The 56,146-nt window shown below is 63.8% G+C and carries 56 protein-coding genes (1 of these 56 cut by a window edge); 44 read left to right on the top strand and 12 right to left on the bottom strand.

What is annotated here, in order from left to right; genetic code table 11:
• A protein-coding gene (locus NKI59_RS28075) for a flavin-containing monooxygenase (RefSeq protein WP_352707997.1) crosses the window boundary here: on the top strand, positions 1–22 show its end. Its footprint begins 1,238 nt before the window's first position; 22 of the gene's 1,260 nt are visible here — the last part of the coding sequence; its start codon lies off the left edge, out of view; the stop codon is at positions 20–22.
• Here NKI59_RS28075 and NKI59_RS28070 read toward each other — a convergent pair.
• Positions 19–1,029, bottom strand: a complete 1,011-nt coding sequence (locus tag NKI59_RS28070; RefSeq protein WP_352707996.1) for an MBL fold metallo-hydrolase — start codon at positions 1,027–1,029, stop codon at positions 19–21. The two genes, NKI59_RS28075 and NKI59_RS28070, sit on opposite strands and share 4 nt — an antisense overlap.
• A gap of 303 nt (positions 1,030–1,332) precedes the next feature.
• Here NKI59_RS28070 and NKI59_RS28065 point away from each other — a divergent pair, with 303 nt between their 5' ends.
• Positions 1,333–1,872: a protease inhibitor Inh/omp19 family protein gene (locus NKI59_RS28065; protein ID WP_023679800.1), complete on the top strand. Its 540-nt coding sequence runs from the start codon at positions 1,333–1,335 to the stop codon at positions 1,870–1,872.
• An 84-nt stretch (positions 1,873–1,956) separates the two neighbouring features.
• Positions 1,957–3,129 (top strand): cell division protein ZapE, encoded by a 1,173-nt coding sequence (gene zapE, locus NKI59_RS28060; protein ID WP_352707994.1) that lies wholly within the window; start codon positions 1,957–1,959, stop codon positions 3,127–3,129.
• Positions 3,130–3,193: 64 nt separating this feature from the next.
• Here zapE and NKI59_RS28055 read toward each other — a convergent pair whose 3' ends face one another.
• Positions 3,194–3,622: a GNAT family N-acetyltransferase gene (locus tag NKI59_RS28055; protein ID WP_352707993.1), complete on the bottom strand. Its 429-nt coding sequence runs from the start codon at positions 3,620–3,622 to the stop codon at positions 3,194–3,196.
• A gap of 232 nt (positions 3,623–3,854) precedes the next feature.
• On the opposite strand from NKI59_RS28055, the gene mdh reads away from it, so the two are divergent.
• The 11 genes from mdh to lpdA all read left to right on the top strand — a co-directional run bounded on the left by mdh (position 3,855) and on the right by lpdA (position 15,879).
• Positions 3,855–4,823: a malate dehydrogenase gene (gene mdh, locus NKI59_RS28050; protein WP_292660644.1), complete on the top strand. Its 969-nt coding sequence runs from the start codon at positions 3,855–3,857 to the stop codon at positions 4,821–4,823.
• Positions 4,824–4,864: 41 nt separating this feature from the next.
• A complete protein-coding gene (sucC, locus tag NKI59_RS28045; RefSeq protein ID WP_352707992.1) occupies positions 4,865–6,058 on the top strand; it encodes an ADP-forming succinate--CoA ligase subunit beta in 1,194 nt (397 codons plus the stop codon).
• A 94-nt stretch (positions 6,059–6,152) separates the two neighbouring features.
• Positions 6,153–6,629: a hypothetical protein gene (locus NKI59_RS28040; RefSeq protein ID WP_352707990.1), complete on the top strand. Its 477-nt coding sequence runs from the start codon at positions 6,153–6,155 to the stop codon at positions 6,627–6,629.
• Positions 6,630–6,684: 55 nt separating this feature from the next.
• Positions 6,685–7,056: a cupin domain-containing protein gene (locus NKI59_RS28035; RefSeq protein ID WP_023679793.1), complete on the top strand. Its 372-nt coding sequence runs from the start codon at positions 6,685–6,687 to the stop codon at positions 7,054–7,056.
• A 49-nt stretch (positions 7,057–7,105) separates the two neighbouring features.
• Positions 7,106–8,008, top strand: a complete 903-nt coding sequence (sucD, locus tag NKI59_RS28030) for a succinate--CoA ligase subunit alpha (protein WP_352623528.1) — start codon at positions 7,106–7,108, stop codon at positions 8,006–8,008.
• 41 nt (positions 8,009–8,049) lie between these two features.
• Complete coding sequence (locus NKI59_RS28025; RefSeq protein ID WP_352707989.1) at positions 8,050–8,796, top strand: hypothetical protein; 747 nt, start codon at positions 8,050–8,052, stop codon at positions 8,794–8,796.
• A 36-nt stretch (positions 8,797–8,832) separates the two neighbouring features.
• Positions 8,833–11,820 carry a 2-oxoglutarate dehydrogenase E1 component gene (locus NKI59_RS28020; RefSeq protein WP_352707988.1) on the top strand — a complete coding sequence of 996 codons (2,988 nt, stop codon included), beginning with the start codon at positions 8,833–8,835 and terminating at the stop codon, positions 11,818–11,820.
• Positions 11,821–11,849: 29 nt separating this feature from the next.
• On the top strand, positions 11,850–13,151 hold the full coding sequence (gene odhB, locus NKI59_RS28015; RefSeq protein ID WP_352707987.1) for a 2-oxoglutarate dehydrogenase complex dihydrolipoyllysine-residue succinyltransferase: 1,302 nt from the start codon (positions 11,850–11,852) through the stop codon (positions 13,149–13,151).
• Between the two features lie 23 nt (positions 13,152–13,174).
• Positions 13,175–13,702, top strand: coding sequence for a hypothetical protein (locus NKI59_RS28010; protein WP_352707986.1), 528 nt, complete (start codon positions 13,175–13,177; stop codon positions 13,700–13,702).
• Entirely contained in the window at positions 13,699–14,454 is a 756-nt protein-coding gene (locus tag NKI59_RS28005; protein WP_352707985.1) for an SDR family oxidoreductase, read from the top strand. The genes NKI59_RS28010 and NKI59_RS28005 overlap by 4 nt, the downstream gene beginning before the upstream one ends.
• 18 nt (positions 14,455–14,472) lie before the next feature.
• Positions 14,473–15,879 carry a dihydrolipoyl dehydrogenase gene (lpdA, locus tag NKI59_RS28000; protein ID WP_352680591.1) on the top strand — a complete coding sequence of 469 codons (1,407 nt, stop codon included), beginning with the start codon at positions 14,473–14,475 and terminating at the stop codon, positions 15,877–15,879.
• An 898-nt stretch (positions 15,880–16,777) separates the two neighbouring features.
• On the opposite strand, the gene NKI59_RS27995 is transcribed toward lpdA, so the two are convergent.
• Positions 16,778–17,845, bottom strand: coding sequence for a TraB/GumN family protein (locus tag NKI59_RS27995; protein ID WP_352680590.1), 1,068 nt, complete (start codon positions 17,843–17,845; stop codon positions 16,778–16,780).
• 85 nt (positions 17,846–17,930) lie between these two features.
• Positions 17,931–18,869: a tyrosine recombinase XerC gene (locus tag NKI59_RS27990; RefSeq protein WP_352456326.1), complete on the bottom strand. Its 939-nt coding sequence runs from the start codon at positions 18,867–18,869 to the stop codon at positions 17,931–17,933.
• Between the two features lie 115 nt (positions 18,870–18,984).
• Here NKI59_RS27990 and rimM point away from each other — a divergent pair, with 115 nt between their 5' ends.
• Positions 18,985–19,584: a ribosome maturation factor RimM gene (rimM, locus tag NKI59_RS27985; RefSeq protein ID WP_352578105.1), complete on the top strand. Its 600-nt coding sequence runs from the start codon at positions 18,985–18,987 to the stop codon at positions 19,582–19,584.
• Positions 19,581–20,279 carry a tRNA (guanosine(37)-N1)-methyltransferase TrmD gene (gene trmD / locus NKI59_RS27980; RefSeq protein WP_352578106.1) on the top strand — a complete coding sequence of 233 codons (699 nt, stop codon included), beginning with the start codon at positions 19,581–19,583 and terminating at the stop codon, positions 20,277–20,279. The genes rimM and trmD overlap by 4 nt, the downstream gene beginning before the upstream one ends.
• Here trmD and NKI59_RS27975 read toward each other — a convergent pair.
• Complete coding sequence (locus NKI59_RS27975; RefSeq protein ID WP_023679781.1) at positions 20,261–21,013, bottom strand: sulfite exporter TauE/SafE family protein; 753 nt, start codon at positions 21,011–21,013, stop codon at positions 20,261–20,263. The genes trmD and NKI59_RS27975 overlap by 19 nt on opposite strands.
• Before the next feature lie 382 nt (positions 21,014–21,395).
• Between NKI59_RS27975 and rplS the strand changes: the two genes are divergently transcribed.
• From rplS to leuC, 5 genes are all read left to right on the top strand, one after another.
• Positions 21,396–21,935 carry a 50S ribosomal protein L19 gene (gene rplS / locus NKI59_RS27970; RefSeq protein WP_254817835.1) on the top strand — a complete coding sequence of 180 codons (540 nt, stop codon included), beginning with the start codon at positions 21,396–21,398 and terminating at the stop codon, positions 21,933–21,935.
• A gap of 262 nt (positions 21,936–22,197) precedes the next feature.
• The gene (locus tag NKI59_RS27965; RefSeq protein ID WP_031212709.1) at positions 22,198–22,995 is read left to right on the top strand and encodes a transporter substrate-binding domain-containing protein; all 798 of its coding nucleotides are present in this window, start codon (positions 22,198–22,200) and stop codon (positions 22,993–22,995) included.
• Positions 22,996–23,261: 266 nt separating this feature from the next.
• A complete protein-coding gene (locus tag NKI59_RS27960; RefSeq protein WP_352707984.1) occupies positions 23,262–24,077 on the top strand; it encodes an amino acid ABC transporter permease in 816 nt (271 codons plus the stop codon).
• A 52-nt stretch (positions 24,078–24,129) separates the two neighbouring features.
• Positions 24,130–24,765 carry a class I SAM-dependent DNA methyltransferase gene (locus NKI59_RS27955; protein ID WP_352707983.1) on the top strand — a complete coding sequence of 212 codons (636 nt, stop codon included), beginning with the start codon at positions 24,130–24,132 and terminating at the stop codon, positions 24,763–24,765.
• Positions 24,766–25,171: 406 nt separating this feature from the next.
• Complete coding sequence (leuC, locus tag NKI59_RS27950; RefSeq protein ID WP_352707982.1) at positions 25,172–26,581, top strand: 3-isopropylmalate dehydratase large subunit; 1,410 nt, start codon at positions 25,172–25,174, stop codon at positions 26,579–26,581.
• A gap of 58 nt (positions 26,582–26,639) precedes the next feature.
• Here the strand turns inward: leuC and NKI59_RS27945 are convergent, their stop codons facing one another.
• The gene (locus NKI59_RS27945; RefSeq protein ID WP_023679773.1) at positions 26,640–26,951 is read right to left on the bottom strand and encodes a hypothetical protein; all 312 of its coding nucleotides are present in this window, start codon (positions 26,949–26,951) and stop codon (positions 26,640–26,642) included.
• A gap of 161 nt (positions 26,952–27,112) precedes the next feature.
• Here NKI59_RS27945 and NKI59_RS27940 point away from each other — a divergent pair, with 161 nt between their 5' ends.
• Both NKI59_RS27940 and NKI59_RS27935 read left to right on the top strand, forming a co-directional pair.
• Positions 27,113–28,309, top strand: coding sequence for a GGDEF domain-containing protein (locus tag NKI59_RS27940; protein WP_352578110.1), 1,197 nt, complete (start codon positions 27,113–27,115; stop codon positions 28,307–28,309).
• A 75-nt stretch (positions 28,310–28,384) separates the two neighbouring features.
• Positions 28,385–29,605: a GGDEF domain-containing protein gene (locus tag NKI59_RS27935; RefSeq protein ID WP_352680585.1), complete on the top strand. Its 1,221-nt coding sequence runs from the start codon at positions 28,385–28,387 to the stop codon at positions 29,603–29,605.
• Here the strand turns inward: NKI59_RS27935 and NKI59_RS27930 are convergent.
• Positions 29,589–29,948 carry a hypothetical protein gene (locus NKI59_RS27930; RefSeq protein WP_352680584.1) on the bottom strand — a complete coding sequence of 120 codons (360 nt, stop codon included), beginning with the start codon at positions 29,946–29,948 and terminating at the stop codon, positions 29,589–29,591. The two genes, NKI59_RS27935 and NKI59_RS27930, sit on opposite strands and share 17 nt — an antisense overlap.
• A 256-nt stretch (positions 29,949–30,204) precedes the next feature.
• On the opposite strand from NKI59_RS27930, the gene NKI59_RS27925 reads away from it, so the two are divergent.
• The 7 genes from NKI59_RS27925 to NKI59_RS27895 all read left to right on the top strand — a co-directional run bounded on the left by NKI59_RS27925 (position 30,205) and on the right by NKI59_RS27895 (position 35,584).
• Positions 30,205–30,585, top strand: a complete 381-nt coding sequence (locus NKI59_RS27925; protein ID WP_352707981.1) for a hypothetical protein — start codon at positions 30,205–30,207, stop codon at positions 30,583–30,585.
• A gap of 242 nt (positions 30,586–30,827) precedes the next feature.
• On the top strand, positions 30,828–31,247 hold the full coding sequence (sdhC, locus tag NKI59_RS27920; protein WP_292663224.1) for a succinate dehydrogenase, cytochrome b556 subunit: 420 nt from the start codon (positions 30,828–30,830) through the stop codon (positions 31,245–31,247).
• Between the two features lies 1 nt (position 31,248).
• Positions 31,249–31,644 carry a succinate dehydrogenase, hydrophobic membrane anchor protein gene (sdhD, locus tag NKI59_RS27915; RefSeq protein ID WP_292663226.1) on the top strand — a complete coding sequence of 132 codons (396 nt, stop codon included), beginning with the start codon at positions 31,249–31,251 and terminating at the stop codon, positions 31,642–31,644.
• Between the two features lie 3 nt (positions 31,645–31,647).
• Complete coding sequence (sdhA, locus tag NKI59_RS27910) at positions 31,648–33,486, top strand: succinate dehydrogenase flavoprotein subunit (protein ID WP_352685321.1); 1,839 nt, start codon at positions 31,648–31,650, stop codon at positions 33,484–33,486.
• Between the two features lies 1 nt (position 33,487).
• Complete coding sequence (locus NKI59_RS27905; protein WP_352470790.1) at positions 33,488–33,928, top strand: DUF3052 family protein; 441 nt, start codon at positions 33,488–33,490, stop codon at positions 33,926–33,928.
• Positions 33,928–34,707 carry a succinate dehydrogenase iron-sulfur subunit gene (locus NKI59_RS27900; protein ID WP_292663232.1) on the top strand — a complete coding sequence of 260 codons (780 nt, stop codon included), beginning with the start codon at positions 33,928–33,930 and terminating at the stop codon, positions 34,705–34,707. Before NKI59_RS27905 ends, NKI59_RS27900 begins: the two co-directional genes overlap by 1 nt.
• Positions 34,708–34,945: 238 nt before the next feature.
• Positions 34,946–35,584 carry a YceH family protein gene (locus NKI59_RS27895; RefSeq protein ID WP_352680580.1) on the top strand — a complete coding sequence of 213 codons (639 nt, stop codon included), beginning with the start codon at positions 34,946–34,948 and terminating at the stop codon, positions 35,582–35,584.
• A 297-nt stretch (positions 35,585–35,881) separates the two neighbouring features.
• Here NKI59_RS27895 and NKI59_RS27890 read toward each other — a convergent pair whose 3' ends face one another.
• Positions 35,882–36,307, bottom strand: coding sequence for an OsmC family protein (locus NKI59_RS27890; RefSeq protein ID WP_031212702.1), 426 nt, complete (start codon positions 36,305–36,307; stop codon positions 35,882–35,884).
• Positions 36,308–36,531: 224 nt separating this feature from the next.
• On the opposite strand from NKI59_RS27890, the gene NKI59_RS27885 reads away from it, so the two are divergent.
• The 3 genes from NKI59_RS27885 (at position 36,532) to NKI59_RS27875 (ending at position 37,801) form a co-directional block, all read left to right on the top strand.
• On the top strand, positions 36,532–36,771 hold the full coding sequence (locus NKI59_RS27885) for a hypothetical protein (RefSeq protein ID WP_352450153.1): 240 nt from the start codon (positions 36,532–36,534) through the stop codon (positions 36,769–36,771).
• A gap of 2 nt (positions 36,772–36,773) precedes the next feature.
• Complete coding sequence (locus NKI59_RS27880; protein ID WP_352450152.1) at positions 36,774–37,130, top strand: YciI family protein; 357 nt, start codon at positions 36,774–36,776, stop codon at positions 37,128–37,130.
• Between the two features lie 143 nt (positions 37,131–37,273).
• A complete protein-coding gene (locus NKI59_RS27875; protein ID WP_352707980.1) occupies positions 37,274–37,801 on the top strand; it encodes a hypothetical protein in 528 nt (175 codons plus the stop codon).
• Between the two features lie 136 nt (positions 37,802–37,937).
• Here NKI59_RS27875 and NKI59_RS27870 read toward each other — a convergent pair whose 3' ends face one another.
• Complete coding sequence (locus tag NKI59_RS27870) at positions 37,938–39,182, bottom strand: ubiquinone biosynthesis hydroxylase (RefSeq protein WP_352708011.1); 1,245 nt, start codon at positions 39,180–39,182, stop codon at positions 37,938–37,940.
• 100 nt (positions 39,183–39,282) lie between these two features.
• Between NKI59_RS27870 and tesB the strand changes: the two genes are divergently transcribed.
• The 6 genes from tesB (at position 39,283) to NKI59_RS27840 (ending at position 46,846) form a co-directional block, all read left to right on the top strand.
• Entirely contained in the window at positions 39,283–40,158 is an 876-nt protein-coding gene (gene tesB, locus NKI59_RS27865; RefSeq protein ID WP_031212697.1) for an acyl-CoA thioesterase II, read from the top strand.
• 219 nt (positions 40,159–40,377) lie between these two features.
• The gene (locus NKI59_RS27860) at positions 40,378–40,716 is read left to right on the top strand and encodes a P-II family nitrogen regulator (protein ID WP_023679755.1); all 339 of its coding nucleotides are present in this window, start codon (positions 40,378–40,380) and stop codon (positions 40,714–40,716) included.
• A gap of 49 nt (positions 40,717–40,765) precedes the next feature.
• On the top strand, positions 40,766–42,088 hold the full coding sequence (locus NKI59_RS27855) for an ammonium transporter (protein WP_352708009.1): 1,323 nt from the start codon (positions 40,766–40,768) through the stop codon (positions 42,086–42,088).
• A 341-nt stretch (positions 42,089–42,429) separates the two neighbouring features.
• Positions 42,430–45,087 (top strand): FtsK/SpoIIIE family DNA translocase, encoded by a 2,658-nt coding sequence (locus NKI59_RS27850; RefSeq protein ID WP_352707979.1) that lies wholly within the window; start codon positions 42,430–42,432, stop codon positions 45,085–45,087.
• A 133-nt stretch (positions 45,088–45,220) separates the two neighbouring features.
• Positions 45,221–45,904, top strand: coding sequence for an outer membrane lipoprotein carrier protein LolA (locus NKI59_RS27845; RefSeq protein WP_352707978.1), 684 nt, complete (start codon positions 45,221–45,223; stop codon positions 45,902–45,904).
• Between the two features lie 135 nt (positions 45,905–46,039).
• Positions 46,040–46,846 (top strand): exodeoxyribonuclease III, encoded by an 807-nt coding sequence (locus NKI59_RS27840; RefSeq protein ID WP_352707977.1) that lies wholly within the window; start codon positions 46,040–46,042, stop codon positions 46,844–46,846.
• Positions 46,847–46,859: 13 nt separating this feature from the next.
• Here NKI59_RS27840 and NKI59_RS27835 read toward each other — a convergent pair whose 3' ends face one another.
• From NKI59_RS27835 to NKI59_RS27825, 3 genes are read right to left on the bottom strand one after another with little or no spacing between them, the layout of a single operon-like run.
• Positions 46,860–47,711, bottom strand: coding sequence for a TIGR01459 family HAD-type hydrolase (locus NKI59_RS27835; protein WP_352707976.1), 852 nt, complete (start codon positions 47,709–47,711; stop codon positions 46,860–46,862).
• A complete protein-coding gene (locus NKI59_RS27830; RefSeq protein WP_352707975.1) occupies positions 47,708–48,994 on the bottom strand; it encodes an FGGY-family carbohydrate kinase in 1,287 nt (428 codons plus the stop codon). The genes NKI59_RS27835 and NKI59_RS27830 overlap by 4 nt, the downstream gene beginning before the upstream one ends.
• Before the next feature lies 1 nt (position 48,995).
• Positions 48,996–50,039: a class II aldolase/adducin family protein gene (locus tag NKI59_RS27825; protein ID WP_352707974.1), complete on the bottom strand. Its 1,044-nt coding sequence runs from the start codon at positions 50,037–50,039 to the stop codon at positions 48,996–48,998.
• 228 nt (positions 50,040–50,267) lie between these two features.
• Here NKI59_RS27825 and NKI59_RS27820 point away from each other — a divergent pair, with 228 nt between their 5' ends.
• The 5 genes from NKI59_RS27820 to NKI59_RS27800 all read left to right on the top strand — a co-directional run bounded on the left by NKI59_RS27820 (position 50,268) and on the right by NKI59_RS27800 (position 55,990).
• Positions 50,268–51,050 carry a DeoR/GlpR family DNA-binding transcription regulator gene (locus NKI59_RS27820; RefSeq protein WP_023680486.1) on the top strand — a complete coding sequence of 261 codons (783 nt, stop codon included), beginning with the start codon at positions 50,268–50,270 and terminating at the stop codon, positions 51,048–51,050.
• Positions 51,047–52,426, top strand: coding sequence for an FGGY-family carbohydrate kinase (locus tag NKI59_RS27815; protein ID WP_352707973.1), 1,380 nt, complete (start codon positions 51,047–51,049; stop codon positions 52,424–52,426). Before NKI59_RS27820 ends, NKI59_RS27815 begins: the two co-directional genes overlap by 4 nt.
• Positions 52,423–53,967, top strand: a complete 1,545-nt coding sequence (locus NKI59_RS27810; protein WP_352707972.1) for a sugar ABC transporter ATP-binding protein — start codon at positions 52,423–52,425, stop codon at positions 53,965–53,967. Before NKI59_RS27815 ends, NKI59_RS27810 begins: the two co-directional genes overlap by 4 nt.
• A 20-nt stretch (positions 53,968–53,987) precedes the next feature.
• Positions 53,988–54,965 carry an ABC transporter permease subunit gene (locus tag NKI59_RS27805; protein WP_502894527.1) on the top strand — a complete coding sequence of 326 codons (978 nt, stop codon included), beginning with the start codon at positions 53,988–53,990 and terminating at the stop codon, positions 54,963–54,965.
• 86 nt (positions 54,966–55,051) lie between these two features.
• Positions 55,052–55,990, top strand: a complete 939-nt coding sequence (locus tag NKI59_RS27800) for an ABC transporter substrate-binding protein (RefSeq protein ID WP_352707970.1) — start codon at positions 55,052–55,054, stop codon at positions 55,988–55,990.
• Positions 55,991–56,146 lie beyond the last annotated feature (156 nt).

Genomic DNA, 56,146 nt, shown 5'->3' with positions numbered 1-56,146 from the left:
GTCAGGCCGGTCGCCGCGCTAGACCGCCGGCACGTCCCAGACTTCGCCCGGCCGCAAGGCGCGAAAACGTTGCCGCGGCAGGCCGGCAGCATCGAGCGCTTCGCCGAGCTTTCTGGGCGGCTCGTCGATCGGCTCGTTGGTGAGCCGGAACGTGCCCCAGTGACAGCCGGCGGCATAGGCGGCGTTGCACAAAAGCATGCCTTGCACCGCCTCCTCCGGATCCTGGTGATGTGGCGCCATGAACCAGCGCGGCTCGTAGGCGCCGATCGGCAGGATGGCGAGGCGGAACCCGCCGTGCTTTTGCGCCATCAGCCGGTAATTGATGCCACCGTGGAAGCCGGTATCGCCGGCGAAATAGATCTTTGCGTCGGGTGTCTCGACGACGAAACCCGCCCACAGCGCCATGCGCCGGTCGCGAGTACCGCGGGCCGACCAGTGGTGCACCGGCTCGACATAGACGGCGACGCCATCGCCGATATCGACCCGGTCGCCCCAGTCATGCGCGGAAAGCCGCATACGGGGCACGGCAGCGCCGATGATCGTGTCGTTGCCGAGCGGCGTCAGCAGCAGCGGGTCGTGTCTTGTCTTCAGGCGCTTCAGCGTGGCGAGGTCAAGATGGTCGTAATGGTTGTGGCTGACCAGCACGAGGTCGATCGGCGGCAAATGCGAAAAGGCGATGCCCGGCGGATTGACGCGTTTCGGACCGGCGAAGGAGAGCGGCGAGACGCGTCGCGACCAGACCGGGTCGGTCAGGATGTTCAGGCCGGCTGTCTGGACGAGCAGCGAGGAATGACCGACCATGGTGAGGCGCAGCGCAGAACCATCGATGCGCTCGACCGGTCTTGCCGGTGGAAACGGGCTCGGATCCGCCGCCGGCCATTTCGAGCGCTCGCGGCTCAATTGCCATTTCAACAGATCGGCAAAGCGACCCGGCGGCCGTCCGTTGGGATTGAAGAACAAGGTGCCGTCGAAATGATCGCTGGGCGGCCCGCTGTAATAGCGGTTGGCGGCTCTCTTTCTCGCGGCCAAGAAATCGGCTCCCTGCAGTTTGCTGATCCCAAGAGATAATGCTGGAGCCGGCCCGCACAAGCATTTGAGGTGAACGCCAAGGATTTGGCGCCAGCGCGCCGTATCGAATCAACCGGAGGTGTCGGCCAAACGGCCAAGGCGTAACGCAATTCAGGCAATGTGCATTTTGCGACAAATTTGCAACATTACCGGCGCAAACCGTATTTTAACCATATCGGGTTGAAATTTCGCCACCTTCGCCATCTTGGTGAGGGGGACATTGCGCGGACGGCACCCCCAGCCCGATCCGACGGAGGTTGAAGAATGAAATTTTCGAAAACCGGCCTGCTGGCCGTATCGCTGGCCGTGCTCGTTGCGAGCGGCTGTTCAACCTCACGGTTCTCATCGATGGACGAGCAGCAGCCGGCGCCGCTGGAAGCTGCGCCCGCCGGCAAGGTGACTGCAAACCAGCTGCCGCCACCGGCGACACCCGGCCCGGCCGACCCGTCGAAATTTCCGACCGCGCCGCAGAACACGCAGGTCGCCTCGCTGCCGCCCGACGGGACGGCGCCGGCCGGTGCGGCCGATCTGACCGCCTCCAGCGTCGCCGGTGTTTGGAAGGCAAGCGTGTCCGGCCAGAGCTGTCAGGTGGCGACGCCGCAGACCAAATTCGGTTCGGGCTACCGCGCCGGACCGCTGCATTGCCCGGCGCCGCTCGATGGCATCAAATCGTGGAACGTCGCCGGCAAACAGCTGACGCTCTTTGACGAGAATGGCGGCACGCTGGCACGGCTCTATTCTTCGGGCGGCGAGAAATTCGACGGCCAGACTTCCAACGGCCTGCCGATCTCGCTTACAAGGTAAGAGAACGGCCCCCCATTGTTACGCAATTCCGGACAGAAAACCGCTACACACTTTTCTTGGAATTGCTCTGGAACGACGTGACCAATGCATCTGCGTGACGGCCTCCAGACCCATGCGACCGTCAAGCAGCGCTATGACCATCTGGTCGAGACGGGCGCCATCGGGCGCGATCCGGCGCAGGAGCGGATCGCCGCTGCGCTCGACCGGCTGATCGAAGAGATATCGGCAAAGCGGCTGGCGCAGAAATCAAGCGCGCTGGGGTGGTTGTTCGCCCGCAAGCGCGAGGTGCACGAGGCGGTCAAGGGCCTTTATATCCATGGCGGCGTCGGCCGCGGCAAGACCATGCTGATGGACATGTTCTTCGAGCTGCTGCCGGTGCGGCGCAAGCGCCGGGTGCATTTCAACGACTTCATGGCCGACGTGCAGGACCGCATCCAGAAGCACCGGCAGGCTCGCAAGAACGGCACGGCCAAGGAGGACGACCCGATCCCGCCGGTGGCGCGCGCGCTGGCCGAGGAAGCCTGGGTGCTATGCTTCGACGAGTTCTCCGTCACCGACATCGCCGATGCGATGATCCTGTCAAGGTTGTTTTCGGCGTTGTTTGCCAATGGCGTGGTGCTGGTTGCCACTTCCAATGTCGCGCCGCAGGATCTCTACCGCGACGGCCTGAACCGTCAGTTGTTTTTGCCGTTTGTCGCCATCCTGGAGCGCCACGCGCAGGTGCTGGCGCTTGACGCCGACAAGGATTACCGCCTCGACAAGCTCAGCCGCATGCCGGTCTACGTCACCCCGGCCGATGCCGCCGCCGACCATGCGCTCGACGACGCGTGGGCGGTGATGACGCATGGCAGGCCGACGGCCGAGACGATGCTGACGGTGAAGGGCCGGCACGTCGTAGTGCCGCGTGCTGCCGGCGAGGCGGCGCGTTTTTCCTTCGCCGATCTCTGCGAGAGGCCGCTCGGCGCCCGCGACTATCTGGCCATGGCCAGCCGTTTCTCGACCATCTTCATCGACCATGTGCCGGTGCTCGGCGAAGGCAAGCGCAACGAAGCCAAGCGCTTCATCCTGCTGGTCGATACGCTCTACGATCATCATGTACGGCTTGTGATGAGCGCCGCGGCACCGCCGGCGCAGCTCTATACGGCCAAGCGCGGCAACGAAGTCTTCGAGTTCGAGCGCACCGCATCGCGGCTGATCGAGATGCAGAGCCACGACTGGCTGGAGGACTGGGCGGAGAGGCAGAGGGCGCAGGGATGATCGACGGAGGCACGGCAGGCACAGGCGTGAGGGATAGTACCGAAGGTGGCGCTGCCGCCGGCGCCTATAATTGATAAACATACATGACCAACCCCTCAGCCGGCCCATGCGGCTCTTTTCGCGACTCGTAAAATGCGCGAGCAGCAACATTGTCCGGCTCGGTGCCGACCCACGCCTCCTCACAGCCATGCTCGCGACCGAGTGCGAACATGGCGCCGAGCATCCTCGTCGCAATGCCCTGGCGTTGAAAGGCCGGCGCCACGCCGACCTCGTCTATGTAGAGTTCGCTCACTTTGTCCGGGTGGCGGTGGATGACGGCTGCGCATTGGCCAACGACGATGCCGTCGGCGAGGGCCACGACCATGAAATGACAGGGCTCCGCGAGATAGGCGGAGAGCCGATCCGGCCTGACCGGCTCGTCGAAGACTTCATCGGCAACCCGCATCACAAGGGCGTCATCGTCAGGAAACAGCCTTCTGATTTCCAGTGCCATTGTGTAGAATTCCTCTAGTCGGCTTCAGAATTTTGACGTTTACGTAATTCCCATTGTTTCTAACCGATTGAAATTACTCACTCCAAAATAATCGTTTGAATTTTTGTGCGGCCGGGGCTATTGCGTGCGGCGAATTTCGCGGTTCCGCAGCATTCCGGCCTCTTCCTCCGACGCCGTCATCAAATCGTCAAGGATTTGGGCGCCGTCATAGTCAAAGGGAAAACATCCTGACATGGCACGCAACAAGATAGCGCTCATCGGCTCGGGCATGATCGGCGGCACCCTCGCCCACATGGTCGGCCTCAAGGATCTCGGCGACGTCGTGCTGTTCGATATCGCCGAAGGCATCCCGCAAGGCAAGGGGCTGGACATCGCGCAGTCGTCGCCGGTCGATGGGTTCGATTCGAGGCTGACCGGCGTCAACGACTATGCCGGCATCGAGGGCGCCGATGTCTGCATCGTCACCGCCGGCGTGCCGCGCAAGCCCGGCATGAGCCGCGACGATCTTCTAGGCATCAATCTGAAGGTAATGGAGCAGGTCGGCGCCGGCCTCAAGAAATACGCGCCGAAAGCCTTCGTCATCTGCATCACCAATCCGCTCGACGCCATGGTCTGGGCGCTGCAGAAGTTTTCCGGCCTGCCCAAGAGCCATGTCGTCGGCATGGCCGGCGTGCTCGACAGTTCGCGCTTCCGTTATTTCCTTGCCGAGGAATTCAAGGTCTCGGTCGAGGACGTCACTGCCTTCGTGCTCGGCGGCCACGGCGATTCCATGGTGCCGATGATCCGCTATTCGACGGTTGCCGGCATCCCGCTGCCCGACCTCATCAAGATGGGCTGGACCTCGAAAGAGCGGCTCGACCAGATCGTGCAGCGCACCCGCGACGGCGGCGCCGAGATCGTCGGCCTGCTCAAGACCGGCTCTGCCTTTTATGCGCCGGCCGCCTCGGCCATCGCCATGGCCGAAGCCTATCTCAAGGACAAGAAGCGGGTGCTGCCCTGTGCGGCGTACCTCTCCGGCCAATATGGCGTCAAGAACACCTATGTCGGCGTTCCCGTGGTGATCGGCGCCGGCGGCGTCGAGCGTATCATCGAGATCGAGCTCGCGAAGAGTGAGCAGAAGATGTTCGACAGTTCGGTCGCGGCGGTGCAGGGCCTGTGCGATGCCTGCGTCAAGATCGCTCCGCATCTCGCGGCCAAGTAAGCCGGCAACCAAGCCCGCCAAGCAAGCTGGAGACATAGCGCATGAACATCCATGAATATCAGGGCAAGGCGCTGCTGAAGGGCTTTGGCGCACCGGTGGCCGAGGGCGTGCCGGTGTTCAAGGCGAGCGAGGCGGAAGCTGCCGCCAAGGCGCTGCCCGGCCCGCTCTATGTGGTCAAGAGCCAGATCCATGCCGGCGGCCGCGGCAAGGGCAAGTTCAGGGAGCTCGGCGCCGATGCCAAGGGCGGTGTCAGGCTGGCGAAGTCGGTAGCCGAGGTCGTCGCCAATGCCAAGGAGATGCTCGGCCATACGCTGGTCACCAAGCAGACCGGCCCGGCCGGCAAGCAGGTCAACCGGCTCTATATCGAGGACGGCGCCGACATCGAGCGCGAGCTCTATCTGTCGATCCTGGTCGACCGCTCGGTCGGGCGCGTCGCCTTCGTCGTCTCGACCGAGGGCGGCATGGACATCGAGGCGGTCGCCCACGACACGCCGGAAAAGATCATTACCGTCGCCATCGACCCGGAAAAGGGCGTGACGGCCGACGATGTGAAGAAGCTCAACGCCGCACTGAGGCTCGACGGCGACGCCGCCAAGGATGGTGCCACGCTGTTCCCCATCCTCTACAAGGCCTTTGTCGAGAAGGACATGAGCCTGCTCGAGGTCAACCCGCTGATCGTCATGAGGAGCGGCCGGCTGCGCGTTCTCGACGCCAAAGTGTCGTTCGACAACAATGCGCTGTTTCGCCACCCCGACGTGCTCGAATTGCGCGACACCACCGAAGAGGACGAGAAGGAGATCGAGGCGTCGAAATACGACCTCGCCTATGTCGCGCTCGACGGCAATATCGGCTGCATGGTCAACGGCGCCGGCCTCGCCATGGCAACGATGGACATCATCAAGCTTTATGGCGCCGAGCCCGCCAACTTCCTCGATGTCGGCGGCGGCGCGTCGAAAGAAAAGGTGACGGCGGCGTTCAAGATCATCACCAAGGATCCGGCGGTCAAAGGCATTCTGATCAACATCTTCGGCGGCATCATGAAATGCGACATCATCGCCGAGGGCGTCATCGCCGCGGTCAAGGAAGTCGGGCTGCAGGTGCCGTTGGTGGTACGGCTCGAAGGCACCAACGCCGAGCTCGGTAAGAAGATCATCAACGACAGCGGGCTAAATGTTGTGTCGGCCGATGATCTTGATGACGCAGCCAAGAAGATTGTCGCGGCCGTGAAGGGGTAAAGGGCAGTCGATGATTTCGACCCGACTTCTGTGCGCAATTGGGTTCGGCTGTCTGGCCGTTCCATCGCAATCAGAAGAGATTTCGGATGCAGTCGTGCTCTATGAGAATATTTGCATAGCGTCTGACGGTGATTTGATGAGAAGCGAGCAATTGGCTCTAGAGAATGGGTTTTCAATCCGTTCGAACGATTTCGGCATAAAAACCTATGTTCGCGACCGATCCGGAAACCTCTCTAGGCCTTTTGTGACCCTGAGGTCTGCGAGAACAGATGGAAGTGGTCCTGCGATAGGTGTTTGCGAGGTTTTTGGAACTACGACTCGGATATCAGAGTTCGATAGCTATGTCCGATCGCAAGGTTTGGTCGAAGTACCAAAAGAACAAATTATTGACGATCTGCCGGACCAAACCTTGATGCGGCTTTTCGTAAGCAAAGAATGTGAGACTTCGGTTCAAAACGACGGAAAGTGCCGTTTTGTCGGAACGATAAGCGACCAGCCGCTGGATGGTAAGCTGACAGGAGTTTTTCGTTTCGGGTCTAATTCTCCGCATCATGGGGTCAGTCCGGAATGACCCGCGACCAAATTTCGAGCGAGGATGACGGCCCTCAGCGTGAAGGAATGAGCCTGTGCCTCCGCACAAGATAAACCTCGTCGAGGCGGCGGATCAGAAGATCAAGAAGGTCTTCGACCCGCATATCGCCGGCGACGTGAACGACAGCCAGGTCAAGATCGCCAAGTTCGGCGACGTCTTCGATTGGCACGCGCATGACAATGAGGACGAGGCCTTCCTGGTGCTGCGCGGCCGCATCGCCATCGATTTCCGCGACGGCACGGTGGAGCTTTCCAGCGGCGAATTCATAGTCGTGCCGCGCGCCGTCGAGCACCGGCCGCGCTCGCTAAGCGAGGAGCCGGTGGTGCTGATGTTCGAGCCGGCAACGACGCTCAACACCGGCAATGCCAAAAGCGACCTTACCGTCGCCGAGCTGAAGCGGTTGTGACCATGAGCGCGCGGCCTTCCCCGATCAACGGTTTTTGAAAAGGACCACCATGTCCATTCTCGTCGACAAGAACACCAAGGTGCTGGTGCAGGGCCTGACCGGCAAGACCGGCACGTTCCACACCGAACAGGCGCTCGCCTATCACGGCACAAAGATGGTCGGCGGCATCCATCCCAAGAAGGGCGGCGAAACCTGGACCGGCGCCAAGGGCGAGGCACTGCCGATCTTCGCCACCGTAGCCGAAGGCAAGGCCAGGACCGGCGCCAACGCTTCGGTCGTCTACGTGCCGCCGGCGGGTGCTGCCGAAGCGATCCTGGAAGCGATCGAGGCCGAGATCCCGCTGATCGTCTGCATCACCGAGGGCATACCGGTGATGGACATGATCAAGGTCAAGGCGAGGCTCGACCGTTCGACGTCGCGGCTGATCGGGCCGAACTGCCCCGGCGTGCTGACCCCCGACGAATGCAAGATAGGCATCATGCCCGGCAACATCTTCCGCAAGGGCTCGGTCGGCGTTGTTTCCCGCTCGGGAACGCTTACCTATGAGGCGGTGTTCCAGACCACCAATGTCGGCCTCGGCCAGACCACCGCCGTCGGCATCGGCGGCGATCCGGTCAAAGGCACCGAGTTCATCGACGTGCTGGAGATGTTCCTCGCCGACGACGAGACCAAGTCGATCATCATGATCGGCGAGATCGGCGGCTCGGCCGAGGAAGACGCCGCGCAGTTCCTCAAGGACGAGGCAAAGCGCGGCCGCCGCAAGCCGATGGCCGGCTTCATCGCCGGGCGCACCGCACCGGCGGGCCGCACCATGGGCCATGCGGGCGCGGTCATCTCCGGCGGCAAGGGCGGCGCGGAAGACAAGATCGCGGCGATGGAATCGGCCGGCATCAAGGTTTCGCCGTCGCCGGCCCGGCTCGGCACGACGCTGGTCGAGGCGATCAAGGGTTAAGAACGTGAGCAGCCGAGCTTTCGAATGCCGATGAGCAGAACATGGAAGACGAGAAGCGCATCATCCTATGCATACCCGGCCCTTGGGAAGACAGGTCGGCTTTCGTACGCGCCGTTGCAGAGGCGTCGATGCCTTCAGCTGACTACGTGGCTGCGGGGATGATCGTGATGCACGGCCCGAGCAAAGCTGCGTTCGAATTTGATTTCTGCGATCGCGACGAGAATATGACGAGAGCCTTCGCCGGCGCCGGCCTCGCCAACAAGCTCGGCAAGGATGTCATCGACAAAATCGGCTCGCACAAGAGCGTCGTCTATCTGCTTTCCAAGGCCCTGCAAACGAAGGAAACATCGATTTCCATCGCAAAGGCGGCAGCCCATCTGATCAAGGCCGGTGGTCTGGGCGTGAAGGTCGAAACGGCCGGAAAGGCATTCTCAGCGGATCAATGGCTTGAAGAGACAAACGGCGGTTTTGTTGAGATCTACGGGCTGATGGTTCTGGATTCCGTCTCGGACGGCATGACTACCTACAGCTGCGGTATGCGTAATCTGGGGCTTTGGGATTCTATCGTTTCAGGTGACGAATTTCAGTCTGCCGTCAAGCTGCTTCGCGGCTTCAACATGTATCAACTTTACGAAAGCCCCGAGCTTTTGGCCGGTCAGACGTTTGGACTGGAAGCAGGCGCACCGCGATATCGTTTGAGTGTGGAAACGCAGCAGCCCGACGCGGACCACAATCTGTATGCAAACCCTTTTGGCATGTGGCGGCTTAGCCGCGTGGTTGCGCATTAGGGATAGGGAGAACGGAGCAGCACTCCGCTAGGCAAAATGGCACGACAAGATCAGACCAACGACCAATTCTCGCTTACCTCTTTCCTCTATGGCGGCAATGCCGACTATATCGATGCGCTCTATGCCGCCTATGAGGACGATCCCGCTTCCGTCGATCCCGAATGGCAGGACTTCTTCGCGGCGCTGAAGGACGACGCCGGCGATGTGCGCAGGAACGCCAAGGGCGCTTCGTGGGCCAAGCCCTCCTGGCCGATGCAGGCCAATGGCGAACTGGTCTCGGCGCTCGACGGCAATTGGGGCCTGGTCGAAAAGCACATCGAAAAGAAGGTCAAGGACAGGGCCGTCGGCAACGGCGCAGCGCTTTCCGACGCCGACGTGCATCAGGCGACGCGCGATTCCGTCCGCGCCATCATGATGATCCGCGCCTTCCGCATGCGCGGCCACCTGCACGCCAATCTCGATCCGCTTGGCATTGCCAAGCCGCTCGAGGATTATAACGAGCTGTCGCCGGAGAATTACGGCTTCACCGAAGCCGACTACGACCGGCCGATCTTCCTAGACAATGTGCTCGGGTTGGAATTCGGCACCATCCGGCAGATGCTCGATATCCTGACCCGGACCTATTGCTCGACGCTCGGCGTCGAATTCATGCATATTTCCGATCCCGAGGAGAAGGCCTGGATCCAGGCTCGCATCGAGGGCACCGACAAGGAGATCTCCTTCACCGCCGCCGGCAAGAAGGCGATCCTGCAGAAGCTTGTCGAGGCGGAAGGCTTCGAGCAATTCATCGATGTCAAGTACAAGGGCACCAAGCGCTTCGGCCTCGATGGCGGCGAGTCGCTGATCCCGGCGCTGGAGCAGATCATCAAGCGCGGCGGCCAGCTCGGCATGAAGGAGATCGTGCTCGGCATGGCGCATCGCGGCCGGCTGAACGTGCTGTCGCAGGTGATGGCCAAGCCGCACCGCGCCATTTTCCATGAGTTCAAGGGCGGGTCCGCCGCGCCCGACGAGGTCGAAGGCTCGGGCGACGTGAAGTACCATCTCGGTGCCTCGTCGGATCGCGAGTTCGACGGCAACAAGGTGCATCTGTCGCTGACTGCAAATCCTTCGCATCTGGAAATCGTCGACCCGGTGGTGATGGGCAAGGCGCGCGCCAAGCAGGACTATCTGTTCGGTCGCAGCCGCGAGGAGATCGTGCCGCTGGAAGAGCGCGCCAAGGTGCTGCCGCTGCTGTTGCATGGCGACGCGGCCTTTGCCGGCCAGGGCGTGATTGCCGAAATCCTCGGCCTGTCGGGACTGCGCGGTCACCGCGTCGCCGGCACGCTGCATTTCATCATCAACAACCAGATCGGCTTCACCACCAACCCGCGCTTCTCGCGCTCGTCGCCCTATCCGTCCGACGTGGCCAAGATGATCGAGGCGCCGATCTTCCACGTCAACGGCGACGATCCGGAAGCGGTGGTCCATGCCACCAAGGTGGCGATCGAATTCCGCATGAAGTTCCACAAGCCGGTGGTGGTGGACATGTTCTGCTATCGCCGGTTCGGCCATAATGAGGGCGACGAGCCGGCCTTCACCCAGCCGATCATGTATCGCAAGATCCGCAACCAGAAGACGACCATGCAGATCTATGCCGACCGGCTGATTTCCGAAGGCCACATCACCCAGGCCGAGCTCGAAAAGGTGAAGGCCGATTGGCGGGCGCATCTCGAGCAGGAATTCGAGGTCGGCCAGCATTACAAGCCGAACAAGGCCGACTGGCTGGACGGCGCCTGGTCCGGCCTGCGCTCGGCCGACAACCAGGACGAACAGCGGCGCGGCAAGACCGCGGTGCCGGTCAAGACGCTGAAGGAGATCGGAAAGAAACTGACCGAGGTGCCGAAGGATTTCGAGGCGCACAGGACGATCATCCGCTTCCTCGACAACCGCCGCCAGGCGATCGAGTCCGGCGAAGGCATCGACTGGTCGACGGCCGAGGCGCTGGCCTTCGGCGCCATCCTGCTCGACGGCAATCCGATCCGGCTGTCCGGCCAGGATTCGGAGCGCGGCACCTTCTCGCAGCGCCATTCCGTGCTCTACGACCAGCGCGACGAGACACGCTACATCCCGCTCAACAATCTGTCGGCGGCGCAGGCCGGCTTCGAGGTCATCAACTCGATGCTGTCGGAAGAGGCCGTGCTCGGCTTCGAATATGGCTACTCGCTGGCCGAGCCGAAGGCGCTGACGCTGTGGGAAGCGCAGTTCGGCGACTTCGCCAACGGCGCCCAGGTGGTCTTCGACCAGTTCATCTCGTCGGGCGAGCGCAAATGGCTCAGAATGTCGGGCCTCGTCTGCCTGCTGCCGCATGGCTACGAAGGCCAGGGCCCCGAGCATTCGTCGGCCCGGCTCGAGCGCTTCCTTCAGCTTTGCGCCGAAGACAATATGCAGGTCGCCAACGTCACGACGCCGGCCAATTACTTCCACATCTTGCGCCGGCAATTGAAGCGGGACTTCCGTAAGCCGCTGATCCTGATGACGCCGAAGTCGCTGCTGCGCCACAAGCGGGCGGTATCGACGCTGCCGGAGATGTCGGGCGAAAGCGCCTTTCACCGGCTGTTGTGGGACGATGCCCAGCTGCTGTCGGGCCAGGCCATCAAGCTCACCAAGGATTCGAAGATCCGCCGTGTCGTGCTCTGTTCGGGCAAGGTCTATTACGACCTCTACGAGGAGCGCGAGAAGCGCGGCATCAACGACATCTATTTGCTGCGCGTCGAGCAGCTCTATCCGTTCCCGGCCAAGGCGCTGATCACCGAACTGTCGCGCTTCCGCAATGCCGAGATGGTGTGGTGCCAGGAGGAGCCCAAGAACATGGGCGCCTGGTCGTTCATCGATCCGTATCTCGAATGGGTGCTGGCGCATATCGACGCCAAGCATCAGCGGGTGCGCTATACCGGCCGGCCGGCGGCCGCCTCGCCGGCGACCGGATTGATGTCGAAGCATCTCGCCCAGCTTGCCGCCTTGCTCGACGACGCGCTTGGTGAATAGAACAGAACCGAAAGAAACGGACAGGCACAATGGCAACCGAAATCCGCGTCCCGACACTTGGTGAATCCGTCACCGAGGCAACCATCGGCAAATGGTTCAAGAAGGTCGGCGACGCGATCGCCGCCGATGAGCCGCTGGTTGAGCTCGAAACCGACAAGGTGACGGTGGAAGTGCCGGCCGCCGCCGCGGGCACGCTCGCCGAGATCGCCGTCAAGGAAGGCGAGACGGTCGGCGTCGGCGCACTGCTCGGCACGATTTCGGCAGGCGCCGGCGCGGCAGCCAATGCCGCCGCCGCTCCGGCAACGAAGCAGGATGCGGTGTCGCAGGCTTCGGCTCCCACCGCAGCCTCGAGCGTCAAGCAGGCCGCTGCCGAGACGGCCAAGATCGCCGGCGACGCCGGCGCAATCGAGACGCGCACGATGCCGCCGGCACCGTCGGCGGCAAAGCTGCTGGCCGAGCACAATCTCGCAGTCGACCAGGTGTCGGGCTCGGGCAAGCGCGGCCAGGTGCTGAAAGGCGACGTGCTCGACCTGATCGCCAGGGGCGCGCCGTCGCAGCCGGCAGAAATGCCGAAGGCCGCGCCTGTACCGGCACCCGTTGCCGCGCGCGCGCCATCCTCGGCCGACGATGCCTCGCGCGAGGAGCGCGTGCGCATGACCAAGCTGCGCCAGACCATCGCGCGCCGCCTCAAGGAAGCGCAATCGACCGCCGCCATGCTGACCACCTTCAACGAGGTCGACATGAGCGCGGTGATGGCGCTCCGAACCAAATACAAGGACGTGTTCGAGAAGAAGCACGGCGTGAAGCTCGGCTTCATGGGCTTCTTCACCAAGGCCGTCACCCATGCGCTGAAGGAGATCCCGTCGGTCAATGCCGAGATCGACGGCACCGATATCATCTTCAAGAACTACGCTCATATCGGCGTTGCCGTCGGTACAGAGAAAGGCCTTGTCGTGCCGGTTGTGCGCAATGCCGACCAGATGTCGATCGCCGAAATCGAGAAGGACATCGGCAGGCTGGGGCTTGCGGCGCGCGACGGCAAGCTGTCGGTTGCGGATATGCAAGGCGGCACGTTCACGATTTCCAACGGTGGCGTTTACGGGTCGCTGATGTCGACGCCGATCCTCAATGCGCCGCAGTCGGGCATTCTGGGTATGCACAAGATCCAGGAGCGGCCGATGGTGGTCGGCGGCCAGATCGTCATCCGGCCGATGATGTATCTGGCGCTGTCCTACGACCACCGCATCGTCGACGGCAAGGAAGCGGTGACCTTCCTAGTGCGGGTCAAGGAAAGCCTGGAGGATCCTGAGCGGCTGGTGCTCGACCTCTAGGGGCGGCCGACGTGAGCCGGAGCATGGATCTGCGCCGCCGGATGAATTCGTCTCGTTTCCGGTCCGGTTTGTTTGTCACAATCTGCGCACTCGGCGTGCAGACGGTCTCCGCCGCGCACACCGCCTGCCCGCTCGAGCTCGCCGTCTATGGCGATCCTGAGAACGCCGCCGAGATCGATTTCAGGCCGACCGGCGAGTCGGCCGCCGTCACCAACAGCTTCAAGATGGTGCTCGACAAGGGCGTCGTGCTCGACGGCATCGTCATGTGGACGGAGGGCGTGGCGCGGCCGCATGGCTCGCTGATGTACAAATGCCCGGCCGGCGACGTCACCGGCGACGAGCTCGCCGCCTGCACCGTGTGGGAGGGCGTCATCTACACTGCCGACGACCAGGGCAATATCGCGTTGCTGCCGGGCGAAGGAAAGGATGCGCCGAAGAAGCTGATCCTGCCTGATCTGGGAGCGTCGCTGCAGATGTCGGCGGCCTATGGCGCCAACGGCTTTTCCAAGGTGCCCTGGGACGTCTTTGCCCTGAAGGGATGTCAGGAATGAGCGCGAGCGGAAAAATCCTGCTGGTGACCGGCGGCAGCCGCGGCATTGGCGCCGCTACATGCAGGCTTGCCGCCAAGGCCGGCTATCGCATTGCGGTCAATTACGCGTCGAATGCAAAAGCCGCCGAAACGGTGGTCGCCGACATCGAGGCTGCTGGCGGAGAAGCCTTCACAATCAAGGCCGATGTCGGCAGCGAGACGGACGTATTGGCCATGTTCGAGGCTGTCGATGGCCGTTTCGGTCGGCTCGACGCGCTCGTCAACAATGCCGGCGTGGTCGACCAGAGCGCGCGCGTCGACGAGCTTAGCGCTGCAAGGCTGGAGCGCATGATGCGCATCAATGTGATCGCGCCGATGCTTTGCGCCCGCGAGGCGGTGAAGCGGATGTCGACCAGGCATGGCGGCAAGGGCGGCGCCATCGCCAATGTTTCTTCGATCGCGGCAAGGCTTGGCGGGCCGGGTCAATATGTCGACTACGCCGCCTCGAAGGGCGCGATCGATTCCTTCACCATCGGGCTTGCCCGCGAAGTGGCCGGCGAAGGCATTCGTGTCAACGCGGTCAGCCCGGGCATCATCGACACCGAAATTCATGCCTCTGGCGGTCAGCCGGATCGCGCCGAGAGAATGCGCAAGGTGGTGCCCATGCAGCGCGTCGGCACCGCCGAGGAAGTCGCAGCCGCAATTCTCTGGCTGCTGTCGGACGAGGCGTCCTACACAATAGGCGCCAATCTGGAAATCGGCGGCGGCCGCTAAAGCAAAAGGGACAGTATCATGGCCTATGACGTCGTTATCATCGGATCGGGACCAGGCGGCTACGTCTGCGCCATCAAGGCGGCGCAGCTCGGTCTGAAGACGGCGGTAGTCGAAAAGAACCCGACCTTCGGCGGTACCTGCCTCAACATCGGCTGCATCCCGTCAAAGGCGCTGCTGCATGCGTCCGAGATGTTTGCCGAGGCCGGCCATTCCTTCGAGGCGCTCGGCGTCGAGATCGGCGCGCCCAAGCTCAATCTTGGGAAGATGATGGCGCACAAGGATGCGACGGTGACGGCCAACGTCAATGGCGTCGCCTTCCTGTTCAAGAAGAACAAGATCGACAGTTTTCGTGGCACCGGCAAGGTGGTTGCGGCCGGCAAGGTGTCGGCGACCTCCGATGACGGCAAGGTCGAGGAGATCGAGACCAAGAACATCGTCATCGCCACCGGCTCCGACGTCGCCGGCATTCCCGGCGTCAAGGTCGATTTCGACGAGAAGGTGATCATCTCGTCGACCGGCGCGCTGTCGCTGGACAAAGTGCCGGGCCATCTGGTGGTGGTCGGCGGCGGTGTCATCGGTCTGGAGCTCGGCTCGGTATGGGCGCGGCTCGGCGCCAAGGTCACCGTTGTCGAGTTCCTCGACACCATCCTGGGCGGCATGGACGGCGAGGTCGCCAAGCAATTCCAGCGCCTGCTGTCGAAGCAGGGCTTTGAGTTCAGGCTGGGCGCCAAGGTGACCGGCGTCGCCAAGGCCAAGAAGGGGGCGACGGTCACCTTCGAACCGGTCAAAGGCGGTGCGGCCGAGACGATCGAGGCGGACGCGGTGCTGATTTCGACGGGACGACGGGCCTATTCGGACGCTCTCGGGCTGAAGGATGCCGGCGTCGACGTCGATGAGCGCGGCCGGGTCAAGACCGACGGTCATCTCAGGACCAACGTGCCCGGCATCTACGCCATCGGCGATGTCATCGCCGGGCCGATGCTTGCCCACAAGGCCGAAGACGAGGGCGTGGCGGTAGCCGAAACCATCGCCGGCCAGGCCGGCCATGTGAACTATGACGTGATTCCGAGCGTCGTCTACACCACGCCGGAAATCGCCTCGGTCGGCAAGACCGAAGAAGAATTGAAGAAGGCCGGCATCGACTACAAGGCCGGAAAATTCCCGTTCAGCGCCAATGGCCGCGCGCGCGCCATGCTGCACACCGACGGCTTTGTGAAAATCCTGGCCGACAAGGCCAGCGACCGTGTGCTCGGCGTCCACATCGTCGGCTTCGGCGCCGGCGAGATGATCCACGAGGCGGCCGTGCTGATGGAATTTGGCGGCTCGTCGGAAGACCTAGCCCGCACCTGTCACGCCCATCCGACAATGTCGGAGGCGGTAAAGGAGGCGGCATTGGCGACGTTCTTCAAGCCCATCCATATCTGAGCAAACGCGGTGAATCGCAAACCTTAGAGATTGGCTGAAACATCTGCGCTTCGCCATCCCAGGGCGGAGCACGAGCGAAGCGACGTCGCGGAGACATCCATGCCGTTATCTAGGGGCAGTGTTCCGGCGAACCAGAATCGAGTGCCTCTTCGCATCGGCTGGTAACCGCTCCGCCCCGGGATGACGAAGCCCTCGACGGCTGCTCCCAAAAACAAAACGGCCCGCCTTTCAGCGGGCCGTTCATATATTAAATCAGCAGTCTGATCACTGAGCCGGGGCCGGTGCTGGTGCGGGAGCCGGAGCCGGAGCCGGGGCTGGCGCAGGGGCCGGAGCGGGTGCAGGTTCTGCCGGAGCCGGAGCCGGAGCGGGTGTCGCCGGAGCTGGCGCAGGAGCCGGTTCGGCTGGCTTCATCGGCTCGGCAGGTGCTGGGGCCGGAGCCGGTGTGCTGGCTGCGGGCGGTTCGGCAGGCGCAGGTGCCTCGCTACGTCTTCCAAAAACATAATAGGCGACAATTGCCAGGATAACGACGACCAGTGCAATCAGCCAGCCGCTGCCGCCGCCGCGTGGCCGTGCGGTACCCGGTGAGGTGAATGGGTCGTTCGGATTGGGTGTGTTCGCCATAAAAGTGTCCTCCGTGGATGAAAAACATCAAGTAATAGCCATCAACGTACAATCGTTGAATCGGTTTCACATTAGGCGTTGAAAACGCCGAAAACAGGGCAATTCTGATCCGGAATCGCTTGCAGGCATGCATTTCCACCGCAAAATGGGTTTCGATCGAGCCAAACCGAACCTTTTTCAGTTTCTTGGCACGAAGCGCGGCTGGTCCGCCGTCGCGCCACGAGTAAGGGCTGGTCCCGCCTCGGCAATGATTCGGTGTGCAACTCCGCCGTGTCGTTCAGTTGACGGCGGTCACCGTATAGCCGGTCTTGCGGAAACCCTCGACCAAGCCTTGCGCTCCGGGAAGGTGCATGGCGCCGACCGCCATGAAGACATTGCCGTGGGCGAGGATCGGCGCTGCACGATCGACCATCACCTTGTTGCGGCTGGTGATCATGGTCTGCTCGAATTCGGCGTAACCCGATTGGTCGTCGACCTGTTCGGGGATGACGGCCCGAAACAGCGGTACATACATGCCAGTGTCGCCACGCCGGTAAAGCACGATCATGGTTTCGTTGACGTCGTTCACCTTGTCGCCAAGCTTCAGCGTATCGACCAGCCCCTTCAGGTGAAAGGCGATCGGCAGCGAAGCCATGGCGCGCAGCTGGTCGGCGATTGTCTCCAGCCCCTCGACCGATTTGCCCGAAGCCTCGGCGTCCTTGGCAAGCTTGACGTCGAGCACCGGCGCACCGCCAGCCTGGCGGGCGACTTCGCATGCAGGTAGCGCCACCATCGCCGACAGCAACCAGGGTTTCATCTTGGCGACGGTCGCTGGCGGGATGCCACGCGCATCGAGCGCCTTGTTGACCACCGCCGCATCCTCCGGCGACAGCAGCGACGAAAGCGTCGTCTTGTCGGTGAACATCATCAGCTCCGGCTCTTTCAGCAGTGCTGCCATCATCTTCTGCTTGTCGAGCACTTCGGTGGTCTCGATGATGACGGTGCCAGCCGCATCGAATGCCTTCTGCGCGGCGGGTGGCAGCGTGGTGACGCGCGGGTCGGTAACGTGCATGGTGCCGAACAGGAAGGACGGTTTTTCACCCGATTTTTCGAGCTTCCACAGCAGGCCCTTGCCGTTCGGCGTCGCTGCCGCGTCTGCCTCGATCTTGCGGTAGGCAGCCGGGTCGTCCTTTTGCAGCGCGCTCAGCATATCGCTACCGGCGCAGGCCGAAGTCTCGGCGCGTGCCTTGCCTGCGGCGAGCAGCGCGACGATGAGGAAAGAAAGGAAAAACAGGGCGTTGAGCGCGACGAGCAGCTTCAGCGACATATGGGTCGCGCGGTCGGCGATGGCGATGAGGCGTTTCATGCTGCGGTTCTAGGCGCAAAAAGCGGCAAAACGGTTAACCGGCGCATCAAAATTGTTGCGAGATGGCCACCGACACATGCATCGATCACGCACGAGGATGAGCTGCTTCGTAAATCTCGAGCAGCCTGGCGGTGTCGACGCCGGTGTATATCTGGGTTGTCGACAGGCTGGCGTGGCCGAGCAACTCCTGGATGGTGCGCAGGTCGCCGCCCCGCCCTAGCAGATGCGTGGCGAAGGAATGGCGCAGCGCATGCGGCGTCGCCGTGTCGGGCAGGTTGAGCGCCGAGCGCAGCTTGGCCATGTCGCGCTGGACGATTGCCGGGTTCAGCGGGCCGCCGCGGGCACCGCGAAACAGCAGGCCCTTGGGATCGAGATGCCAGGGACACAAGCGGCGGTATTCGGCAATCGCCCGCAGCGCTACCGGCAGCACCGGCACCAGCCGGGTCTTGCCACCCTTGCCGGTGACGCGCAGCACGGTATCACCAGGTGAGGAAAGATCGGCGCCCGACAGGCCGAGCGCCTCGGAGATCCGCAAGCCGGACCCATAGAGCAGGGTCAGCACGGCGGCGTTGCGCGCGGCAATCCACGGCTCCTCCGCCAGTTGGCCTTCCACCGAGACGACGTGTTTTGCATCGCTTGCGGTCAGCGGCTTGGGCAGCGATTTCGGCTGCCGCGGCGCGCGCAAGGCTGTCGCACCTGCCGCATTGGCGAGGCCGCGCCGTTCCAGGAAACGCAGCAGCGAGCGGATGCCGGCCAGCCCGCGCCCGAGCGTGCGGGCGCCGGCGCCCTCGGCACGGCGGGCAGCGAGAAAGCCGCGCAAATCGGCGGGGCGCAGATCGGCGATGTCGGAAATGCCGGGCGAGCCGCCGCAATGGCCGGTCAGGAAATGCAGGAACTGGCGCGTGTCGCGCTCATAGGCCTCGACGGTTTCGGGCGATAGCCGGCGTTCGCGCGCCAGCATCTTCAGCCAGGCCTCGCGCGCCGCCTGCAGGTCGGGTTTTGCCGGTATGAGGAATTCCTGCATTGCACTCTTCCCGTTCCCCGCCATCTTCCGGCACGCGGGTTAGGAAGCGGTGAAGAGCGGCGTCATTGAAATGACGACGGGCTGGGGTTAGAGCAAGGCAAAGGATTTTCCGCAGATGATCAAGCCGCAAAACCCCGTCCAGATGGCCGTGATCGGTGCCGCGCATGGCATCAAGGGCGAATTGCGCGTCAAGAGCTTTACCGGCGACCCGCTGGCGCTGGCCGATTACGGTCCGCTCTACGCCAGGGATGGCCGCGCCTTCCAGATCGTCGACATCAGGCCCGCCAACACCGTGGTGGTGGTGCGGTTCAAAGGCGTCAACGACCGCAATGCCGCCGAGGCGCTGGCCGGCACCGAATTGTTCGTAGATCGTTCGGTGTTGCCCGATGAGGGCGAAGAGGATGAATTCTACCATGCCGACCTCGTCGGACTGGAGGTCAAGGACGACACCGGTGCGGTCGTCGGCAAGGTCGTCGCCGTGCACAATTTCGGCGGCGGCGACATTCTCGACGTGACGCTGGCGGGGCGCAAAGGCGTGCTCATCCCGTTCACGCAGGCCGCCGTTCCGGAAGTGTCGATCGCCGGCGGCTTTGTCCGCGTTGATCCAGCCGCCGCGGGGTTGGTCGAGGACGAGGACGGCGAGCCTGCCGCTGACGACGGTTTCGACCCCAAGGGCAGGCCGCGCGGGCCGAGGGACGCCGGAGGCAACCGGTGAGTTTTTCGGCTTCGGTGCTGACGCTCTATCCCGAGATGTTTCCCGGCGCGCTTGGCCTGTCGCTGGCCGGTCGCGCGCTCGAGACCGGCATTTGGTCGCTCGAAACGATCCAGATCCGCGACTTTGCCAGCGATCGTCACCGTACCGTCGATGACACGCCGGCCGGCGGTGGCGCCGGCATGGTGATGCGGGCAGACGTGCTGGCCAGCGCCATCGACCATGCCTCGCCGGCAGCCGATCCACGTCCGCGCCTGCTGATGAGCCCGCGCGGCAAGCCGCTGACGCAGGCACGCGTGCGCGAGCTCGCCGCTGGGCCGGGTGCGGTGATCGTCTGCGGCCGCTTCGAAGGCGTCGACCAGCGGGTCATCGAGGCGCGCGGCCTCGAGGAAGTTTCGATCGGCGACTTCATCCTGTCCGGCGGCGAGCCGGCGGCACTCGTGCTGCTCGACGCCGTGGTGCGCCTGCTGCCCGGCGTCATGGGCAATGCGGTATCGGGCGAGGAAGAGAGCTTTGAAAACGGCCTGCTCGAACATCCGCATTATACGCGGCCGCAGGAGTTCGAGGGCCGGCCGATTCCCGAAGTGCTGATTTCGGGCAATCACAGGAAGATCGCGGCGTGGCGGCGGGCCGAAGCGGAGAGGCTGACGAAGGAGCGACGGCCGGATCTTTCAGCCGCTCAGCCCTTATCGAAATAGTAGAAAGCCAGGAAGAGGCCGACGGCGATGACGAAGCCGCGCACCGCGTTCTGCGGCACGCGCCTGGCGATCCAGACGCCGGCATAGCCGCCCAGCGCGCCACCCGGGATCATGATGATCGCCTGCAGCCAGGCAATGACGCCGCCCGAGACGAAGACGAGGATGGCAACAGCAGCGATGACCACGGCCAGCATGTTCTTCAGTGCGTTCAGCCGGTGATAGTCGCCGGACTGGGTGAGACCGAGCGTCGCCAGCATCATGACGCCCATGCCGGCGCCGAAGAAGCCGCCATAGACGGCGGTGGCGAACTGCGCCAGCGACCCGACCAGCGAACCCACCGCGGCCTCATGCTCCGGCTTGGGCGCCGGCTTCAGCCATGGTCCGGCAGCGAACAATGCGGTTGCCGCCAGCAGCAGCCACGGCACCAAGGCGCGGAACGACGGGTTGTCGAGCCCTAGAAGGATGAGCGCGCCAGACAGCGCACCGAGAGCCGAAATGAGGCTGAGCAGCAGTGCGCCACGCCAGAAATGCTTGATGTCGTGCCAATAGGCGAGCGTCGAGGTGATGTAGCCAGGAAATTGCGTCACCGACGATGTCGCATTGGCGACGATCGGCGGCAGGCCGGCCAGGGTCATGGCGCCAAAGGTTATAAACGTGCCGCCGCCGGCAACGGCATTGACCGCGCCTGATAGAAAGCCGGCGAGAAAGAGCAGGACCGCGTCCAAGATTGGCATGAGGGGTGTCGTCGCTGGAGGAAAATGCCTGTCTTCCGGCTTAGGAAGCTTGACGCGCGGGCGCAACCCCCTGGACCACAAGCGATCACGGGATTGCCACAGCGGGCGCCAGCCCAAGAAGCAGCGCAAAAAAGAAACGGCCCAAAAAAGAAACGGCGAAGACGTGACAAAGCGCCGAAATAGCTGTATGTGCGCGCCGAACCGGAAGAAAAATCTGCCAAGAGCGATCTTCTGGCCCGTCAACAATGACGGTGTAGTCGCCCCTGCCCGATGTTCTCGAACAGACGTTCTCGAACGAAGGGCATAGCCGAGCGGTCGATGCGACTGCAAGGCGAGTGTCGGGCGCTCTGACTGTCGGAAGAACAAGAAGTGGATTTTTGAGATGGACATCCTCCGTCAGCTCGAGGCCGAGCAGGCCGCCAAGATCGAAGCCAAGCGCAAGCTCCCCGAATTCCAGCCCGGCGATACCGTGCGCGTCCAGGTCCGTGTGACCGAAGGCACCCGCACCCGCGTCCAGGCCTATGAGGGCGTCGTCATCGCCCGCGCCGGCGCCGGCTTCCAGGAAAACTTCACCGTCCGCAAGATCTCCTACGGCGAAGGCGTGGAGCGTGTGTTCCCGGTCTATTCGCCGATGGTCGAGGGCGTCGAGATCGTGCGCCGCGGCAAGGTGCGTCGCGCCAAGCTGTACTATTTGCGTGACCGTCGCGGCAAGTCGGCCCGCATTTCGGAAAACACCGGTGTGCGCGCCCGCAAGCTCAACGACGAAGAGCGCGATGCGCTGAACGCCGAGAAGGCGCGCATCGAGGCCGAGAAAGTGGCCGCCGCCCAGGCGCTGGCCGCCGAGAAGGCCGCGCAGGACGCCGCCGAGAAGAAGGCCGCCGACGAGGCCGCCAAGGCCGCGGAAGCAGCTGCCGCCGAATAAGGCTCTTCAAGAACGTATTTTCGGAAAGGCGGCTTCGGCCGCCTTTTTGTTTCGCGAGGCGGATTCTATTTTGCCGGGCTGCGTCGGCCGCAATCGATACGGATCGTTCCGTAATGCCGCCGTTGAAAGCATTGAAATCCATTTTCGTGCCGAACGCCGCATCGGAGCGGCTTGCAAGGCGCCGACGGAAAGCTAAAGTCGGCGCCGGATTTCCTGCATGCCTCGGCCGATCGAGGCGGTTCAGTTCCTGGGGAGCATCGTCATGATCAATTCGAAACTGCTGCTGGCCGGCCTGCTGGCTTGCCTTCTCGTGCCTGTCGCGGCTCTGGCGCAGGCGCTGCCCGACCTCGGCGGCAAGAAAGTGGTGGTGGTGACCGAAAACGCCTATCCGCCGCTGCAGTTCATCGATGCCAAGACCGGCAAGCAGATCGGTTGGGAATATGACGCGATGAACGAGATCGCCAAACGGCTGAATTTCAAGGTCGAGTACCAAAATACCTCTTGGGACGCGATGATCCAGGCGGTTTCCGACAATCAGTACAACATCGGCATGACCGGCATCACCATCAAGGACGACCGCAAGCAGAAGGTCGATTTCTCCGATCCGTATATGCGCTCGGAACAGTTCATGCTGGTGCGCGGCGACGAGAAGCGCTTCACCGATGCAAAGACGTTCGCCGCCTTCAAGGACGGGCTGATCGGCGCGCAGGCCGGCACCACGCCCTTCTACACCGCCGTCTACAGCGTGCTCGACGGCAACGAGCAGAACCCGCGCATCAAGCTGTTCGAGACATTCGGCGCGACGGTGCAGGCGCTGAAGGCCGGCGACGTCGACGTCGTGCTCACCGACGGCACTGCCGGCAAGGGCTATGTCGATGCGTCCAATGGCGGCCTTAAGCTGATCGGCGGCCCACTCGGCACCGAGGATTTCGGTTTCATCTTCCCCAAGGGCTCCGACCTGGTGAAGCCGGTCAACGCGGCAATCGCCGCGCTCAAGGCCGACGGTACGCTCGACGCGCTCAACAAGAAGTGGTTCCTCGACTACAAGATGGGGCAGTAGGCCCGCTTGTTGCGCGCATTTCATGACGATTGTGCGCGGGAACTCGCGCTGACTCTGCGCTCGTACACCCCCCTCTGTCCTGCCGGACATCTCCCCCTCAAGGGGGGAGATCGGATTTCGCATCGGCTTTCGCCAATTTTCAGTGTTGCAGAACGGGCCGCGAGGTCAAAGCTGCCGATCTCCCCCCTTGAGGGGGAGATGGCCGGCAGGCCAGAGGGGGGTGTGACAGAACGCTGCCTTCGTCACTCTGTTATCGGTACCGCTTGATGCCGTCGGCGCCTCTCGCCTCAGCCAAATCCGACTTCCCGTGGTGGCTTGCCGTGGCCGTGGCGATCGCCTTGGCCGCCGCCATCTTCATCGCTGCCAGCGACCTCTATGCCCAGGTCTTCGCAACCGTCGCCAAGGGCATCGGCGTCACCATCTTCGTCACGGTGGTCGCCTTCGCGCTGGCTTGCGCGATCGGCCTCGGCGTCGCGCTGATGGGCCTGTCGGGCTCACGCTGGCTCAGCCAGATCGGCCGCTTCTACGTCGAGATCATCCGCGGCGTGCCGATGCTGGTGCTGTTGTTCTGGATCGCCTTTGCCGGGGCGCCGGCCTTCGTCGCGGCATGGAACGCGCTGACGGCGCCGCTGCAAAGCGCCGGCCTCTTCGGTGAGCTGCTGGTACGCGACGTGTCGTTGCTTTGGCGCGCCGTCATGGCGCTGACCATCGGCTATTCCGCCTTCATCTCGGAGGTGTTCCGTGCCGGTATCCAGGCGGTCGAGAAGGGGCAGATCGAGGCGGCCAAGGCGCTCGGGCTGACGCGCACCCTGCGCTTCCGGCTGGTCATCTTTCCGCAGGCGATCCGCACCATCCTGCCGCCGCTCGGCAATGATTTCGTCGCCATGGTCAAGGATTCCTCGCTGGTCTCGGTGCTCGGCGTCGCCGACATCACCCAGATGGGCAAGATCTACGCCGCCGGCTCGTTCCGCTTCTTCGAAACCTATTCGATCGTCGCCTATATCTATCTCATCCTGACCGTCGGCCTGTCGTTGGCCTTGCGGGCGCTGGAGAAGCGGCTCCGCAACCAGCATGGGGAATAGAAGGCAGGCGAAAACGGCGCTACCATCGAGCGGACGCGACCGGGGAGGACCCATGATCATCGACAAGGCCAATGCGGCGCTGGAAGCGGTCTATACGGCCGACACGCCTGAGACGCTCGCCAAGGCCTATGCGCAATGGGCCGCGACCTATGACGGCGAAACCGCGGCGCTCGGCTATCTCCTGCCGTTCCTGATAACCGCCTGGGTGGCGCGCCATGCGCCGCCGGGCGAAGGGCCGCTGCTCGACGCCGGTTGCGGCACCGGCCTGTCGGGGCCGTCCCTGAAGGCACTCGGCTACCACGATATTGCCGGGCTCGACCTGTCGCAGGACATGCTGAAAATCGCCGGCAGCCGGCAGGCCTATAGCGAGCTGAAACAGGCGATGCTCGGCGGGCCATTGCCTTGGGCGGACGGGTATTTCCGCGCCTTTTTCTCGACCGGCGTGTTCACCATCAGCCACGCACCGGCGTCGGGCCTGCATGAACTGGTACGCATCACCAGGACGGGCGGCCACGCCATCTTCACGGTCCGCGACCAGGTTTTTGAAAGCGGCGGGTTTCAAGCCGTATTTGGCGAACTGGAGCAGGCGAAAAAATGGCGGCCGGTCGAGGAGAGCCCGTGGTTCCGCTGCTACGCAATCGCCGAGCCCGACGCGCTGGTGAAGACCTTCGTGTTCGAGGTGGTTTGAGTGGCGCCTTCTTCCTTCTCCCCTTGTGGGAGAAGGTGGATCGGCGCGCAGCGCCGAGACGGATGAGGGGTGTTGGACGGAATGAGGCGTTGGCGTTCCCTGGAGCACCCCTCATCCGTCGCCTTCGGCGACACCTTCTCCCACAAGGGGAGAAGGGGAAGCCGCGCCACAACCCGCCAATTGCCGAAAAGCCAAAACATTGGTATGAGCCACGCCATGGAAGAGCTTTTTGGCGATCCGGCCTACAAGGGTTTCGTGCTGCAGGACAGGAAACGCCTGCCGTCGCGATTTTCCGCGCGCGTCTGCGGGGCGCTGACCAGCCGACTTAGCTAGGGCAGACTCGCCAGGCTGTTTCGCCGGTCCGACCGGCGTCGTTTTCCCTTTTTAAATCGACGGATTTACGCAAATGAGCGCACCGCGCACCCTCTACGACAAGATTTTCGACGACCATGTTGTCGACCGCCAGGACGACGGCACCTGCCTGCTCTATATCGACCGCCATCTGGTCCACGAAGTCACCAGCCCGCAGGCTTTCGAAGGCCTGCGCATAACGGGCCGCAAGGTTCGGCATCCGGAAAAGACGCTGGCCGTGGTCGACCACAATGTGTCGACCTCGCCCGAGCGCAAGTTCGGCATCAAGAACGAGGAAAGCCGCATCCAGGTCGAGGCGCTGGCCAAAAACGCCAAGGATTTCGGTATCGAATATTATTCCGAGAAGGATATCCGCCAGGGCATCGTCCACATCATCGGTCCCGAACAAGGCTTTACGCTGCCCGGCATGACCATCGTCTGCGGCGACAGCCACACCTCGACGCATGGCGCGTTCGGGGCGCTGGCGCATGGCATCGGCACCTCGGAAGTCGAGCATGTGCTGGCGACGCAGACGCTGATCCAGCGCAAGGCCAAGAACATGCTGGTGCGCGTCGACGGCGCACTGCCGGAAGGCGTCACCGCCAAGGACATCATCCTTGCCATCATCGGCGAGATCGGCACGGCCGGCGGCACCGGCTATGTCATCGAATATGCCGGCGAGGCAATCCGTGCGCTGTCGATGGAAGGCCGCATGACGATCTGCAACATGTCGATCGAAGCCGGCGCGCGCGCCGGCCTGATCGCGCCCGACGAGACCACCTTCGCCTATGTCAAGGACAAGCCGCGCGCCCCCAAGGGCGAAGCCTTGGACGCCGCGCTCGCCTACTGGAAGACGCTGCAGTCCGACGAAGGCGCGCATTTCGACAAGGTGGTCGTGCTCGACGCGGCAAAGCTGCCGCCGATCGTCTCCTGGGGCTCCTCGCCCGAGGACGTGGTCTCGGTGCAAGGCATCGTGCCGAACCCGGACGACATCACTGATGAGAACAAGCGCACCTCCAAGCAGCGCGCACTCGACTATATGGGCCTGAAGCCGGGCACCAAGATCACCGATATCGAACTCGATCGCGTCTTCATCGGCTCCTGCACCAATGGCCGCATCGAGGATCTGCGCGCCGCCGCCAAGGTGATCGAGGGCAGACAAGTCAATCCGCGGGTCAGTGCGATGATCGTGCCGGGCTCCGGCCTGGTCAAGGAACAGGCAGAGGCCGAAGGCCTCGACAAGATCTTTGTCGCCGCCGGCTTTGACTGGCGTGAGCCGGGCTGCTCGATGTGCCTTGCCATGAACGACGACCGGCTGAAGCCGCATGAGCGCTGCGCCTCGACCTCGAATCGCAATTTCGAGGGGCGCCAAGGCTTCAAGGGCCGGACGCATCTGGTGTCGCCGGCGATGGCCGCGGCGGCGGCGATCGCCGGCCATTTCGTCGACATCCGCGAGTGGAAATAGGGCAGGCGCGCGCAGTCGGATATGAGGAGCCCGAGCCGCAATGCGGTTCGGGCATTCTTCAGTCGGGCCGCCTGACGAATTCGTGGAATCCCTCACGGCGGCCGGGTTGGTCCTTTGCGACGACCAGCGCCAATTGGCGCTCGTCGAAGAGTTTGAACCATTCGTCCCATTCGACCAGTTCGTAGCCGCCGGCATTGACCGGGCGTTCGGCCTCATCCTGGTCCTGGTAGGCATGCTGGCCGAAGACCAGCCTCAGCATGGGCTGCGTTCCGGCTTCGGGCGACACGTCGACGATCGCCGGAAAGCCGGCGCGTGCCGCGGCCCATGAGCGAATTGCATCGTGATCGGTCAGCATGATCGTGTCGGCCATCGGAGCGTCTCCTGGTTGCCGTCGTGAAACGCCGCTCGCCGTTCGCGGTTCCGCCCAGCGGCTTTGTCGACGTACCTGTCGTATATTCGCTTTCGCTTAACCGCTTGTTTGGGCTTCCGCTCTAAAGTCCTCCAAGGGGAAGCGAGGGGAAATTACAGCGCTTGGACACCGGCCTGCTCATAGCGCTGCTCAATCCAGGCATCGCCCTCACACTCGGCGCGGCATTTCTCGTGCTGTGGTTCTATCAGCGCCACCGTCCCTATCTGGCTGTGCTGGCGGCGGGCTACTCGGCCTCGGCCGCAGGCTTCCTGCTCCAGTATTTCACGCTGCCGGTCGGCATGGCGCCGACCAAGCTCATCTCGATCCTGTGCTTCACCTTCGCCACCTGCTGTCTCGCCGGCGCGGTCATTGCGCGCTATGGGCGGCGCGTGCCTTACCCGGCGGTCGGCATTCTGGCCTGCGGCGGCCTGGCCGCGTTCTCGTGGTTTCTTTTTGCCCGGCCGGATCTCACCTGGCGCATCCTTGCCATCAATTTCAGCTTCGGCGGCATCAGCCTGGTTGTCGCCGCCGAGTTGCGCGTGGTGCGCAACAACGGCCCGACAGAAATGATCCTGTTCGTGCTGTCGCTGCTTTCCGGCCTGAACTTCCTGGCGCGGACGCTTGCCGTCGTCATCGCGCATGGGCCGTTCACCAGCTATGAAGGGCTTTACTCCTCGTCCTACTGGACGACGGCTCTGCTGTCGCATGCATTGCTGTCGCTGCTTATTGCGCTTTGCCTGTTCGGCGCCGCCGCGCTCGATGTGATGAAGGCCCTGAAGACCGAAACCCTGACAGACCCGCTGTCGGGCCTGCTCAACCGCCGCGGCTTCGAGGAGCGCGCCATGCTTGTCCTGCAGCACTGTGCCACGGCGCAATTGCCGGTTGCGCTGGTGCTTGCCGATCTCGATCATTTCAAGGCGCTCAACGATCAGCATGGCCACGCGGCCGGCGATCGCGTCATCGCCGACTTCGCTGCCAAGCTTCTGTCGGCTGCAGGTACGCGCGGCGTTGCCGGCCGTATCGGCGGCGAAGAGTTCGCCGTGCTGTTGCCGCTCAGCGACCTTGGCGCGGCAAGACTGTTTGCCGAAGCCATTCGCACGGTCTATTCGGCGGGCAGAATCGACGGACTTCCGCCCGACACAAGAGTGACCGCGAGCTTCGGCGTGGCCGCCCGCACCAGCGACGAAGGGCTGGACCCGCTGATGCGCCGCGCCGACGAAGCGCTCTACAAAGCCAAAAGGAGTGGCCGCGACAGCGTATACCTGTCCTATCAGCGGCCTGAAACGGTCGTCCTTCCCAATCGGACCAGTGCTGGCTGAGCGTCAGCGGCGGCTTCGAATTAACGTCTTTTTCGCGCGTTGGTGATTTGCTGTTCGGGGGGGTGCCAAAACGCCATGGGCAGCGCTAATTTCATCCTGATGATCAACCTGTTCGTTGCCGGGCTGCTGGCGGCGGCCTTCATGACGATCGCGGTCTATGACGCCGGCCGGGTGTCGGCACGCTGGCTGGCGTTCGGCTATGTGCTCGGCACGGCTTATTTCGCGATCGAGTTCAGCATTCCTGCCTTCGACAATGCGCGCCCCGTGGTTGTCGCCGCCTTTGCCGCCTTCCTTGGCGCTACCGTCGCCTTCAATGGCGGGCTTGCCCATAAATACCGCGTTTCGCCGCCTTGGCCGCCGATGCTGTTCTTCCTGGTCTTCGCCACCCTCGCGGTCTACTTCGTGCAGGACCTGCCACGCCAATCCTTTGTGCGAATGGCGGCCTACCAGCTTCCCTATGCGGCCATGCAGTTCACCGGGCTGGCGATCGTCTTGTCGTCCAGGCAAAGACGCGAGCGGCTCGACTATATGCTGATGGCTGTCCTGGCGGCCAGCACCTTGCAGTTCGCCAGCAAACCCTTCATCGCCCATGCGCTTGGTGGCTGGGGCGCCAACCCGCAATCTTATGCGCAGACCAGCTATGCGTTGGTGTCGCAGTCGGTCGGCACCGTGTTCGGCCTGGCGCTTGCGCTGGTGACATTGGCTATCCTGGTCCGCGACGTGCTCGCCGAGGCGACGTCGAAATCGGAAACCGACACGCTTTCGCGGCTGCTCAACCGTGGCGGCTTCGAGCGCCATGCCGAGATCGCACTGTGTGACGCCATGCAGCGCGCCGTTCCAGCGGCACTGGTCATTGCCGATCTCGACCATTTCAAGCGTATCAACGATACTTACGGCCACGCGTCGGGCGATCGGGTCATCGAGACCTTTGCCGGTTTTCTCCGCGATGCCGCGGCCGACCATCATGTCGCCGGCCGCATCGGCGGCGAGGAATTCGCTATTTTCCTGCCGGGGACCAATCTAGCCGCCGCCCGGCTCTTTGCCGAGGGCACGCGTAGCGCCTTCGGTGCCACGCCGATCGACTGCCTGCCCGCGGATCACCGCTGCAGCGCCAGCTTCGGCGTTGCCGAGCTTGGTCCGGACGAAAGCTTTTCCGACCTGCTGCGGCGCGCCGACAAAGCGCTCTATCAGGCGAAGGGCAGCGGTCGCGATTGCGTGCGTGTCTCGGTGGGGCCGGCTGTTGCCCTGCCGGCGCCGTCAACCAAGGGCGGCGTGGCCGTCAGCGGCAGGGGCTGAGCTCCGGCATTTCGCCGTCGGAGAGGCCGTACATATAGCTGCGGCCCTTGACGAAAACCGGCGGCCTATAGCAGTCGCCGCCGCGGACATCGTCCGATTCGTTTTCGTAGATCACGTCGGGATGGCCGGCGCTGGTGTAGTCGGACAATTCCTTGGCCAGCTTGCCCTCGCCAACGAGGATACGCTTGTAGCCGGCGGCGCTGTCGATGACGAGATTGCCGAAGGAATCGGCATAGACGCGGTCATGATGGCGCGTCCCGGCGAATGCCGGTGCGACGACGCCGACGGCGAGCGCCGCCAATAGGAACCAGGGAAGGCGCGATCCTGCTGAATTCGAATGCATGGCGTGCTGCTCCATTTGCTGAGAGGCAAGCCTCCTCGAATCAGAAATTAACCTTTTATTAACCTTTGTTAAGAGGGCAACCGCAGCAGGGGCGAGGTCTCGGAAAATATGGTTAATACTCGATCGCCCACCGGCCATCATTCGGCCATGCCTTGTTCCCACCATCCCCAGCATCGGGCACGACTCAAAAAGCATGAAATCCGGTGGCTTGCCGGAGCATCGCGGCGGGCTCGATACGCGGGGGGGAAAGCAGCAAATGAGATTACGCCGCACGTTTCGGATGGCGCTGGCCATTCCGCCGCTGCTGGCTGCCGCCGCCTGCGCGCCGCAGACCAGCGCGCCCAAGCTCGGCGACACGGCCGCCGCTTCCGTGTCGCTTGCTCCCGCCGCTAGTGAACCGACGGCACCGCAGCCGCGCACAGCTACTTACAACTGCGCCGACGGTAGCGTGATGACCATCGAGAATCTCGGCACGTCGGTGCTCGTCCTCGACCAGAACGGCGCCAGCGCCGAGCTGCCGGCGTCACCGGCCAATCAGACCAGCCGTTACGGCGAGGCGCATGACGCAATCGTGATCGATGGGCGTGAGGCGCTGGTGATGAAGGGCGGTGCATCACCGCTGGCCTGCAAGCGCTGATCCGCCCCTTGCGCCAGCCATATTTTGCAGTGCGGCGACATTGTGCCGGCGCAAGGCGACAGTCCTAATCGATTGAAGCTGAAAGTCTCGCTTTCATCAGACTAAATTACGTTTTCGAAACGGTTTTCCGGCTTTGACGCGGTGCAAAAAGAGCATTAGAAACCGGCTGTCCGAAGTCGCAACCGGAAGCGGTAATGCCGCATTCCCACCTGAGGCTCCAGAGACGCCGAACTGGGGGAGCCATGAGCAAATCACCAGCCACCCGCGAATTTGCCAGACGTGAACGGCCGCTTTCGCCGCATCTGACCGTCTATCGGCCGCCGATCACCATGACGATGTCGATCGTCCACCGCATCACCGGCGGGGCGCTCTATTTCGGCACGCTGCTGGTCGCGCTGTGGCTGATGGCGGCGGCGAGCTCGGAGGCGACCTTCAATGCCGTCAACTGGGCCTTCGGCTCGTGGCTGGGACGGCTGGTGCTGTTCGGCTACAGCTGGGCGCTGATGCACCACATGCTGGGCGGTGTGCGCCATCTTATCTGGGACACTGGGGCAGGGCTGGAAAAGCATACGGCATCGAGGATCGCCTGGGCGACGCTTGCCGGCTCGGTCACGCTGACGCTGCTGATCTGGATCGCCGGCTACATGGCGCGGGGAGCCTGACATGAACGGCAAGAACACCGACATGCGCACGCCGCTGGCCAAGGTCCGCGGCCTCGGTTCCGCCCGCGAGGGCACCGGCCATTTCTGGCGCCAGCGGCTGACGGCGATCTCCAACATCCCGCTGGTCCTGTTCTTCGTCGGCTTCCTGATCGCACTCAACGGCGCCAGCTATCTCGAGGTGCGCGCCGCACTTGCCAATCCGTTCGTTGCACTGGTCCTGGCGCTGGTGCTGTTGTCGGTGCTCTACCACATGCGGCTCGGCATGCAGGCGATCATCGAAGACTATGTGCATGGCGAAGGCACCAGGCTGGCGCTGCTCGCCCTCAACACATTCTTTCCCGTCGTCGTCGGCGTCGCTTCGGTCTTCGCCCTGCTTAAACTGGCATTTGGAGGCTGATTTTTGGCCAAGGACGCGAAGAACGCCAACACGGCTTCCGCCTATAGCTATGTCGATCACAAATTCGACGTCGTGGTCGTCGGCGCCGGCGGCGCCGGCCTGCGCGCCGCGCTCGGCATGGCCGAGCAGGGCCTGCGCACCGCCTGCATCACCAAAGTGTTCCCGACGCGCTCGCATACGGTTGCGGCGCAGGGCGGCATCGCCGCCTCGCTCGCCAATATGGGGCCCGACAACTGGCAGTGGCATCTCTTCGACACCGTCAAAGGCTCAGATTGGCTGGGCGACACCGACGCTCAAGAATACATGGTGCGCGAAGCGCCGGCGGCGGTCTACGAGCTCGAGCACTACGGCGTTCCCTTCAGCCGCACCGAGGACGGGAAAATCTACCAGCGGCCGTTCGGCGGCATGATGATGAATTTCGGCGAGGGGCCGCCGGTGCAGCGCACCTGTGCGGCCGCCGACCGCACCGGCCACGCCATGCTGCACACGCTCTACGGCCAGTCGCTGAAGCACAATGCGCAGTTCTTCATCGAGTATTTCGCGCTCGATCTGATCATGGAGCCGGACGGCACCTGCACCGGCGTCGTCGCCTGGAACCTCGACGACGGCACCATCCACCGCTTTTCGGCCAAGATGGTGGTGCTGGCGACCGGCGGCTATGGCCGCGCCTATTTCTCGGCCACCTCGGCGCATACCTGCACCGGCGATGGCGGCGGCATGGCCGCACGCGCAGGCCTGCCGCTGCAGGATATGGAGTTCGTGCAGTTCCACCCGACCGGCATATACGGCGCCGGCTGCCTGATCACCGAGGGCGCGCGCGGCGAGGGCGGCTATCTCGTCAATTCCGAGGGCGAGCGCTTCATGGAGCGCTACGCGCCGTCAGCCAAGGATCTGGCTTCCCGCGACGTGGTCTCGCGCTGCATGACGCTGGAAATCCGCGAGGGCCGCGGCGTCGGCCCGAAGAAGGATCACATTTTCCTGCATCTCGACCATCTCGACCCGGCCGTTCTGCACGAGAGGCTTCCGGGTATTTCGGAATCGGCAAAGATCTTTGCCGGCGTCGACCTGACCAAGGAGCCGATCCCGGTGCTGCCGACGGTCCACTACAATATGGGCGGCGTGCCGACCAATTACTGGGGCGAGGTGCTGAACCCGACGGCGTCGAATCCGGACCAGGTGTCGCCCGGGCTGATGGCGGTCGGCGAAGCCGGCTGCGCCTCGGTGCACGGTGCTAACCGGCTGGGCTCCAACTCGCTGATCGACCTGGTGGTGTTCGGCCGTGCGGCGGCAATCCGGGCCGGCCAGGTGATCGACCGCACATCGGCGATCCCTTCGCCCAACGAGGCCGCCGTCGAAAAGATCATGGACCGCTTCGACCGGTTGCGTCACGCCAACGGCTCGACGCCGACAGCGGTTTTGCGCGAAAAGATGCAGAAGGCGATGCAGGAGGACGCGGCGGTATTTCGCACCCAGGACTCGCTGGAAAGCGGCTGCAGGCGCATTTCGCAGATCTGGGGTGAACTCGGCGACGTCAAGGTGTTTGACCGCTCGATGATCTGGAATTCCGATCTGGTCGAGACGCTGGAGCTGGAAAACCTGATGGCCAACGCCATTACCACCGTCTACGGCGCCGAGGCGCGCAAGGAAAGCCGCGGCGCGCACGCGCGGGAGGACTTTTCGGCCCGCGACGACGCCAACTGGCGCAAGCATACGCTGGCCCGGCTCAACGAGGCCGGCGAGGTGGCGCTCACCTACCGGCCGGTGCACACCGAAACACTGCTTAAGGAAGCAGACGGCGGCATCAACCCGGCCAAGATCGCGCCGAAGGCCAGGGTCTATTGAGATGAGGCTGCTGGCGGTTGCGGGATATTCCGGCACGCCCCTTCCGGCCAAGCTCGGCCTGAAGGACGGGATGATCGCCGCTTTCGTCGCCTTGCCGGCCGAACTCGAGGATTTGGCCGAAGCCGTGGATTTTGCCGAGCTCGACCGGCTGGCCAACTGGTCGGCGATTTCGGGCGTTCATGAGAAATACGATGCCGTACATGCTTTCACCCGGCAGCGTGTCGAGATCGAGGACCGTCTCGGCGACGTCGAAGCGGCGATCAAGCGGGACGGCATGGTCTGGGTGTCATGGCCGAAGAAGGCATCGAAAGTGCCGACCGACGTCACCGAGGACGTTATCCGCACAGAGGCGCTGAAGCTCGACCTCGTCGACGTCAAGGTCGCCGCCGTGAACGAGATCTGGTCCGGGCTGAAGCTCGTCATTCGAAAGGACCTGAGGTAATGGTCGAACTCACGCTTCCGAAAAACTCGAAGATCATGGCCGGAAAAACCTGGCCGAAGCCGGAGGGCGCGACCAATCTGCGCGAATACCGCATCTACCGCTGGTCGCCGGACGATGACGAGAACCCGCGCATGGATACGTATTTCGTCGACATGGACGATTGCGGGCCGATGGTGCTCGACGCGCTGCTCTGGATCAAGAACAAGATCGATCCGACGCTGACGCTGCGCCGCTCCTGCCGCGAAGGCATTTGCGGCTCGTGCGCCATGAACATCGACGGGTCGAACACGCTGGCCTGCACCAAGGGCTGCGACGACATTTCCGGCGCGATCAAGGTCTATCCGCTACCGCACATGGCCGTGGTCAAGGACCTGGTGCCCGACCTCACCAATTTCTACGCCCAGCACGCCTCGATCGAGCCGTGGCTGAAGACGGTGTCGCCCGAGCCGGCCAAGGAATGGCTGCAGAGCCATGAGGACCGCGAAAAGCTCGACGGGCTCTACGAGTGCATATTGTGCGCCTGCTGCTCGACCTCCTGCCCGAGCTACTGGTGGAACGGCGAGCGCTATCTCGGCCCGGCGACGCTGCTGCAGGCCTATCGCTGGCTGATCGATTCCAGGGACGAGGCGACGGGCGAGCGGCTCGACAATCTCGAAGACCCGTTCCGGCTCTATCGCTGCCACACCATCATGAACTGCGCCCAGACTTGCCCCAAAGGGCTCAACCCGGCCAAGGCGATCGCCGAGATCAAGAAGATGATGGTGGAGCGACGGGTTTAGGCGGCGGGCGGGTTGCAGCCGAGATCGTCTCGTCCGTAGCGATCCTTCGCGCCCCCTCTGTCCTGCCGGACATCTCCCCCTCAAGGGGGGAGATTAGCAGCTTGGAGGACAGCGCCCTTTCTGCAGCCTTGAAAAGTGGCGAAGCGGTGATGACAGCCAATCTCCCCACTAGAGGGGGAGATGTCCGGCAGGACAGAGGGGGGCGCTGTCCCGCCGAGTTCGAAAGGATAGCAAACTTATGACCGATATCGACCTTCCCATCCTCTCTCCCATCGAAGCCCGCGTGCTCGGCTGCCTTATCGAAAAGAAGGAGCTGACGCCGGACGTCTATCCGCTGACGCTCAATGCGGCACATGCGGCGGCCAACCAGAAGACGGCGCGCGAGCCGGTGATGTCGGTCGAACTTGGCGAGGTCAGAAGAGCGCTTGGCCAGCTCGAGCAGAAGGGCCTAGTCAGGCAAGTGTTCGCGTCGCGCGTCGAGCGCTACGAGCATGTGGTGGCGCAGCGCTTTTCCCTGACCTCGGCGCAGATCGCGCTGCTCGGCCTGTTGCTGCTGCGCGGCCCGCAGACGGCCTATGAATTGCTGGCGCGAAGCGAGCGCATGGCGCGGCTGCCGTCGATCGACGAGCTTCGCGGCAATCTCGATCTGCTGATCGGCCGCCGGCCACCGCTGGTGCAGCAGATCGATCGCGGCCCAGGCCAGCGCGAGGATCGCTATGTCCATCTGCTCAGCGGGCCGCCGCAGCTGTCGGCTGCCGCAGCGCCCCTGCAGTCGTCCTCGCCGGCGTCGGATCTGGAGACGCGCGTGCAGGCCCTCGAGGAAGAGGTCGCGGCATTGCGCGCTCGTCTCGACGCACTGTCCGGCGATGGGCGATAAGGATTTTCGAGACGTCGGGGACGGCCCCTCAGGTAACGTGTTCGTTGCCTACTTTCGATTGGCTGGCGCTGCCCCGCCTGCCGGCGACCTCTCCCCGTATAGGGACGAGGAGAGGGACGCTCTTCGACGGTTTCGTCAATCATCAACGTTGCAAGAAGGGTGCCGCAGCTGCGGCCAGCTTCTTTCTCCCCGTCACTGACGGGGAGAAATGCCCGGCAGGGCAATGAGGGGCGGCGCCGACTTCAACAATTGATGGACTCCAACACCAGTTGGAATCTATCAGACATAAAAGCTCCCTCACCCGAGCCTGGCGTCGAGCGATACTTTGATGGCGCCGAGCGCTTTCGAGACCGGGCATTCGGCCTTGGCCTTCTCGGCCAATTCCTTGAACTTGGCGGCATCGATGCCCGGTACCTTGCCGACCAGCGTGATCGCGCTGCCGGTGATGCCGGTGCCGGGGACCAGCGTTACCACGGCCTTGGCGTCGAGCTCGGCAGCCGGAGTGCCGTTCTCGGCGAGAAAATGCGAAAGCTGCATGGCGTAGCAGCCGGCATGGGCGGCGGCGATCAGCTCTTCCGGGTTTGTGCCGGATTTGCCGCTCTCGTCCTCGAAACGCATCTTGGCGGAATAGGGCGTGCCCTTCAGCGTCCCGCTCTGTGTATCGAGCGTGCCTTTGCCTTCCTTGAAACTGCCTTTCCAAACGGCGTTGGCGGTGCGGTCCATCAATTCCTCCTTGATTGTCGTGATTGAGCCCGTGATCGGCATCCAGTCGACTATAGCGCGCGCCGGAGCGAAGGCCACCCGCGCTTTCGTATCGGCGCCAGCGTGACACATCATGTCGAGCGAAAAAAAAATTCGAAAAAAATACGCGTGCAAAAATGTCGACTTCCATCTGTCCCGGCCGTCCTGCGGGCGGCCATGGACTCGGTGGCCGGATGGAGGACCACATGAACAACCTGTTTTCTGCTCACTGGACAAGCACCGGCCACAGGGCCGGTGAACAACAAGCCGACTGGTCGCGCCTGCAGCCTTCCGGCTTCGGCCGATTGCTTGCGGCGATTGCCATTATCGGGATTGCGGTATCTCTTCTCGACTATGCTGCGGCCGGTCTCGATTCTGCGGCAGGCAAGGGCTCCGCGGAGATTTCCGTAGCCTCGTCTTCGGCTTCAAGCCAGGAATGGAGATAAAAATGAAGTATGTTTGCCTGGTCTATGGTGAAGAAAAAGATCTCTACGCAATGACGCCCGAGAGGCTGGCCAAGCTCGACGCCGATTCGATGGCCCATGACCGGTCATTGGACCAACGCGGGATGCTGATCATCGCGCAGGCGCTGCAATCGGTGAAAACGTCGAAAACCGTTCGCAGGCGCAAGGGCAAGCGGCTGGTCACCGACGGCCCCTTCGCCGAAACCAAGGAGCAGTTGCTCGGTTTCGTCATGATCGAGGCCGAGAGCCTAGACGAGGCGCTGGAGATCGCGGGCGAGATTCCGCTGGCCGAAATCGGCACGATCGAGGTGCGGGCGATCTACAAGGTGCCGGGGTCGTAGGGATGTCCCGATAAGATCCTTAGCAAAGTGATGGCGGCCGGCGACTGGCGCGGGCTGTCGTTTTCTTCAATCGGCGCAACTTTTGCGTGTTGAAGCGAAGCAATACTTCTCCTATCGTCGCCCGAGATTGGGGGATCTTGGGCATGCATATATTGATTGCTGCAATCGGCCTGCTGGGGGCGGCGGCGTTCTGGTGGTACCGGCTGAAGACCATGAACGACGCGGCGCGTGAGGTTGCCGACGTGGTTGGCCGCGTCCAGGGCAACGTCCGCCGCAAGAAACTACGCAAGCAGGCGGCGCTCTCGCCGCTGACGGCGATCGACGATCCGGTCGTCGCCGCCGCGACGCTGATCACCGCCATCGTTTCCGAACATGGTCCTGTGCTGCCGCAACGCGAAGCTGCCATTCGATCGGTGATCTCGGAGATTGCCGACAAAAAACAGACCGATGAAGCGATGATCTACGCCAAATGGGCGGCATCGCAAATCGACGACGCCACGGTCGTAATCGACAAGCTGGCACCGTTCCTGCGCGAACGGCTCGACGCGGCCGAAAGGAGCGATCTGCTGCGGATGGTCAGCCGTGCGGCGGAAGCCGGCGGACAAAACCTGCAGATTCCCGACCAGCGCATGCTGCGGCTGCGCCAGAAGCTGGGCTTCGAGGTCAACTAAGTCCCCTGATACGAAATTCGGCAGACCGCATGGCGATCAAGCCGAGACGCCTGATCGCTTCGTCATCCTGGGTCTTCTCTCCGCTTCGCGTCGCTACGCCCAGGGATGACGAAGTTGGGGAAGCTTCAGGGCCTGTTTAGATCGCCTCGCCCTTCAACAGTTTCGGCGTGTCGCCGGACAGACCCGACGCCTGGCGGATGAAGAACCCCTTCAGCCGGGGCATGCGCTCGACGAGACCGAGGCCGATGTCGCGCAAAGTGCGCAGCGGGCCGAAATCGTTGGAAAACATCCGGTTCAGCACATCGGTGGTGATGCCCATCTGCACCGTGTCGAAACGCCGCCATTGCTGGTAGCGCTCGAGCACGTCGAGCGCGCCGATGTCCTGGCCGAGCCGGTCGGCCTCGACCACCACTTCGGCCAGCGCCGCCACGTCCTTGAAGCCGAGATTGAGACCCTGGCCGGCGATCGGGTGGATGCCGTGGGCGGCGTCGCCGGCCAAGGCGATGCGCGGCGCGACGAAGGCGCGCGCAATGATCAGCCCGAGCGGCCAGGCACGCGGCTTGTCGGCGAGATGGATTTCGCCGAGTTTCAGGCCAAAGCGCTGCTCGAGCTCATATTCCAGGACCAGCGTGTCGCCACTGACCAGTTTCTCGGCATCCTGCGACCGTTCGACCCAGACGATCGACGAGCGGTTGGTGCCGTCCTTGCCCGGCTTGAGTGGCAGCGTGGCAAACGGGCCTGCGGGGAGGAAATGCTCTTCGGCGCGGCCGTTGTGCGGCCGCTCGTGCGCCACCGTGCAGACGATGCCGGACTGGCCATACTCCCATTTCACCGTCTTGATGCCGGCCATGTCGCGCAGCTTCGAATTGACGCCGTCGGCGGCAACCAGCAGCCGCGCCTTCAGCGTCGCGCCGTCGGCAAGATGCACGGTGATGCCGGCGCCGTTGATGTCGAAGGCGCTGACGGCGACGCCTTCGATGATGCCGATGCCGAGTTGTTCGGCGCGCCGGCGCAAGGCGCCGTTCAAATCCTTGTTGGCGACCATATGCGCAAAGGGTTCGCCGGGCGCGACCTCGCCGTCGAAGGTGAGGAACACCGGGCGGACCGGATCGGATGTGCGCGAATCTGTGACGATCATTTCGGTGATCGCCTGCGCCCCCGGCGCGATCTCGTTCCAGACGCCGAGCTGGTCGAGCATGCGGCACGCGGCGGCGGCAATCGCCGAGGCGCGGCCGTCCTTCTGCCAGACCCTGGCGGGTGCTGCATCGACGACGGCGACGGCGAGGCTCGGCCGCGCCTGCTTCAGCGACACGGCGGCGGCCAGGCCGACATAACCGGCGCCGGCGACCAGAACGTCGAGCGAATTCTTGCTGTCGACCATGGCAATTCCTTTCGCAGCCTGACTGTCGCCGGGCATTCCGCCCTTGACTGCCCGCTGTTCCTGTCGGAAACCGCCATGGTAATTTTGCGGCGAGGTCAAGATGACGGCAGCCATGGACGAGCTTCTCGGCATTCTCGACCTCGAGCAGCTGGAACACAACCTGTATCGTGGTCGCAGCCCCAAGCTCGATTGGCAGCGCATCTTCGGCGGCCAGACCATCGCCCAGGCGCTGGTCGCCGCGCAGCGAACGGTCGAGCCCGAGCGCCACGTGCATTCGCTGCATGGCTATTTCATGCGGCCGGGCGACACCAAGGTGCCTATCATCTACGAGGTCGACCGCATCCGTGACGGCGGCTCCTTCACCACGCGCCGCGTCGTGGCGATCCAGCACGGCCAGGCGATCTTTTCGCTGGAAGCCTCGTTCCAGCAGGATGAGGTCGGCCTGGAACATCAGGTGCCGATGCCGCAGGACGTGCCGGCGCCCGACACGTTGCTGTCGCAGCGCGAATTGCTGGGCAAGTTCGGCGAAGCGGTGCCCGACGGCATCAAGCGCTATTGGGAGCGCGACCGGCCGATCGAGATGAAGCCGGTGATGCTGAAGCATTATACCAGCCGGGAAAAGCTCGAGCCGAAGCAGAACATCTGGATCCGCACCACCGGCCCGGTGCCGGCCGACCGCGCCACGCAGGCGGCCGTGCTCGCTTACCTCTCGGATATGACGCTGCTCGACACCTCGACCTTTGCTCATGGCCGCGCTATTTTCGATCGTGATATCCAGGCAGCCAGCCTCGACCACGCCATGTGGTTCCACCGCAGCCATCCGCTCGACGACTGGATGCTATACACGCAAGACAGCCCGTCGACGCAAGGATCGCGTGGCTTTACCCGCGGCTCGCTGTTTGCCCGCGACGGCACCTTGATCGCCTCGGTTGCCCAAGAAGGACTCATCCGGCTGAAGCGGCCGCCTGCGGAGTAGGCATTTTTCGAAATTTGCCTATTTTTTAAGCATATGCACTGCCGCGCCTGTGAACAGGCAGTTGCCAGACCTTCTCGATTTCGTTGTTTAACAACAGCTTAACACCCTGCTTCGGCAATTGGCACGGAGCTTGAATCCTAGCGGGCACTCTCCGGCTCTCATGGGGATCGGCGAAGTCGTGCAAACGCGGGGACCCGCAACAGCAAAGGGTGAAACCTTATGAAGATCGTGATGGCAATCATAAAGCCGTTCAAGCTCGACGAGGTGCGCGAGGCGCTCACCGCAGTCGGCATCCAGGGCCTGACCGTCACCGAAGTAAAAGGCTACGGACGTCAGAAGGGTCACACGGAAATCTATCGCGGGGCGGAATACGCGGTCAGCTTCCTGCCGAAGATCAAGATCGAAGTCGCGGTCGCTGTCGACATGGTCGACAAGGCCGTCGAAGCCATCACCGCGGCGGCCAAGACCGGCCAGATCGGTGACGGCAAGATCTTCGTTTTCGGCATCGACCAGGCGGTGCGCATTCGCACCGGCGAAACAGACACCGACGCGCTTTGAGCTGCGGATACGCATTCCAATGGAGAGTTCAATGAATATTCCTTCCACCTTGAAGATAACGGGACGCACGGCCGTTTTAGGTTCGCTCGCTCTCGCTGCACTGGGCACGGTTGCTGCGTTCGCGCAGGAAGCGGCACCGGCGGCACCGGCTGCCCCTGCACCCGCGCTCGACACCGGCAACACAGCCTGGATGCTGACCTCGACGGCGCTGGTGCTGATGATGACCGTACCGGGCCTGGCGCTGTTTTATGGCGGCATGGTGCGCAAGAAGAACGTGCTCGCCACCATCATGCAGAGCTTTGCCATCACCTGCCTGGTGACGGTGCTGTGGTTCATGTTCGGCTACTCGCTGGCCTTCTCGGATGGCGGCGGCATGAATGCCTATCTCGGCGGCTTCTCGAAGTTCTTCCACAACGGCATCACCACCTCCTCGCTGTGGCTGCCGGGCGTGGCGAACATTCCTGAGTTCGTCTTCTCGATGTTCCAGATGACCTTCGCCATCATCACGCCGGCGCTGATTGCCGGCGCCTTCGCCGAACGCATGAAGTTCTCGGCGCTGCTCATCTTCATGGGCGCGTGGCTGCTGGTGGTCTACGCCCCGATCGCGCACTGGGTGTGGGGCGGCGGCTTCCTCGGCACAGCCGGCGTTCTCGATTTCGCCGGCGGCACGGTCGTTCACATCAATGCCGGTGTTGCCGGCCTGGTCTGCGCGCTGGTTCTCGGCAAACGTGAAGGCTACGGCACCACCAACATGGCGCCGCACAACCTCGTCTACTCCGTCATCGGCGCTTCGCTGCTGTGGGTCGGCTGGTTCGGCTTCAACGCCGGCTCGGAACTGGCCGCCGACGGCCTTGCCGGTGCCGCGATGCTGAACACCCAGGTTGCCGCTGCCGCCGCGGCGCTCGCCTGGATGTTCGCCGAATGGATCGTCGCCAAGAAGCCGAGCGTGCTTGGCATCATCTCGGGCGCCGTCGCCGGCCTGGTCGCGGTGACGCCGGCTTCCGGTTTCGTCAATCCGACCGGCGCCTTCATCGTCGGCATCGTCGCCGGCGTGCTCTGCTACGTCTCGGCCGTCAAGCTCAAGCACGCGTTCGGCTATGACGACTCGCTCGATGCATTCGGCGTGCACGGCATCGGCGGCATCATCGGTGCATTGCTGACCGGCGTGCTCGCCGATCCGGCGATCAACAGCCTTGGCTCGGGTGCCTCTGTCGGCAAGCAGCTCTACGGTATCGTCTTCACCATCCTGTGGACGGCGATCGCGAGCTTCGTGATCCTCTATATCGTCAAGGCGCTGGTCGGCCTGCGTCCTTCGACCCAGGAAGAGGTCGAAGGCCTCGACATCAGCCAGCACGGCGAAGTGGTGCCGTGAGGTTTATTGGCTGGCACCGGCGTTTGCCGGTGCCGGGAAGATCCCGTCGTGATGCTCCCGAAAGGGCTCACGCCTTGAGGCCCGGAAACCTTCCGGGCCTCTTTTTTGTGTGCAGGCGGCCGTTATGGCTCGATCACACAATCGCTTGATCAAGGTGCTCGATCCGCCGGCGGCGTGAAACAGCGGCCGCAACGCTCCGAACTGTGGTGGCGGTCGCCCGTTCCGGTGACGCAGAATGCCCATGGTTAATGCGCCCTTAACCTTCCCGCCGCTAGTCTGACAGCCGAATCTGCCGTGTTGCGCGTCCGCGCCCGGCCGGGCAACGACAGACGAGGAAAAGCATGCGTTCAGGGGCTTCAGCACCGCTTGCGCTGGCCGATACGGAGCACGGCATCCGGTCGTTCGCGAGGCGTCAGGTCGGGCGGCTGGTCGGTGCCGGGCTGTTTGCTCTGGTTGGTTTCGGCGTCGCCGCCCTTGCCACCTGGAACGTCGCCGATCCGAGCTTTTCGCACGCCACCGACAATATCGTCACCAATGCAATGGGTTATGCCGGCGCCGTCTTTTCCGACATTGCCATGCAGTTCTTCGGACTTGCCGCCGTTGCGGCGCTGGTGCCGGCGGTGATCTGGGGATTTCTGCTGTTTACCGCGCGCGGCGTCGACCGGCTGCCGAAACGGGCACTGGCCTGGTTCGGGTTTTCGCTGCTTGGCGCGGCAATTGCCGGCTGCGTGGTGCCGCCCAAGACCTGGCCGCTGCCGACCGGCCTCGGCGGCGTCTTCGGCGACATGGTGCTCAATATCCCGGGCCTGGTCATCGGCGGCTATCCGACCGGCCTCGTCGCCAGCGTGCTCGCCGTGCTCCTGGCAGCGCCGGCGCTGTGGGTATTCTTGTATGGCTCGGCGCTGATTTCGCGCAAGAACGGCTTTGCGGTCCTCGAACAGCCCGCAGTGCCCGATCCGCAGGACGACCTGCTTTTCGACAATGAAGAGGACGAGGGCGACGAAGGTATATTGGCGCTTGGCGCCATCACCCACTGGTGGCTGTCGCTGCGGGCCTATCTGCGCCGCCGCGCCGCGCGCCGGCGCGAGCGCGACGATTTCGAGCCGGAGATGGAACCGCGCCCCAGCGCCTGGCGGCGGGCGGCCGAACGGGTCGAATCGGCCGAGTTCGCCGAGGCGCGGATGAGCCCGGGCGGGCGCGCCCGCGTCGAGCCGGAATTCTTCGCCGCCATGGTCAACGACCGCAGTGCCTCGATCGACCCTGACGATGCCGACGTCTTCGATAACGACGACAATGACGACGACATGGATTTCGCGCCCGAGCCGGCCGGCCAGCGCCGCGCCGCGCCGACGGCCAAGGTGCAGAACTTCCGCTCCGACGCGGCGACACGCGTCGAGGCGCCGGCGCCGCGGCCGGCCCCCGGCGCCCGCGTCCAGCGCGAGGCGCAGACTTCGCTGATCGGCTCGGAAAAATTCGAGATGCCGTCGCTGCACTTCCTGTCGGAACCAAAGAACGTGGTGCGCGACGCCAGCCTGTCCAAGGATGCGCTGGAGCAGAACGCCCGCCTGCTCGAGGGCGTGCTGGAGGATTTCGGCGTCAAGGGCGAAATCATCCATGTGCGTCCGGGTCCGGTCGTCACGCTCTACGAGCTGGAACCGGCGCCCGGCATCAAATCGTCGCGGGTCATCGGCCTGTCCGACGACATCGCCCGCTCGATGAGCGCCATCGCCTGCCGTGTCGCCGTGGTGCCCGGCCGCAACGCGATCGGCATCGAATTGCCGAACGCCAGGCGCGAGACGGTCTATTTGCGCGAGATCATGGCCAGCCGCGATTTCGAAACCACCAAGGCCAAGCTGGCGCTGGCGCTGGGCAAGACCATCAATGGCGAGGCGGTGATCGTCGACATCGCCAAGATGCCGCACGTGTTGGTCGCCGGCACCACCGGCTCGGGCAAGTCCGTCGCCATCAACACCATGATCCTGTCGCTGCTCTACCGGCTGACGCCGCAGGACTGCCGGCTGATCATGATCGATCCAAAGATGCTGGAGCTCTCGGTCTATGACGGCATTCCGCATCTTCTGACGCCGGTCGTCACCGATCCGAAGAAGGCGGTGGTGGCGCTGAAATGGACCGTGCGCGAGATGGAGGACCGCTACCGCAAGATGTCCAAGGTCGGCGTCCGCAACATCGACGGCTTCAACGCGCGCGTGCAGCAGGCCGAGAAAAAGGGCGAAAGGATCTCGCGCACCGTGCAGACCGGCTTCGACCGCCAAACCGGCGAGGCGATCTACGAGACGGAGAACCTCGACCTCGAGCCGATGCCCTACATCGTCGTCATCATCGACGAGATGGCCGATTTGATGATGGTCGCCGGCAAGGACATCGAAGGCGCGGTGCAGCGCCTGGCGCAGATGGCGCGCGCCGCCGGCATCCATGTCATCATGGCGACGCAGCGGCCGTCGGTCGACGTCATCACCGGCACCATCAAGGCGAATTTCCCGACCCGCATCTCCTTCCAGGTGACATCGAAGATCGACAGCCGCACCATCCTGGGCGAGCAGGGCGCCGAACAGCTGCTCGGCATGGGCGACATGCTCTACATGGCCGGCGGCGGCCGCATCCAGCGCGTGCACGGTCCCTTCGTCTCCGACGACGAGGTGGAGAAGATTGTCGCGCATCTGAAATTGCAGGGCGTGCCGGAATACCTCGACGCCATCACCGAGGACGACGACAAGGATGACGATGAGCCGACGGGCAAAGGCAGTGGCGGCGGCGACGGCGGTAATTTCGAGGATTCCGACGATCCCTACGACCAGGCGGTCGCGGTGGTGCTGCGCGACGGCAAGGCCTCGACCAGCTACATCCAGCGCCGGCTCGGCATCGGCTACAACCGCGCCGCCTCGATCATCGAGAAGATGGAGAAGGAAGGCATTGTCGGCCCGGCCAACCATGCCGGAAAACGCGAAATCCTGGTGCCGACGGAGGACGACAAGTTCTAGAGCGCGTCCGCGCCGGCAACTTTGAACCTTTTGGCGCGTTGCAACGACGGGCGCCGTGCGGCCCGCCAAACTTAAGCCCAACTGGGGGGCCAGACCAATATAACGAGCAAGCAATCAGATGATGGTGACCGGCATGAAAAACGCAACTCTCGCCCCAAGCAGGGATTTCGCCCCAACCCGCCGGCAGGTGCTCGGCCTCGGCCTGGTCCTGGCCGGTGCGGCGGTCGCCAACCTCGTGCCCGGCTTCCAGTTGCTGGCGTCGGCGCAAGCAGCGGTTCCGGCGACGGCGCAGAAGATCGCCGATCATTTCTCCTCGGTCAAATCGATGAGCGGCGAGTTCGTGCAGTTCGGACCCAAGGGCGAGCAGACCGGCGGCAAGTTCTTTCTGGAACGGCCGGGCAAGATCCGCTTCAATTACGACGGCGCCTCGAATTTCAGAGTGATTTCCGATGGCAAGTCGGTGGTCATCCTCAACAAGAAGCTGCGGACCTCCGACCTCTATCCGCTGTCGAAGACGCCGCTGAAGCTGCTGCTCGACGACAAGATCGATCTGTCCGGCGGGCGCGTCAGAAGCGTCAAGGAAGAGGACGATCTCACCACCATCCAGCTTGCCGACAAATCGGTGTTCGGCAATTCGAAGATCACCATGATGTTCGATCCGAAATCTTATGAATTGCGGCAGTGGACCATCACCGATGCGCAAGGCAAGGACACGACGGTGATGATCTTCAACACCAAGGAGGGCGTCAGCTTCGCCCCCGACACCTTCGCCATCGACTATACGGCGAACCGCGAACTGAACACCAAGACGCGGTAACTCCCTACTGCTGCGGGATGGTTTTTCCGCGTTGGTGCGGGCGGCTTGTCTTTGCGGTGCGCGGCTGGCAGTAGTTTCCGCGATTGACTTCCGTCGGACCCATCCGGCGGAGCTTGCGTTATCCCGGAACCCCACATGCCGTTTTCCGTCGCTACCTGGAACATCAACTCCGTCCGGCTGCGCATGCCGATCGTCGAGCGCCTGCTGGTCGAGCAGTCGCCGGACGTGCTCTGCCTGCAGGAAACCAAGGTTCCGGACGAATTGTTTCCGGAGAAGGCGTTCCGCAAGCTCGGCTACGAGCACATCGCCTTCCATGGCCAGAAGGGCTATCACGGCGTTGCCACCATAGCGCGCCGTCCGATCGAGGTGGTCGAAAAACGCCGCTTCTGCGAGATCGACGACAGCCGGCATCTGTCGGTCACCGTCAAGGCCGGCGGCAAAACGATCCTGCTGCACAATTTCTACGTTCCGGCCGGCGGCGACGAGCCCGACCCGGCCGTCAACCGCAAGTTCAAGCACAAGCTCGATTTCGTTGCCGAGATGAACGCCGTGCGGGCCGAGCATGACGAGCACTCCGGCTCGATCCTGGTCGGCGACCTCAACATCGCGCCGCTCGAGCACGATGTCTGGTCGCACAAGCAGCTCCTCAATGTCGTCAGCCATACGCCGGTCGAGACGGAAAACTTCGAGGCAATGCGGCTCGCCGGCGACTGGATCGACCTGATGCGGCTCAATGTACCTTACGAGGAGAAACTCTACACCTGGTGGAGCTATCGCGCCCAGGATTGGCAGGCCTCAAATCGCGGCCGCCGCCTCGACCATGTCTGGTCGTCGCCAAACCTGGTGCCGCATTTTGCCGGCTATGAAATCCTGCGGCCGGCGCGCGGCTGGGAACGGCCCTCGGACCATGTGCCGGTGATCGGGCGTTTCAACCTGGATTAGCTTTTGTCTCGCCTCAGCGAAACCTGAAGCTATCCGCGATGTAGTCGGGACGGGCATTCAGCGTGGCGAAAACGTCCTCCAGGTCAGGCGCCCCCGCCAATATGCCCGACAGGACCAGCGTCGTCGCGACACCGACGCCGTTGCCGCCGGCGATGTCGTGCTCGACGCTGTCGCCGACGCAGACCACGCTGTCGCGCTCCGGGTGGCCCGCCAGTGCCAGCGCTGCCTCGAATATCTGCGGATTGGGCTTGCCAATGCGCGACACGCTGCCGCCGAGGCTCTCATAGAGATCGGCGAGCCGGCCGGCGCCGAAGCGAGGGCCGACGGCAGTCAGCATGATCTTGTCGGGATTGGTGCAGAAGCATGGCACCCGCCGCGCCGCCGCCGGACCAAGAAGCCGGCGATAATGGTCGAGGTCGTAGCGATCGCCCTCGCTGGCGGAAATCAGCACCAGTTCGGCATCGTAGCCGTCCTTGGCCAGGACGAAGGGCAGGCCGTCGACAGCCGAACGGTCATTGTCGCGGCGGATCAGCAGGCATTTTGTCTGCGGGCGCAGGGCTCCGGAGGCTGCCATTTGGTGGAAGGAGCGCCACGCCACCTCGCCGGAGGAGACAAAGTGATCCCAGCTTCCCGGTTCGAAGCCGAGCTTCAGCAGGCGGCGCTCATTGGGTTGCGCCCGCTTGCCGGAATTCGAGATCAGTACGATGGTCTTGCCGGCGCGCTTGAGTGCCGACAACGCTTCGACAGCACCTGGATAGGCGCTGGTGCCGTCGTGCAGCACACCAAATTGGTCGAGCAGGAACACCTGATAGCGGTCGGTCAGCGCGGCGATGCCGTCGAGGTGTTGAATTGCCTTGGCCGTCATAAAAGCCCCGCTGCGCTTGCGCCCATCAGCGCCAGCCGCGCCGTGCCGGCAGCGGCCTCCTCCGAAAGAGCCGGCACGAGAGCGACGCCAAGCTTGCGCTGCCGGATCGCTGTCCAGGCCGGATTGGCCGCACCGCCGCCGACGCTCCTGACCGATGTCAGCCGGGGGGCGCCGAGTTCGGCAAGCCGGCGATAGCCGAGCGCTTCGATCGCCGCAATACCCTCGAACATCGCTTTCAGATAGTCGGCGTCGTCGGCGGGCCGCGGCTCGAGGCGCGGCGGCAGCGCCGGATCGGCTATGGGGAAGCGTTCGCCCGGCGCCGGCAGCGGGTAATAATCGAGGCCGGTCTTCGTCGCCGGGTCGATTTTTTTGCTGAGTTCGACAATGCGGGCGACGGGAAAATGCTGGGCCAGCACCTTGCCGCCGGAGTTCGAGGCGCCGCCCGCCAGGTAGGTGTCACCCAGCCGATGGCTGTAGATGCCGAATTGCGGCGCCGAGATCGGCCGGTCGCAGAGGATCTTGATGGTCAGCGACGAGCCGAGCACAGTGACGCCGTCGCCCGCCGCCGTCGCGCCGGTTGCCAGGAACGACGCACAGCCATCCGTCGTGCCGGCAACGATAACCACGTCGCGCAGCAGGCCGAACATTTTCGCAGCGCTGGCGGTGAGCGTGTCCGTGACATCGCCCGGCCGCACGACGCGGGGCAGGAATTCCATGCGCACGCCGGTCGCCGCGATCCAGTCCGGCCAGCGCCGGGCCTCGACGTCGTAGCCGGTCTTCAGGGCGTTGTTCTCGTCGCTGACATCGAAATGGCCGGAAAACTGTCCGGCGATCCAGTCTGCCTGGTGCAGCACAGTGGCGACGCCGGGCAGGTGCTGGAAAGACAGCGCCTTGGCGAGGCCGGAGGTCGCCCCAAGTGCAGCGCTCGTTGCCGGTGCCGCGCCGGCTATTGCTGTCAGAATAGTGTCGTCAGCGACCTTGTCGTTGTACATCAGCGGTTCGGCCAGCGGCCGCCCGGCGCCGTCGACCGGCAGCAGCGTGCCCGACGTACCGTCGACGGCGATCGAGCGCACTGCCGCGCGATCGATACATTTGAGCAGTTCCGCCAACGTCGCGCCGACCGCCTCCCACCATATGGCGGGGTCGCGGCCGTTCGGCCCAAATCGCTCGAGGGCAATAGCGGAATGCGCGGCAATGGAAAAGTCCGGACGCATGGCGACGGCGCGCGCGCCGGATGTGCCGATGTCGATGCCGATGGCAAGCGGACCAGACGAACGCGGCATGTCAGCTGCCTCCGGCATTGAGTTTCTGGCGATATTTTTCGGCGTCCCAGTTGATCAGCTCGTCATTCTCCGCCGCTGTCAGATAATTCAGCTTCGCCGAGACATCGATCCGCGCTGTCACGTCGGAAAGGCAGCGCTGCATGGCGTCGGCACCGGCGCCGGCGTCGCCGCGCATCAACACGCCGAGTCCAGGAAACAGGATCGCCACGGGTGCGGCGCCGCAGCGCTCGATGACGCGCTTCACACCCTCGTCCGGTCTCGCCACGACCGAGCCTTCGCCGAGAAAGATGACGTGGTCGGGGTAGAGGCTGCCACCCGAAGCCATGCGGCAGCTTTCGGGGTCGATCGCCACCGCATGCGCCTCAACGTCCGCCGGCAATCTGTAGTCGCTGTCGCCGGCGCGCGCCGTCAATGCCGCGATGTCCGGTTCCGCCACCTGGCGCGGCGGCCGCGCCAACAGTCGTGTCACGCGCCGCAGCAGCATGTCGGCCGCGGCGACGGTCTCGGCTGCAACGACCAGGCCGTGATTGCCGAGGATCAGGATATCCACGCCTGGCCGAAGGCGCTCGGCGATACCCTGCGCGAGCGGCAGTCCCGGCCGGCGATAGGGAATATACGCCCATTGATGGCTGTTGAGCCGCCTGGCGGCCTCGGCCTCGCAGTCGGCCTGCACGGCCAGCGAAATGGCCTCGACGCAGTGAACATGCAGAACGATGCGCTGCGGCATCAGCGCATGCACGGTGGTCTCGATCGACGGGCGCAAGCCGCGCGCGTTGAGGGCGTCGACAGTGAAGGCCTGCGGCTGTTCGGCGGCCGGGTCGCGCCGTTCGATGGCGTCGAGCAATGGCGGGATGCCGACCGGCACCATGATGTCGGCGATGAGCGCGTCCTTCAGCCAGGTGCCGGAGGCCTTGATCCAGAGCGTGTCGCCGGCTTTCAGCGAGGTGTTGCCGCCGGCGGCCTGGGTCAGATGCGGGTCGCTGCCGATGGCGGCCGAAAGCGACCGCAGTGCTGCCAGTTCCTGCGCATCCGCACTGATCGTCATCGAAATTCCTCTACAATCCGGCCGCGTGGCCACGGCTTTGGACGTCCCGGTGCCGGGACGAAGACCCATGCTGGTATCGCAGATGCGAGTAAGTTACGTCAACAGTGATGTTATCGCGTCAAATCAGGCTTGCAATCCGAGGGCCGTTGAGTAAGTTGCACCAATTGCCATGTAAAACGGCAATGCCGTGCAAAATGCTTGGGAGGCAAGCGCATTGGGAGGTAAGGGTTGAGCGACTCCGGCCGCCAGCGTCAGATTGTCGAGCTTTTGCGGGACCGGCCTTTCGCATCGGTGCGCGAGCTGCAGGAGCGGCTTGGCGTATCGGCGGCGACGGTGCGGCGCGACATCGACAAGATCGACGAGGCCGGCGAAGCGCGCAAGGTCTATGGCGGCATCTCGGCGCTCGATGGCGCTTCGCAAGCCGGCGTCGCCTATGCCAGGCCCTATGACGAGAACCGCGACCTCGCCGTCGAGGCCAAGCGGCAGATCGCCGCTCTCGCCGCCACCATGGTGCGCGACGGCGACGCGGTCATCGTTCATGGCGGTTCGACCTGCTTCCATCTCGGCGTCAAGCTCGCCGACCGCAACATCCGCCTCTACACCAACTCGATGCCGCTCGCGGCCTATCTCAGCGACCACGGCCATTGCAGCCTCACCGTCGCCGGCGGCGAACTGCACCGCGAGCCGGGCATCATCCATTCGCTGACGCAGACGGTGCCGTTCTACGCCTCGAAGTTCTTTCTCGGCGCGCAAGGCATCGGCCAGGAAGGCCTTCTGGAATCGCACCCGCTGCTGGTCCGCTCGATCGTCGAGCTCAGCCTCTGCGCCGACCAGATCGTCGTGCTGGCCGACAGCCGAAAACTGTCGATCCACGCGCGCAATGTGGCACTGCCGCTGTCGCGGATCGGCACGCTGGTCACCGATGACGGCCTGTCCGAGACAGATGCCCGCATGCTCGAAGATGCCGGCGTCATGGTGCGGATCGCGGCTTCCTCGGGAGGCGCCCAGTGAACATCGCCGTCCTCGATTTCGGCAAGACCAATTCGAAGCTGTTCGTCTTCGGCCAGGACGGACAGATCCTCGACGAGCGCCGCAGCCAGCCGAGCTGGATCCACAAAGGCGGCTTCAGCGTGCTTGACGAGCCAGCGCTGCACGACTGGGCGGCTCGCGCCATCGATGCTGCAGTCGACACGCATGGCGTGGAAGGGCTGATGGTATCCGGCCATGGCTGCACCTTCGCGTTGGTCGACGAAGCCGCGCTGACGCATCCGATCCTCGATTACGAGCAGGAACCGCCAGCTGAAATCGCCGCGCAGATCGACCGCCGCATTCCGGATTTTGCCGAGACCTTTTCGCCGCGCCTGCCGCTTGGCTTCAACTACGGCCGCCACATGTTGTGGCTGAACGAGGTGGAGCCCGGTGCCTTCGCCGCAGCGAAATCGATCCTCGGCTACCCCCAATATTGGAGCTGGCGGTTTGGCGGCCGGCCGGTATCGGAAGTGTCGTATCTTGGCTGCCACTCGCATTTATGGGCGCCGCGCAAACGCGATTTCAGCTCGCTGGTCGATGCCGAGGGCTGGCGCGGCCAGATGCCCGCCTTCGAGCGTGCCGGCGCGGTGATCGGTGAGCAGCGCTTCGGCCAGGCCGCGAAGCCAGTCGCCATCCATAATGGCGTCCACGACAGCAATGCCGCGCTCCATGCCTACCGCCAGCAGCAGCTCGGGCCGGTGACCGTGGTCTCGACCGGCACCTGGGTGGTCGTGCTCAATCCGGACTGCCCGCTCGACGCACTCGACGGCGAGCGCGACATGCTGGTCAATGTCGATGTCGATGGCGGCCCGGTGCCAACCGTCCGCTTCATGGGCGGGCGCGAATTCGCCACGATCAGCGCCGGCTGGCAGGGCGCAATCGCGCCGTCATCGATACAACGGGTGATCGACGCCGGCATTATGGCGCTGCCGAGCTTCGCGCCCGGCGGCCCGATGCCGCACCGCCGCGGCGAACTGGTCGGGCGTACGCCCAATGCCGAGGAACGCGCGGCCATGGCGCTGCTCTATGTCGCGCTGATGGTCGATCTGTGCCTCGAGCTGATCCATTCGGACAACACAGTGATCGTCGACGGCGGCCTGAACAATGGCGGGCTGCTTGCCGCGTTGCTGGCGCAGTTGCGGCCCGGGCAGGCTTTCCTGCAGGGCGCAACGCTTGAGGGCAGCGCCACCGGTGCTGCCGCACTTGCCTTCGAAAGCGTCGGACGCGAGTTTGCCACCGAAGCGCCGGAGGCGGTGCATACGGCAAGTTTCAGCGGCCTTGCCGGCTATCGCAAAGACTGGCGCGGCCTTGCCGCCGACCGGGCTGTGGCCAGCGCAACTGCAGGAGGTGCGCGATGAGCGCCGCCGCCCGGATCGAGACGGTGCGCCAGCCGGTGCTGGAGATGCGCCACATCTCCAAGACGTTCGGTGCGATCCGCGCCTTGCACGATGTGTCGCTGACCGTTCATGCCGGCGAGCTGCACGCGCTGATGGGCGAAAACGGTGCCGGCAAGTCGACGCTGATGAAGGTGCTGTCCGGCGCCTACCGGCCGGACCTCGGCGGCGAAATCCTGATCGACGGCGTGCCGGCCGCGACTGGCGACCCGATCAAGGCGCGAGCCGCCGGCATTGCGGTCATCTATCAGGAGCTGTCGCTGGCGCCTAATCTGTCGGTAGCGCAGAACATTTTTCTCGGCAACGAGCCGCGACGGTTCGGCATTGTCGACCGCGAGCAGTGCAATCGGCGCGCCAGCGAGATCATCGCGCGGCTCGGCGTGACCTTCTCGGCGCGCACTCCGGTCGCAAGCCTGTCGCTCGGCGAGCGACAGCTGGTGGAAATCGCCCGCGCGCTGTCGACCAATGCGCGCATCATCGTCATGGACGAGCCGACCACGTCGCTGACCTCGCGTGAGACCGACCGGCTGTTCGACGTGATCGCGACGCTGAAGTCGCAAGGCATCGCCATTATCTACATCAGCCACCGCATGGAAGAGGTCTACCAGCTCGCCGACCGCGTCAGCGTGCTACGCGACAGCGGCTATGTCGGCACGCTCGACCGCGCCGACCTGAACGCCTCGCGCCTGGTATCGATGATGGTCGGGCGCGATCTGTCGACGTTCTACAAGAAGGATCACCGTCCGCCGGACAGCAAGCGCGCCATCGCGCTGTCGGTGCGCGGCATGTCGGACGGCAATCTCATAAAGAATTGTTCCTTCGACCTCCACAAGGGCGAGGTGCTGGCACTGGCCGGCCTGGTCGGCTCGGGCCGCACCGAACTGGCACGGCTGATCTTCGGCGCCGACAGGCACACATCAGGCACGCTGGAGCTCGGCGGCAAACCGATATCCATCGGTTCGCCGAGCGAGGCGCTCGATGCCGGCATCGCCTACCTGACCGAGGACCGCAAGCAACTTGGCCTGTTTCTCGACATGTCGATCTCCGACAATATCAGCATGGGCGTGCTGGCAAAGGACGCGAAGGCCGGCGGTTTGCGCGACTTCACGGCTGCCGAAAAGCGCGCCGCCAAGGCGGTGTCAGACCTCTCCATCCGCACCAGCTCGGTGCAGGCCAATGCCGGCTCGCTGTCGGGCGGCAACCAGCAGAAGGTGCTGCTCGCCCGCCTGCTGGAAACCGAGCCGCAGGTCGTCATCCTCGATGAGCCGACCCGCGGCGTCGATGTCGGGGCGAAGTCGGAAATCTATCGGCTGATCGACAACCTGGCCAAGAAAGGCATCGCCATCCTGATGATCTCCAGCGAACTGCCGGAGGTGATCGGCATCGCCGACCGCGTGCTGGTGATGCGCGACGGCACCATTGCCGGCGAGGTGACGGCGTCGGAGGGCGAGCCGCTGCGGCAGGAAGCGATCATGGAACTTGCAACGGGAGCGGCTCAGCGATGACCGACAAGGTGGCCGAGACGATGAAAGCGGACGACCGGGCGGTCGGCAGGAGCACGAGGTGGCGTACCGCCATCGCCGCACTCGGCATGCTGCCGATCCTGATCCTGCTGGCGGTCGGCTTCCAGTTCATCAATCCGCGCTTTTTCACCCAGACCAATCTGCTGATCGTCATGCAGCAATCGTCGATCAACATCGTGCTGGCCGCCGGCATGACCTTCGTCATCCTGACCGGCGGCATCGACCTGTCCGTCGGCTCGATCCTTGCCGCCTCGGCGATGGTGGCGGTGATGGTGTCGCTGGTGCCCGATTGGGGACTGCTGGGCGTGCCCGCGGCCATTCTCGTCGGGCTCGGTTTCGGCGTCATCAACGGGCTGCTGATCGCCTATATCAAGCTGCCGCCCTTCATCGTCACGCTGGGATCGCTGACCGCCGTGCGCGGCGTCGCCCGCCTGCTCGGCCAGGACACGACGGTGTTCAACGCGGACCTGCCGTTCGACTTCATCGGCAACGGTTCGCTGTTCGGCATTCCGTGGCTGGTAATCATCGCGCTGGCGGTCGTCGTCCTGTCCTGGCTGGTGCTCAAGCGCACCGTGCTCGGCACCTGGATCTACGCCGTCGGCGGCAACGCCGAGGCCGCCAGGCTGACCGGCATCAAGGTGCCGCTGGTGCTGCTCTTCGTCTACGGCGTTTCCGGCCTTCTGGCCGGCCTTGGCGGCGCCATGTCGGCGGCCCGGCTCTATGCCGCCAACGGGCTTCAGCTCGGCCAGTCCTACGAACTCGACGCCATTGCCGCAGTCATCCTCGGCGGCACCAGTTTCGTCGGCGGTGTCGGCTCGATCTGGGGCACGCTGATCGGCGGCCTGATCATCGCCGTGCTGTCCAACGGGCTCATCCTCGCCGGTGTTTCGGACATCTGGCAGTACATCATCAAGGGATTGGTCATCATCGTGGCGGTCGCCCTCGACCGTTACCGGCTCCAGGCAGGAGCAAGAACGTGATGGCCCTTAGTCGCCGGCATCCAACGAGCCGGTTTCATGTGTAACGCACCGTGAGAGGCGCGGGGCATCAGGAGGAAAATAAAACAATGAAGACCATCGCTAAACTGCTCTGCGGCGTCGCCCTTGCGGCCGCCGTCATCGCGCCGGCATCGGCAAAGGATCTGAACAAGGTCGGCATCTCGGTCGGACTGCTCGGCAACCCGTTCTTCGTCGCCACCATCAAGGGCATCGAGGACGCGGCCAAGAAGATCAACCCGAATGTGCAGGTGACCTCGGTATCGGCCGACTACGATCTCAACAAGCAGGTATCGCAGGTCGATTCCTTCATCGCTGCCGGTGTCGACGTCATCATGCTCAACGCAGTCGATGCCAAGGCGATCGCGCCGGCGGTGAAGAAGGCGCAGGCGGCCGGCATCGTCGTTGCCGCTTTCGACGTTTCGGCGCCGGGCGCCGACGTCACCGTGATGACCAACAACGTCAAGGCCGGCGAAGAGGCGTGCCAATATCTGATCGATCATACCGGCGGCAAGGGCGACTATGTCATCCTCAATGGCCCGGCCTCGTCGTCGATCCTGGAGCGGGTCAAGGGCTGCAAGGACGTGCTGGCAAAGCACCCCGACATCAAGATCCTTTCCGACGACCAGAACGCCGAAGGCTCGCGTGACGGCGGCCTGAAAGTGTTCCAGTCGCTGCTGACGCGTTTCGACAAGATCGACGCGGTCTTCGCCATCAACGATCCGACGGCGATTGGCGCCCAGCTTGCGGCCAAGCAGCTCAACCGCTCGGAGTTCATCTTCACCGCGGTCGACGGCGCGCCCGATATCGAGAAGGAACTCGCTTCCGGCGCGTCGATGATCAAAGCCTCGGCCTCGCAGGATCCCTATGTGATGGCCGGCCAGTCGCTGACGATGGCGGCTGACCTGCTTGCCGGCAAGAAGCCGGCCGAGCCGACGGTACTGCTCGACCCGAAGCTGATCACGGCCGACAATTTGAAGGATTACAAGGGCTGGACCGCAGCTCGCTAAGCCTCCCAAGCCTGGTGGGGGGGGGGGGGGGGGCGGCGGCGGGGGGGTGGGGGGAAAAATTTTGGGGGTTAAGGGGTGGGGGGACGGGGCGACTACAGAAAAACCCTGTGTGTCGGGGGGGGGGGGGGGCCCAAAACAGGAACTGGGGGTGGGGGT

This window comes from Mesorhizobium sp. M0598, assembly GCF_040320865.1.
Taxonomy (GTDB): domain Bacteria; phylum Pseudomonadota; class Alphaproteobacteria; order Rhizobiales; family Rhizobiaceae; genus Mesorhizobium.
The sequence above is the reverse complement of the archived record's forward strand: the minus strand, read 5'-3'. Positions and strand labels throughout refer to the sequence as shown.

Bases quoted from the DNA above. Each gene is read 5' to 3' on its own strand.
- NKI59_RS28065 (WP_023679800.1), top strand. From the start codon at position 1,333: ATGAAATTTTCGAAAACCGGCCTGCTGGCCGTATCGCTGGCCGTGCTC.
- zapE (WP_352707994.1), top strand. From the start codon at position 1,957: ATGCATCTGCGTGACGGCCTCCAGACCCATGCGACCGTCAAGCAGCGC.
- NKI59_RS28055 (WP_352707993.1), bottom strand. From the start codon at position 3,622: ATGGCACTGGAAATCAGAAGGCTGTTTCCTGACGATGACGCCCTTGTG.
- mdh (WP_292660644.1), top strand. From the start codon at position 3,855: ATGGCACGCAACAAGATAGCGCTCATCGGCTCGGGCATGATCGGCGGC.
- sucC (WP_352707992.1), top strand. From the start codon at position 4,865: ATGAACATCCATGAATATCAGGGCAAGGCGCTGCTGAAGGGCTTTGGC.
- sucD (WP_352623528.1), top strand. From the start codon at position 7,106: ATGTCCATTCTCGTCGACAAGAACACCAAGGTGCTGGTGCAGGGCCTG.
- NKI59_RS28025 (WP_352707989.1), top strand. From the start codon at position 8,050: ATGGAAGACGAGAAGCGCATCATCCTATGCATACCCGGCCCTTGGGAA.
- NKI59_RS28020 (WP_352707988.1), top strand. From the start codon at position 8,833: ATGGCACGACAAGATCAGACCAACGACCAATTCTCGCTTACCTCTTTC.
- odhB (WP_352707987.1), top strand. From the start codon at position 11,850: ATGGCAACCGAAATCCGCGTCCCGACACTTGGTGAATCCGTCACCGAG.
- NKI59_RS28010 (WP_352707986.1), top strand. From the start codon at position 13,175: ATGGATCTGCGCCGCCGGATGAATTCGTCTCGTTTCCGGTCCGGTTTG.
- NKI59_RS28005 (WP_352707985.1), top strand. From the start codon at position 13,699: ATGAGCGCGAGCGGAAAAATCCTGCTGGTGACCGGCGGCAGCCGCGGC.
- lpdA (WP_352680591.1), top strand. From the start codon at position 14,473: ATGGCCTATGACGTCGTTATCATCGGATCGGGACCAGGCGGCTACGTC.
- NKI59_RS27995 (WP_352680590.1), bottom strand. From the start codon at position 17,845: ATGAAACGCCTCATCGCCATCGCCGACCGCGCGACCCATATGTCGCTG.
- NKI59_RS27990 (WP_352456326.1), bottom strand. From the start codon at position 18,869: ATGCAGGAATTCCTCATACCGGCAAAACCCGACCTGCAGGCGGCGCGC.
- rimM (WP_352578105.1), top strand. From the start codon at position 18,985: ATGATCAAGCCGCAAAACCCCGTCCAGATGGCCGTGATCGGTGCCGCG.
- NKI59_RS27975 (WP_023679781.1), bottom strand. From the start codon at position 21,013: ATGCCAATCTTGGACGCGGTCCTGCTCTTTCTCGCCGGCTTTCTATCA.
- rplS (WP_254817835.1), top strand. From the start codon at position 21,396: ATGGACATCCTCCGTCAGCTCGAGGCCGAGCAGGCCGCCAAGATCGAA.
- NKI59_RS27965 (WP_031212709.1), top strand. From the start codon at position 22,198: ATGATCAATTCGAAACTGCTGCTGGCCGGCCTGCTGGCTTGCCTTCTC.
- NKI59_RS27960 (WP_352707984.1), top strand. From the start codon at position 23,262: ATGCCGTCGGCGCCTCTCGCCTCAGCCAAATCCGACTTCCCGTGGTGG.
- NKI59_RS27955 (WP_352707983.1), top strand. From the start codon at position 24,130: ATGATCATCGACAAGGCCAATGCGGCGCTGGAAGCGGTCTATACGGCC.
- leuC (WP_352707982.1), top strand. From the start codon at position 25,172: ATGAGCGCACCGCGCACCCTCTACGACAAGATTTTCGACGACCATGTT.
- NKI59_RS27945 (WP_023679773.1), bottom strand. From the start codon at position 26,951: ATGGCCGACACGATCATGCTGACCGATCACGATGCAATTCGCTCATGG.
- NKI59_RS27935 (WP_352680585.1), top strand. From the start codon at position 28,385: ATGGGCAGCGCTAATTTCATCCTGATGATCAACCTGTTCGTTGCCGGG.
- NKI59_RS27930 (WP_352680584.1), bottom strand. From the start codon at position 29,948: ATGCATTCGAATTCAGCAGGATCGCGCCTTCCCTGGTTCCTATTGGCG.
- NKI59_RS27925 (WP_352707981.1), top strand. From the start codon at position 30,205: ATGAGATTACGCCGCACGTTTCGGATGGCGCTGGCCATTCCGCCGCTG.
- sdhC (WP_292663224.1), top strand. From the start codon at position 30,828: ATGAGCAAATCACCAGCCACCCGCGAATTTGCCAGACGTGAACGGCCG.
- sdhD (WP_292663226.1), top strand. From the start codon at position 31,249: ATGAACGGCAAGAACACCGACATGCGCACGCCGCTGGCCAAGGTCCGC.
- NKI59_RS27905 (WP_352470790.1), top strand. From the start codon at position 33,488: ATGAGGCTGCTGGCGGTTGCGGGATATTCCGGCACGCCCCTTCCGGCC.
- NKI59_RS27900 (WP_292663232.1), top strand. From the start codon at position 33,928: ATGGTCGAACTCACGCTTCCGAAAAACTCGAAGATCATGGCCGGAAAA.
- NKI59_RS27895 (WP_352680580.1), top strand. From the start codon at position 34,946: ATGACCGATATCGACCTTCCCATCCTCTCTCCCATCGAAGCCCGCGTG.
- NKI59_RS27890 (WP_031212702.1), bottom strand. From the start codon at position 36,307: ATGGACCGCACCGCCAACGCCGTTTGGAAAGGCAGTTTCAAGGAAGGC.
- NKI59_RS27885 (WP_352450153.1), top strand. From the start codon at position 36,532: ATGAACAACCTGTTTTCTGCTCACTGGACAAGCACCGGCCACAGGGCC.
- NKI59_RS27880 (WP_352450152.1), top strand. From the start codon at position 36,774: ATGAAGTATGTTTGCCTGGTCTATGGTGAAGAAAAAGATCTCTACGCA.
- NKI59_RS27875 (WP_352707980.1), top strand. From the start codon at position 37,274: ATGCATATATTGATTGCTGCAATCGGCCTGCTGGGGGCGGCGGCGTTC.
- NKI59_RS27870 (WP_352708011.1), bottom strand. From the start codon at position 39,182: ATGGTCGACAGCAAGAATTCGCTCGACGTTCTGGTCGCCGGCGCCGGT.
- tesB (WP_031212697.1), top strand. From the start codon at position 39,283: ATGACGGCAGCCATGGACGAGCTTCTCGGCATTCTCGACCTCGAGCAG.
- NKI59_RS27860 (WP_023679755.1), top strand. From the start codon at position 40,378: ATGAAGATCGTGATGGCAATCATAAAGCCGTTCAAGCTCGACGAGGTG.
- NKI59_RS27850 (WP_352707979.1), top strand. From the start codon at position 42,430: ATGCGTTCAGGGGCTTCAGCACCGCTTGCGCTGGCCGATACGGAGCAC.
- NKI59_RS27845 (WP_352707978.1), top strand. From the start codon at position 45,221: ATGAAAAACGCAACTCTCGCCCCAAGCAGGGATTTCGCCCCAACCCGC.
- NKI59_RS27840 (WP_352707977.1), top strand. From the start codon at position 46,040: ATGCCGTTTTCCGTCGCTACCTGGAACATCAACTCCGTCCGGCTGCGC.
- NKI59_RS27835 (WP_352707976.1), bottom strand. From the start codon at position 47,711: ATGACGGCCAAGGCAATTCAACACCTCGACGGCATCGCCGCGCTGACC.
- NKI59_RS27830 (WP_352707975.1), bottom strand. From the start codon at position 48,994: ATGCCGCGTTCGTCTGGTCCGCTTGCCATCGGCATCGACATCGGCACA.
- NKI59_RS27825 (WP_352707974.1), bottom strand. From the start codon at position 50,039: ATGACGATCAGTGCGGATGCGCAGGAACTGGCAGCACTGCGGTCGCTT.
- NKI59_RS27810 (WP_352707972.1), top strand. From the start codon at position 52,423: ATGAGCGCCGCCGCCCGGATCGAGACGGTGCGCCAGCCGGTGCTGGAG.
- NKI59_RS27805 (WP_502894527.1), top strand. From the start codon at position 53,988: ATGAAAGCGGACGACCGGGCGGTCGGCAGGAGCACGAGGTGGCGTACC.
- NKI59_RS27800 (WP_352707970.1), top strand. From the start codon at position 55,052: ATGAAGACCATCGCTAAACTGCTCTGCGGCGTCGCCCTTGCGGCCGCC.